We start from the raw sequence: 41,099 nt of genomic DNA on the forward strand, positions 1-41,099 counted from the left end.
TGTAGATGTTGCCGACATAGCCGCGCCGGGACGCCCGCTCGACGTGCACCTCCTGCAGCATGCCGTTTTCGACCACACCGACCCGCGTCTCGCGCGGGGTCACGTTGATCAGGATTTCTTCACTCACCGCATACTCCCCGGGCAGGTGATCTTTATAGCGGCTGTGGCCACGGACTGTCGATGAACCACGGCGGAAAAACCGCCTACCCCCGCAAATGCCGCACAATGGACGGCGGGCGGCGCGGCCTGCCGCCACCAGACGAACCACCCGGGAGCCCAAAAGCATGACGACGCCCACGGCGACGCCGACCCTGCTGGCATGGAGCGGCGGCAAGGACTGCCTGCTGGCCCTGCAGCGGCTGCAGGCCGATCCGCAATGGCAGGTGACTGCGCTGCTCACCACGGTCAACCGCAACTACCAGCGCGTGGCCATGCACGGCGTGCAGCGCGAGGTGCTGCTGGCGCAGGCCGCCGCGCTCGGCCTGCCGCTGCTGGAGGTGATGCTGGACTGGCCGGGCAGCAACGAGGCCTACGAGGCGGCCCATGCGCAGGCGCTGGTCGAGGCGCGGATGCGCTGGCCGGGGATCCGCCACTGCGCGTTCGGCGACCTGTTCCTGGAGGACGTGCGCGACTACCGGGTGCGCCAGCTCGGCCGCGACAACTGGCGCGCGGTGTTCCCGCTATGGGGCGAGGACACCGCCGCGCTGTCGCGCCGCTTCGTCGGCGAGGGCCATCGCGCGATGCTGTGCTGCGTGGATACCCAGCAGCTCGACGCGGATTTTTGCGGCCGCCACTACGATGCCGCCCTGCTCGACGCGCTGCCGGCCGGCGTCGACCCCTGCGGCGAGCGCGGCGAGTTCCATACGCTGAGCTACGCCGGGCCGCTGTTCCGCCGGCCACTGCGGCTGCGCCGCGGCGAATCTGTGCTGCGCGACGGGCGTTTCCAGTTCACCGATTTCCTGCTCGACGGCCATGCCGCGGCGAACTGAGCGGCCCATCCTGCCCGACCTGCTGCAACCCGGGCTGGCGCTGGTGTTCTGCGGCACCGCCGCGGGCAGGCGCTCGGCTGCCGAGCGCGCCTACTACGCCCACCCCGGCAACCTGTTCTGGCGCGCGCTGCTCGAAGCCGGCCTGACCCCGCGCCTGCTGGCGCCGGCGGAGTTCCCGCTGCTGCCCCGCTACGGCATCGGCCTCACCGACCTGGCCAAGCGCCATGCGGGCAACGACGACGAGCTGCCGCGCGACGCGTTCGACGCGCCCGCGCTGGTCGCCAAGATCGAACGCCATGCTCCGCGCCTGCTTGCGTTCACCAGCAAGAACGCGGCGCGCGCCGCGCTCGGCCATGCAGCCAGCTACGGCCTGCAAAGCGAAACCATCGGCAGCACGCAACTGTTCGTGCTGCCGTCGCCGTCCGGCCAGGCGCGCGGGCACTGGGACATCGGCCCGTGGCTGGCGCTGGCCGCGCTGTACCGCACCGTCCACCACAATCCGTAGGGCGGGCACTGCCCGCCGCACTTGCCGACGCACATGGCGACGGATCGGAAAGCCGGCGGACGGTGTCCGCCCTGCGTCGGTGGCCGTACCGCGCCGCCTGTAGGAGCGCACCCTGTGCGCGATGCTCTTCGCTCCGATGACACATCAGAGCATCGCGCACAGGGTGCGCTCCTACACGCGAAGCCGGGGTCACTCGACCGGCGTGTGCCGGTATTTGCTGACCCCCTCGGCGCGCACGATCGAGGCCTGGTTCGACCACGTGCGGCGGATGTAGGTGACCACCGCCGCCACCTCGCCATCATTCAGCTGCTGCGCGAACGGCGGCATCGAGTAGGGCCGCTGGTTCGCCGCGGTGACCGGGGTGAAGCCGCCGAGCAGGACCATCCGGGTCGCATTGATGCCGGTCGGTTCGGTCACCGAGGAATTGCCGTCCAGCGGCGGATACACCCCGGCGACGCCCTTGCCGCTCTTGCCGTGGCAGGCCGCGCAGTGCTGCGCGTAGACCTTTCCGCCCTGCTCGGTCAGTGTCCTGGTGTCGAATGGCAAACCCGGCTCGGCCGCCGGGGCCCGCGGCGGCAGCGACAGCAGGTAGCTGGCGATCGCATGCAGGTCGGCGTCGGTCATGTGCTGGGTGCTGCCGGACACCACCGCGGCCATCGGGCCGAACGCCGCGCCCCTGGCGGACTGGCCGGTCTTCAGCAGGTCGACGATGTCCTGCGCGCTCCAGCCTTGCAGGCCGCCGTTGCTGCGGGTGCTGAGGTCCGGCGCGTACCAGTTCTGCATCGGGATCTGGCCGCCGGTGAGGTGCACGTCCGGCGGCGTGCCGCCAAGCGTGTCGCGCGCCGCATGGCATTCGTTGCAGTGGCCCAGGCCCTGCACCAGGTAGGCGCCGCGGTTCCATTCGGCCGATTGCGCCGGGTCGGGCTTGAACTCGCCCTCCTTGAAGTACAGCGTGCGCCACGCCGCCAGGCTCTTGCGCACGCTGTACGGGAACGCCAGCGCCGGCGCCGCGGCCGGCCGGTGCACCGGCGCCAGCGACTGCAGCCAGGCGAAGATCGCCAGCGCATCGTCGCGGCTCACCTTGGTGTAGGAGGTGTACGAAAACGCCGGGTACAGCAGCTCGCCACGCCGGCCCTTGCCGCTGTGCAGCGCCTGCCAGAAATCCTCGAAGCTCCAGTTGCCCAGGCCGGTCTCGCGGTCGGGGGTGATGTTGGGCACCGGGATATTGCCGAACGGCGTGGCCAGCGAACGGCCACCGGCAAGGCGCGCGCCGCCCTGCGCGGTATGGCAGCCGGCGCAGTCGCCGACGGTGGCGAGGTATTCGCCCTTCGCGATCAGCGCCGGGTCGCGCAAGGTATCCGCCGCGACCTTGCTGGCGCCGGGCGGCGTCGGCCGGCCGTCGCCGCTGCCGAACAGCCTCCAGCCCAGCACCAGCACGGCCAGCACCGCAACCAGCAGCAACAGCCTGCGCAGCCATGTCATGGCGTGCCTCCCGTGGCACCCAGCACGCCGCATCGCAACGGCGGCGTCACCGAGCCGGCCGGCTGCGCATGCGTGTCGGCCGGCAACTCGCGGCTGGCCAGCGCCGCCGCCACGGCGGTGATGTCCGACTCGCCCAGCCGGTTCGCCACCTCGGCCATGCAGTCGGGCGCCACCGTGGCGCGGGTATGCGTGCGCCAGGAACCCAGTTGCGCGCTGAGGTAGTCGTAAGGCAGGCCGACCAGGCCCGGCGTGGAAGGCTCCACTCCGGTCAGCTGGCTGCCGTGGCAGCTGCTGCAGGCGGGAATCTTGCGCGCCGGATCGCCCTTGCCGATCAGCTCCTCGCCGCGCTGCAGCGTGGCGGCGGAGACCGGCGGCAGCGGCGAGCGGCCGTACGGCACCTGCTGCGCCGCGAAGTATTCGGCGATCTCCTGCATGTAGGCGGGCGGCAGCTGGCGCACGGTGTATTCCATCGGCGCGTACTTGCGCAGGCCGTTCTGGAAATCCTGCATCTGGCGCGCGAGGTAGGCCGCCGGCTTGCCGGCCAGGCGCGGAAAGTAACCGCTGCCCGGCGTGCCTTCGCCATGCACGCCGTGGCAGCTGGTGCACGCGGCGATGCGCTGTTGCAGGGTGTCGGGGATCGGCGGCGTATCGGCCGTATCGGCGGCACGGGCGGGTGCGCCGAACCACAGGGCGGCCGCCAGCAGGGCCGCGACACCGAAGGACTTGGCTGGACAGGAACGGGCGTTCGTCATCATCCCGGGATTGTACTCCGGCGACTCCGCGCACCCTCCGGCACCGCGCTAAGCTTGGCCGGCACGACCGCATGCCGTACTCGCCGCCCGGGGATCATCGTGAAGCATCCAGCCGTCCATCTCGCCGCCCTCGCCGCCTCGCTGCTTGCCGCTCCGGCATGGGCCGGCGAAACCATCCCGCCGGAAGTCGCCTACGCCTCGGTCGCGCAGCTGCAGCAACGCATGGATGCCGGCACGCTGGACAGCCGCCGGCTGACGCAGGATCTGCTGGAACGCATCCAGCAGATCGATCGCTCCGGCCCGACCCTGCGCGCGGTGATCGAGACGAACCCCGACGCGCTGGAGCTGGCCGGCGCACTCGACGCGAAACGCACGAAGGGCCGCGGCCCGCTGTACGGCATCCCGGTGCTGCTGAAGGACAACATCGACACCGGCGATCGCATGCTCACCACCGCCGGCTCGCTGGCGCTCGCCGACGCGCCGGCGCCGCGCGACGCCGGCCTGGTCGAGCGGCTGCGCAAGGCCGGTGCGCTGGTTCTGGGCAAGACCAACCTCAGCGAATGGGCCAACTTCCGCTCCAACCACGCCAGCAGCGGCTGGAGCGGGCGCGGCGGGCAGACCAAGAACCCCTACGTGCTGGACCGCAACCCCTGCGGCTCCAGCGCCGGCTCCGCCGCCGCGGTAGCGGCCGGGCTGGCCACCGTGGCGATCGGCAGCGAGACCGACGGCTCGATCATCTGCCCCGCGGCGATGAACGGCATCGTCGGCATCAAGCCCACCCTGGGCCTGGTCAGCCGCAGCGGCATCGTGCCGATCAGCCACAGCCAGGACACCGCCGGCCCGATGGCGCGCAGCGTGGCCGACGCCGCCGCCCTGCTCACGGTGATCGCCGGCAGCGACCCGCGCGACCCGGCCACCGCCGAAGCGGGCCGGCACGCCGCCGACTACACCAAGTTCCTCGACCCGAACGGCCTGCGCGGCAAGCGCATCGGCGTGGTGCGCCAGCTCGCCGGCGCCGAGCCTAACGCCGACCGCGTGCTCGAGCAGGCAATCGCGCTGATGAAGGCGCAGGGCGCGATCATCGTCGACCCGGTCAAGCTGCCACACCTGGCCGAGCTGGGCGAGCCGGAGATGACCGTGCTGCTGTACGACTTCAAGCACGACATCGACGCCTACCTCGCCAACCGCCGCGGCCTCAAGGCAAGGACGCTGGCCGACCTGATCGCATTCAACCAGGCACACGCCGGCGAGGAGATGCCCTGGTTCGGCCAGGAGCTGTTCGAGCAGGCGGAGAAGAAGGGGCCGCTCAGCGACAAGGCGTACACGGATGCGCTGGCCAAGGCGAAGCGGCTGTCCGGGCCGGAGGGCATCGACGCCGCCTTGCAGGCGCAGCATCTGGACGCCCTGCTGGCGCCGTCGTGGGGTCCGGCCTTCATGACCGACCCGGTGCTCGGCGACCACATCGTCAGCGGCGACCCCACCGTGGGCGGCGCGTCGCAGCCGGCGGCCGTGGCCGGCTACCCCTCGATCACCGTACCCGCCGGCTTCGCCCACGGCCTGCCGGTGGGCATCGTGCTGTTCGGCGCGAAGTGGAGCGAGCCCATGCTGATCTCGATCGCCTACGGCTTCGAGCAGCATGCCGGCGCGTGGCAGCCGCCGCAGTTCCTGGAGACGGTGGGCGGCAAGCCCGTGGCAACTGGAAAAAGGCCGTAGCGCGTCGCTAGCGCAGGTAGACCGTCGGCCCCAGCACTACCGCGAATACCAGCGTCACCAGCACGCCGGCGACCACGATGGCGCCATGGCGGCCGATCGCGAAATCGCGCGGCGGTTCGTTGCAGGCACGGGCATAGGCCACGTTGAACAACCCAGCCGTGCCGCCGAACGTTGAAGCGACTGCCGACATCAGGGTGATCGCGATACCCAGCGGATTCAGCAGGCCGACGAGCACGGCAACCATGCCGCCGATCGCGTACACGGCCATGGCAATCTTCCGCTGCTCATGTCCGGCCTGCCCGCCGCCGCCCAGCATCGCCCACATCATGCGTATGGCACGACGGACCACTGCGATGTAGACGTACAGGCCTACGGCGAACATCACACCACGCCACAGCCACGGCCACGGCAGCGGGCCGATGCCGCCACCCGTGTCCGGCCCCCAGTCGCCGAGGTTGGTCACCCCCGGAAAACATCCAGTAACCCGCGGCGACCATGCCCTTCACGGCGAACACGATCCACAGCACCAGCCGCGGCAGCGGCCGTTTCACCCGGCTCCAGGCGAGACAGGCCAACGTTGCCAGTATCGCGTCCACGCCCGTGCCGGCCATCGCCACGATGCGTCTGCTCCAGCTACCCGTCCCGGGGCACTCCACGTAATACGCGCCCAGCTCGCTGGGCCGATGGCCACTGGCGACGCAGGCAAGCGCGTGTCCCATCAGCTCATGCGCCATGGTCAGCAAAGGCAACAGCAGCAGCACCAGCCCCAGCAGCGTCCAGAGATCGACGCGCGGCGACGCCAGATTCTTTTCGGTCACCGTTCGATGCTCCCCGTCAGAGGAACCCATGGTCACGCTTCCGGCACACGCACTCCAGTGCACAGTGCCAGTCCGCGGCCGTGACATCTGTCATGGCCGATCACTCGGGCGCCGGCATTGCCCCGACTGACTTGCGCACGATCAGCATCGCCAGCTCCAGCGACTGCTCGTAGTTCAGGCGCGGATCGACCATCGACTTGTAGGCGCGGTCGAGGTCACTCTCCGACAGGTCGCGGGCGCCGCCCATGCATTCGGTGACGTCCTCGCCGGTCAGCTCCAGATGCACGCCGCCCAGCCGGGTGCCGGCGGCGGCGTGGATGTCGAACGCCTGGTCGAGCTCGCCGCGGATGTTGTCGAAACGGCGGGTCTTGTAGCCGTTCGAGGTACTCTCGGTATTGCCATGCATCGGATCGGCCACCCACAGCACGCGGCGGCCCTCCCGCCTCACCGCGTCCAGCAGCGGCGGCAGCGCCGCGGCGATCTTCGCGTTGCCCATGCGATGGATCAGGGTCAGCCGGCCCGGCTCGTCGCCCGGGTTCAACCCGTCGATCAGCGGCAGCAGCTGGTCAGGACTTACCGAGGGGCCGACCTTCACCGCCACTGGGTTGCGGATCCCGCGGAAATATTCCACGTGCGCGCCATCCAGCGCGGCCGTGCGCATGCCGATCCACGGGAAGTGGGTGGACAGGTTGAACCAGCCGGGATGGCGCGGCACCTGGCGGGTCAGCGCCTGCTCGTAATGCAGCAGCAGCGCTTCGTGCGAGGTGAAGAAATCCACCTTGGAAAAACCGGCGATCGGCCCGGCCAGGGTCTCCATGAAGCGCAGCGAGTCGCCGATGGCCGCGACCATCTGGCGGTACTCGGCAGCCAGCGGCGAATGCTCGACCCAGGCCAGGTCCCAGTATTCCGGGTGATGCAGATCGGCGAAGCCGCCATCGATCAGCGCACGCACGAAGTTCATCGTCAGCGCCGAGTGCGCATGCGCCTGGATCAGCCGCTGCGGATCGGGCCGGCGGGCAGCCGCGGTGAATTCCGGGCCGTTGACGAGGTCGCCGCGGAAGCTTGGCAGGCTCACGCCGTCGCGGGTCTCGCTGTCAGTCGAACGCGGTTTCGCGTACTGCCCGGCGAAACGGCCCACCCGCAGCACCGGCTTCTTCAGCCCGTGCACCAGTACCAGGCTCATCTGCAGCAGCACTTTCAGCCGGTTCGAGATCACCGGGCTGGTGCAGTCGGCAAAACTCTCCGCGCAGTCGCCGCCCTGCAACAGGAAGCGCCCGCCTTCCTGTGCTTCGGCCAGCGCCTGTTTCAGCGCCAGTACTTCCCACGAGGTCACCAGCGGCGGCAACCGGGCAAGCTGGACACCGGCGGCGGCCAACTCGACCGCATCGTCGTAATGCGGCTGCTGCAGCGCCACGCGCCGCTGCCACGAGTCGGGCGCCCAGTCGGCGGGGAGGCGGAAGTTGGACACGGCGGGATTCATCACACGACCCTGGATGGCAACGGGAACGCTTACTTTGCGGCAGACCGGCGCCGCGCCGCCGCGATCGCCAGCACGGCCAGCGCGACGTACCACAGCAGGGTCCAGGCCGGCATCGGCAAGCCGAGGATCGGCTCGACCTTGGCGCACTCGCCCGAGCCGGTGAAGACCAGCTTCAGCATTCGGGAGAACGGGAACGCATCCAGCATGTAGCCGAGGCCGGGGCCGCAGGAAGGCACTTGGTCGGCCGGCAAGGTCTGCAGCCAGAGATGGCGGCCGGCGGTGACGACGCCGCCCACCGCGCCGACCAGCACCAGCCCCGCATAGGCCCAGCGGCCTTTGCCGCGCGGCGCATGCAGGCCGCCCAGCAGGAAGAACAGCGCCATGAACAGGAACGCGATGCGCTGGAAGATGCACAGCGGGCACGGCGTCATGCCCAGTCCGTACTCGGCGTACAGCGCAAAGCCGAGCAGGCCCGCGCAGACCAGGAAGCCGACGAGGAAACTGACACGGTACGACCAGCGGAATGGATTCATGGTGGATTGCTGCGTTGCGGAACCGATGACATTACCCGTTCGCCGGGACGCTGTCAGCAGGCAAGCGGCATCCGGCAGCGATACCCGCCCCGGCGTAGCCCCCATACGCGAAAACCCGGCCGGTCACCCGGCCGGGTTTCGTGTCTGGACGCCTGAACGCCGGGCCTGGTCGACCGCGGCCGTCACCTTATTCGGCGTCGACAGCCTCGACCTGCGGGCGACCGACCAGCTCGACGTACGCCATCGGCGCATTGTCGCCATCGCGGAAGCCACACTTCAGGATGCGCAGGTAACCGCCGGGGCGCTCCTTGTAGCGCGGGCCCAGCTCGACGAACAGCTTGCCCACCGCTTCCTTGTCGCGCAGGCGCGAGAAGGCGAGGCGGCGATTGGCCACGCCGTCGGCCTTGGCCAGGGTGATCAGCGGCTCGGCCACGCGGCGAAGTTCCTTCGCCTTCGGCAGGGTGGTGCGGATCAGCTCGTGCTTGAACAGCGACGAAGCCATGTTCTTGAACATCGCCTCGCGGTGGCTGCTGGTCCGGTTGAATTTGCGTCCGGATTTCATGTGGCGCATGACGGAATACTCTCTGGTCTGTTGTTATGAAGCGCCGGCACCTGTGTCCAGCACCCCGCGGTTACCCGCTTATATGGCCTCATTGAACCGGAGGCTCTTTTTTGAAAAACCCCCATCGGAGCGCAAGCTCTTATGAGGAGTGCAGCCATGGATGGCCGCTTCTGGCGCTTGGCCAGAGCGCTATAAACACCCTGGCCAAGATTCAGCTACAACAGCGATCAGGATGATCGCATCAGCCCAGCTGCATGCCGTGCGACAGCCCCGGCGGCGGCCAGTTCTCGAGCTTCATGCCCAGCGCGAGGCCACGACCGCCCAGCACGTCCTTGATCTCGGTCAGCGACTTCTTGCCCAGGTTCGGCGTCTTCAGCAGCTCGACCTCGGTCTTCTGCACCAGGTCGCCGATGTAGTAGATGCTCTCGGCCTTCAGGCAGTTCGCCGAACGCACGGTGAGCTCCAGATCGTCGATCGGGCGCAGCAGCAGCGGGTCGAAGCCGCTCTTCTCCGCCTTGTCGGTGGCGCTCTCGCGACGCGAGAAATCGCCGAACACCGACAGCTGGTCGTTGATGATCTCGGCGGCCTTGCGCACCGCGTCCTCGGCGCCGATGGTTCCATTCGTCTCGATATCCAGAACCAACTTATCGAGATTCGTGCGCTGCTCGACGCGAGCGGCGTCCACTTCGTAGGCCACGCGCAGCACCGGCGCGAACGACGCGTCCAGCTGCAGGCGGCCGATCGGACGCGCTTCATCATCCGGATGCTGGCGCGCGCTGGCCGGCTGGTAGCCGACGCCGCGACGCACCTTCAGGCGCATGTTGAGCGCGATGTCCTTGGTCAGGTGGCAGATCACGTGCTCGGGGTTGATGATCTCCACCGAGTGGTCGACGACGATGTCGCCGGCCGTGACCACGCCCTTGCCCTTCTTGGACAGAGTCAGGGTGACCTCGTCGCCGCTGTGCTGACGGATCGCCACGTCCTTGAGGTTCAGCAGGACTTCGATCACGTCCTCCTGCAGGCCTTCCAGGGTGGTGTACTCGTGCAGCACGCCATCGATTTCGACCTCGACGATGGCGCTGCCGGGGATCGAGGAGAGCAGCACGCGACGCAGCGCGTTGCCCAGGGTGTGGCCAAAGCCACGCTCGAGCGGCTCGACCACCACCTTGGCGCGGTTGGCTCCGAGCTGTTCGACGCTGAGGCCACGCGGCCGCAGCACGCTAGTTGACGAAACTGCCATGCAGAGCTCCGGTAAAATTACTTCGAGTAAAGCTCGACGATCAGGGCTTCATTGATGTCGGTCGGCAGATCGCCACGATCCGGCACCGACTTGAACGTACCTTCGAACTTCTTGCTGTCGACCTCGACCCAGCCCGGACGCAAGTCCATGGTGTCGAACACAGTCGCCGCTTCCTGCACACGCAGCTGGCTGCGGGCGCGCTCGGTCAGCGCGATCGCGTCGCCCGGACGCACCTGGTACGACGGGATGTTCACCTTCTTGCCGTTCACCAGGATCGCCTTGTGGGCGACCAGCTGGCGGGCCTGGGCGCGGGTGACCGCGAAGCCCATACGGTAGACGACATTGTCCAGGCGGCTCTCGAGCAGGCGCAGCAGGTTCTCGCCGGTGTTGCCCTTGAGGGTGGTCGCCTTGGTGTAGTAGTTGCTGAATTGGCGCTCGAGCACACCGTAGATGCGCTTGACCTTCTGCTTTTCACGCAGCTGCACGGCGTAGTCGGACATGCGCATGCGCTTGTTGGCGCCATGCTGGCCGGGCTTGTTTTCCAGCTTGCACTTGGAATCCAGCGCGCGCGCCGGGCTCTTCAGGCTGAGATCTGCACCCTCACGACGGGCGAGTTTGCAGGTAGCTCCACGATAACGGGCCATGTTTTTTCTCTTTCGATAGTCCGGCCAAGGAAGGCCGGTTTTTGATTTTCGCGATCAGGGATGATCGCAAAAAACAACCTCTTAGACTCGACGCTTCTTGGGGGGACGGCAGCCGTTATGCGGGATCGGCGTGACGTCGATGATGTTGAGCACCTTGTAGCCCAACGCGTTCAGCGAACGCACCGCCGATTCGCGGCCCGGGCCCGGGCCCTTGATGCGCACTTCCACCGTCTTCACGCCGTAGTCGCCCGCGGCGCGGCCGGCCTTCTCGGCGGCCACCTGGGCGGCAAACGGGGTCGACTTGCGCGAACCGCGGAAACCCGCGCCCCCGGCGGTCGCCCACGACAGCGCGTTGCCCTGGCGGTCGGTGATGGTGACGATGGTGTTGTTGAAGGAGGCCTGCACGTGGGCCACGGCATCCGTGACAACGCGCTTGATCTTCTTCTTGGTCTTGACAGGCTTGGCCATGTTCGGAATCCGTTACTTACTTCTTGATGGCGCGACGCGGACCCTTGCGGGTGCGTGCGTTGGTACGCGTGCGCTGGCCGCGCACCGGCAGGCCGCGACGATGGCGCAGGCCGCGGTAGCAGCCCAGGTCCATCAGGCGCTTGATGGCCATGCCCACCTCGCGACGCAGATCGCCTTCGACTGTGTATTTGGCGATTTCGTGGCGGATCTTCTCCACCTCGCCTTCACTGAGGGACTTGATCTGGGTGGTGGGAACCACGCCAGCATCCACGCAGACCTTCTTGGCCCGGCTGCGGCCGATACCGTAAATGCTCTGCAAACCAACCCAGACATGCTTCTGGACCGGCAAATTGACACCCGCGATGCGCGCCATGATGTACTTTCTCCGATGCGTTTCTTGCGCGGTAAACGCGCAATTCTAACCTGAATTACCCTGACTGGAAAGCCCTGCGGCACCGAGGCGCCGCCAGCTTCCGACTTCGACCCACTCCGCTCGCCCCAGCAGCCACTAGTTGCGGCGGAGATTGGCCTTCTTGAGCAGACTTTCGTACTGGTGACTGACCAGGTGCGCCTGCACCTGAGCCGTGAAATCCATCACCACCACCACCACGATCAGTAGCGACGTGCCGCCGAAATAGAACGGTACGTGCCAGGCGCTCTGCATGAACGAGGGCACCAGACACACCATCACCAGATACAGCGCGCCGACGCCGGTCAGGCGCGTCATCACCGCGTCGATGTAACCGGCCGTGGCCTTGCCCGGACGGATGCCCGGAATCAACGCGCCCGACCGCTTGAGGTTGTCGGCGGTCTCGTCGGCATTGAACACGATCGCCGTATAGAAGAACGCAAAGCCGATCACCAGCACCGAGAAGACGATTTCGTACAGCGGGTTGCCCGGGCTCAGCGCCTGCGTCAGATCCTGCAGCCAGCGCGCCTGCTGGCCGGTGCTGAACCAGCTCACCGCGGTCGCCGGGAACATCAGCAGGCTCGAGGCGAAGATCGGCGGGATCACGCCCGACATGTTGATCTTCAGCGGCAGGTTCGAACTCTGGTTCATGTAGGCCTTCTGGCCACCCGAACGCCGCGCATAGTTCACGGTGATGCGCCGCTGGGCGCGCTCCATGAACACCACGAACCCGGTCACGCCCAGCGCCAGGGCGAACACCATCAGCAGCTTGAGCAGCGACAGCTCGCCGTTGCTGGCCATGCCCAGGGTGTGCACCACTGCACCGGGCAGGCCGGCCACGATGCCGGCGAAGATCAGCAACGAGATGCCGTTGCCGATACCGCGCTCCGTCATCTGCTCGCCCAGCCACATCAGGAACATCGTGCCGGCGGTAAGCCCCACCACCGAGGAGAAGATGAAGGCGAATCCCGGCGTGTAGACCACCGGCGCCCCGCCGGCAGCGACCTGCCCCTGCAGCGCCACCGCGATGCCGAACGACTGGAACGCCGCCAAGGCTACCGTGGCGTAGCGCGTATACATCGTCATCTTGCGCTTGCCGGCCTCGCCTTCCTTGCGCAGGCTCTGCAGGCTGGGCACCACCGCACCCATCATCTGGAACACGATCGACGCCGAGATGTACGGGATCACGCCAAGCGCGAACACCGAGAAACGCTCCAGCGCGCCGCCCGAGAACATGTTGAACATGTCCATCAGGCCATTGCCGTTGACCAGGTTGGTCATCGCCTCCGGATTGACGCCCGGAACCGGAATGAACGAACCGAGGCGGAACACCACCAGCGCACCGATCACGAAGAAGATGCGCTGGCGAAGCTCCGTCAGCTTGCCGAGCTTGCCGAGTGCGTTGCCCTTGGCTGCTGCCACCTGATTACTCCACGCTGCCGCCGGCAGCTTCGATGGCTGCCTTGGCGCCGGCGGTAGCCAGCAGGCCGGACAACTTCACCGCGCGGCCGATTTCACCCTTGAGCACCACCTTGACCTTCTTTGCGCGGCTGTTGATCAGGCCAGCCTGATGCAGCGCCACGACATCGATCACGTCGACCTTGAGGCCGGCCAACTGGTACAGGAACACCTCCTGACTCTCAGCCTGCATCTTCGAGCGGAAGCCGACCTTCGGCAACCGGCGCTGCAGCGGCATCTGGCCGCCCTCGAAGCCGTACTTGTGGGTGCCGCCCGCACGGGCGTGCTGGCCCTTGTGACCGCGGCCGGCGGTCTTGCCCAGGCCCGAGCCGATGCCGCGGCCGACGCGCAGGCGCGTCTTGTGCGAACCGGCGGCCGGCTTGATGTCATTCAAACGCATGATGATTACTCCTCGACCCGGACCAGGTAGTAGACCGTGTTGATCAGGCCACGCACCTGCGGGCTGTCCTTCAGTTCGCGGACGTCGTTGATCTTGCCCAGACCCAGCGCCTTCACGCTCAGGCGGTGGCGCGCCTGCACGCCACGCAGGCCCTTGACCAGGCGCACGCGCACGGTCTTGTCGGCGGTTTGTTGAGACTTAGCCATTGCCGAGCACCTCTTCCAGGGTCTTGCCACGCTTGGCGGCGATCTTCTTGGGCGAGGCAACCGCCTGCAGGCCCTTGATGGTGGCGCGCACCAGGTTGATCGGGTTGCGCGAACCGACGGCCTTGGCCAGCACGTTCTTCACGCCGACCACTTCCAGCACGGCACGCATGGCGCCGCCGGCGATCACGCCGGTACCTTCGGAAGCCGGCTGCATGTAGACGCGGGCCGCACCATGGTTCGCCTTCACGGCGTACCACAGGGTGCCGTTGTTCAACTCGATGTTCACCATCTGGCGGCGGGCACGCTCCATCGCCTTGGAGATGGCAACCGGCACTTCGCGCGCCTTGCCATAGCCAAAGCCGACCTTGCCCTCGCCGTCACCGACCACGGTCAGCGCGGTGAAGCTCATCTGGCGGCCACCCTTGACGGTTTTGGCCACTCGGTTGACGGCAATCAACTTTTCCAGCAGGCCGTCGGAATTTTCGCGATCGGTAGAAGACATGTTCTTTTCCATGTGCCCGGCAAACCGGGACTTTGCTTGCGGCTGGGCCGCTTGGAGTTGTAGGTGACGCCATGGATCAGAGGCACACCCTGATCCGGATGTTGCTTAGAACTGCAGGCCGGCCTCGCGCGCCGCATCGGCCAGCGCCTTGATGCGACCGTGATAGCGGAAACCGGAGCGGTCGAACGCGACCGACTCGATGCCCGCGGCCTTCGCACGTTCGGCGACGGCCTTGCCCACGGCGGCGGCGGCGGCCAGGTTCTTGGTACCCTTCAGGCCCTCGGCCACCGACTTCTGCACGGTGGAGGCAGCCGCCACCACGTTCTTGCCGGAGGCGTCGAACACCTGCGCATAGATGTGCTGCCCGGTGCGATGCACCGACAGGCGGGCCACGGCCAGCTTGCGGATATGGGCGCGCGTGGACTTGGCGCGACGCAGGCGGTTTTCGTTCTTGTTCATCGTTAGTTCCTCGAAAGCGGATCGGCTTGTATTTGGGGCTCTTTTGAAGAGTCTGGCCATGGATGGCCAGTCTTTCGCGGAGGGACCCGCATTACGCCTTCTTGGCTTCCTTCAGCGTGATCTTCTCACCGGCATAGCGGACGCCCTTGCCCTTGTAGGGCTCCGGCGGACGGAAGCCGCGGACCTTGGCCGCCACCTGGCCTACCGCCTGCTTGTCCGTACCCTTGATCAGGATTTCGGTCTGCGACGGGGTTTCGATGCTGATGCCTTCCGGCGCATCGAACACTACCGGGTGGGAAAAGCCCAGGCTCAGGTTCAGCGACTTGCCTTGCATGGAGGCGCGGTAGCCGACGCCGACCAGCTCGAGCTTGCGCTCGTAGCCGGTGAAGACGCCAGTGACCATGTTGGACAGCAGTGCGCGGGCAGTACCGCCGAACATGTCATCGGCGCCCTCGGCGAGGCTGATGTGCGCCACGCCGTTGTCCACGGCGATGGTGACGCCCGGCAACTGGTGCACGGACAGCGTGCCCTTCGGGCCCTTCACGGAGATGCTGTCGGCGCCGACGGTCATCTCGACGCCCTTGGGCAGGGAAATGGGTTGTTTGGCAACACGTGACATCGAAAGACTCCTTATGCCACTTGGCCGATGACTTCGCCGCCCAGACCCTTGGCACGGGCCTGCGCATCGGTCAACAGACCAGCGGAAGTCGAGATGATCGAGATACCCAGGCCGCCGAGGACCTTCGGCAGCTCATCCTTGCCGCGATACACACGCAGGCCGGAACGGCTGACACGGGAAATGCGCTCGATGGCCGGCTGGCCCTCGAAATACTTGAGCTTGATCTCGAGCACCGGCTTGCCTTCCTCGGCGGAAGTCTTGGCGTCGAGGATGTAGCCCTCGTTCTTGAGAAGGTTGGCGATCGCCAACTTCAGTTTCGACGACGGCATACGCACGATCGGCTTGCCCATGGCCTGGGCATTGCGGACGCGCGTGAACAGATCGGCGATGGGATCAGTCATGCTCATGAAAACATCCTTCAGAGTGCACCGATATCCGATAAAACCGGAAATCAATCAGATTGTGAGCCGGCATGGACGCCGGCCTGCCTTGCGCAGACCGCCGACTATAACAGCATTTTCAGGCTTTGGCGAATAGCGATGCGATAACCGCACCAGCCGGCCGCGTACCGACGCGACCGGGATGAATCGGCGGCGAGGCATCGCCCCGCCGGCCGGTTCTGCAAACAGTATTACCAGCTGGCCTTGCGCAGGCCAGGCACGTCGCCGCGCATGGTCGCTTCACGCAGCTTGTTGCGGCCGAGGCCGAACTTCGAGTAGACGGCACGCGGGCGACCGGTCAACGCACAACGGGTGCGCTGGCGCACCGGGCTGGCATCGCGCGGCAGCTTCTGCAGCTTGGACTGGGCCGCCATCTTCTCCTCGTAGGAGGCGCCGGGGCTCAGCACGATCGCCTTCAGCTCGGCGCGCTTGGCGGCGAACTTCTGGGCGAGCTTGGTCCGCTTGATGTCGCGGTTGACCATCGAGGTCTTTGCCATAGGTTTATCTCAATTCCGGAACGGGAAGCTGAACGCGGCCAGCAGGGCCTTCGCTTCTTCGTCGGTCTTGGCGGTGGTGGTGATGGAGATATCCATGCCACGCAGCGCATCGACCTGGTCGAAGTCGATCTCAGGGAAGATGATCTGTTCCTTGATGCCGAAGTTGTAGTTGCCACGGCCGTCGAAGGCCTTGCCCGAGACACCGCGGAAGTCGCGCACGCGCGGCAGCGAGATGTTGATCAGGCGGTCGAGGAACTCGAACATCTGCGCGCGGCGCAGGGTGACCTTGCAGCCGATCGGCCAGCCGTCGCGGATCTTGAACGAGGCCACGGAGACGCGCGCCTTGGTCGTGATCGGCTTCTGGCCGGAGATCTTGGCCATGTCGGCCACGGCGTTCTCGAGCACCTTCTTGTTGCCCGCGGCTTCGCCCACGCCCATATTCAGCGTGATCTTGGTGATGCGGGGAACCTGCATCACGTTCTGGTAGCCGAACTGCTCGGTGAGCTTCGGCACTACCTGCTCTTTGTAGAAATTTTCAAGGCGGGTCATGATCGTGATTCCTTACGCGTCCACGACCTCGCCAGTCGAACGGAACACGCGGACCTTGCGCCCATCAGCGAGCGTTTTGGTGCCGACGCGTTCACCCTTGTTCGTGGCGGGGTTGAACAGCTGCACGTTGGAGAGATGGATCGAGGCTTCGCGCTCGACGATGCCGCCAGCCTGGTTGGCCTGGGGGTTCGGCTTGGTGTGGCGCTTGACCAGATTCACGTTGGAGACGAACACGCGGTCGCCATCAACGCGCAGCACGTCGCCGCGCTGACCCTTGTTCTTGCCGGTGATCACCAGGATTTGATCACCCTTGCGGATACGGTTCATTGTCTTGACTCCGCTCAGAGCACTTCGGGCGCAAGCGAGACGATCTTCATGAACTTCTCGCTGCGCAGCTCGCGGGTAACCGGCCCGAAAATACGGGTGCCGATCGGCTCGAGCTTGTTGTTGAGGAGGACCGCTGCGTTGCCGTCGAAACGGATCAGCGAGCCATCGGGACGGCGCACGCCCTTGGCGGTACGCACCACCACGGCGTTGTACACCTCGCCCTTCTTCACCTTGCCGCGGGGAATCGCATCCTTCACGGTGACCTTGATGACGTCACCGATCGCGGCATACCGGCGCTTGGAACCGCCGAGTACCTTGATGCACATCAGTTCCTTCGCGCCGCTGTTGTCCGCCGCGGAAAGCGTGCTTTGCATCTGGATCATGTCTGCATGCCTCCCTTAGCCGTTGGCGCGCGTGATGATCTCGACCACGCGGTGATGTTTGGTCTTGGACAACGGACGGCACTCCGCGATGCGCACGAGGTCACCCTCGTTCGCACCCAGGTCGTCCTGCGCATGCAGCTTGGTCGACCGGCGGATGGTCTTGCCGAGCAGCCAATGCTGCTCCTGGCGCTCGACCAGGACGGTGACCGTCTTGTCCATCTTGTTGCTGGTGACGCGGCCCTCGAGGGTGCGCGCCTGCTTCTTGTCTTGGTTCTGGTTGTCGCTCATGTCGGCCGTCCCTTACTTCTTGCCGCCGAGCACGAACTTCGTGCGGGCGATGTCACGCCGAACGCGGCGGAGCTGGTGCGGCTGGGTGAGCTGGCCGGAACCTTTTTGCATACGCAGGTTGAACTGCTCCTTGCGCAGGTCCAGCAGGTGCTGCTGCAGCTCTTCGGCCGACTGGTTGTTGATATCTTTGCTGGCCATCACATCACCGCCCGGGTCACGAACTGGGTCTGCACCGAGAGCTTGGCAGCGGCCAGGCGGAATGCCTCGCGCGCCGTCGGCTCGTCGACGCCCTCGATTTCATAGAGCATGCGGCCGGGCTGGATCGGAGCGACCCAGAATTCGACGCCGCCCTTGCCCGCGCCCATGCGGACTTCGATCGGCTTCTTGGTGATCGGCTTGTCCGGGAACACGCGGATCCACAGCTTGCCGCCTCGCTTGACGAAGCGGGTGATGCAACGACGGGCTGCCTCGATCTGGCGCGCAGTGAGCGCGCCATGGGTGGTCGCCTTCAGGCCGTACTCACCGAAGCTGACCAGATTGGCGCACTGCGCCAGCCCGTCGTTACGGCCCTTGAACTGCTTGCGGTATTTGGTTCGCTTGGGTTGCAACATGGCAACTCTCCTTACTTCGCCGACCGCTCGCGGCGGCCGTCACCGGCCTCGCGACGCGAATCGTTACGACGACCTTCGCCACCTTCGCGGCGCGGCTGCGACTCGTCCTTCGACTCCTGGCCGATCTGGGAAAGGTCGAAGATCTCGCCCTTGTTGACCCACACCTTGATGCCGATGATGCCGTAGGTAGTGCTCGCCTCGGCGAAGCCGTAGTCGATGTCGGCACGCAGCGTGTGCAGCGGCACGCGACCTTCGCGGGCCCACTCGGAACGGGCGATCTCGGCGCCGTTCAGACGGCCGGACACGTTGATCTTGATGCCCAGCGCACCCAGGCGCATCGCGTTGCCGACCGAGCGCTTCATCGCGCGGCGGAACATGATGCGGCGCTCAAGCTGCTGCGCGATCGACTCGGCCACCAGCTGCGCGTCCAGCTCCGGCTTGCGCACCTCGCTGACGTTGATGTGCGTCGGAACGCCCATCATGTCGCTGACTTCCTTGCGCAGCTTCTCGATATCCTCGCCCTTCTTGCCGATCACCACGCCCGGACGGGCGGTGTGGATCGTCACGCGCGCGGTCTTGGCCGGGCGCTCAATCTGGATCTTCGAGATGCCGGCGGCCGCCAGCTTCTTCTTCAGCATGTCGCGGACCTTGATGTCGGCCACGAGATACTTGGCGTAGTCGCCCTTGTTTGCGTACCACTTCGAGTTCCAGTCCTTGGCAATGCCGAGGCGGATACCGGTGGGATGAACTTTGTGACCCATCGTCTATGTCCCCGGTCAGTTGCCAACAACCACAGTGATGTGGCTGGTGCGCTTGAGAATGCGCGAACCGCGGCCTTTGGCGCGGGCATACATGCGCTTCATCGCCGGACCTTCGTCGACGAAGATGCTGGAGACCTTCAGCTCGTCGACATCCGCGCCGAGGTTGTTCTCGGCGTTGGCGACGGCCGACAGCAGCACCTTGCGGACGAGGTGTGCGGCCTTCTTGTTCGTGTAGGTGAGCACGTCGCTGGCCCGGCCCACGGGAAGTCCGCGGACGAGATCGGCCACCAGGCGTGCCTTTTGCGCCGAAATGCGGGCGCCGCGCAGGATCGCTTTGGCTTCAGTGCTCATCACTTGCCCTTCTTGTCGCCGACATGGCCCTTGAACGTACGAGTCACCGCGAACTCGCCGAGCTTGTGCCCGACCATGTTCTCGTTGATCAGGACGGGTACGTGCTGACGGCCGTTGTGGATGGCGATGGTCAAGCCGACCATTTCCGGCAGGATCATCGAGCGGCGCGACCAGGTCTTGATCGGGCGCTTGTTGTGGGCGGAAACCGCAGCTTCCACCTTCTTTACGAGGTGAAGGTCGACGAACGGACCTTTCTTCAGAGAACGCGGCATGTCGGCTTCCCGTTACTTGGTACGACGACGCACGATGAACTGCTGCGTGCGCTTGTTGTTGCGGGTCTTGTAACCCTTGGCCGGCGTGCCCCACGGGCTGACCGGATGACGACCGCCGGAGGTCTTGCCTTCGCCACCGCCGTGCGGGTGATCGACCGGGTTCATCACCACGCCGCGGACGGTCGGGCGAATACCCACCCAGCGCTTGGCACCAGCCTTGCCCAGCTTCTTCAGGCTGTGCTCGCCGTTGCCCACTTCGCCGATGGTGGCGCGGCAGTCGACCGAGACGCGGCGCATCTCGCCGGAACGCAGACGCAGCGTGGCGTAACCCGACTCGCGGGCAACCAGCTGCACCGAGGCACCGGCGCTGCGGGCGATCTGCGCGCCCTTGCCGGGGCGCAGTTCGATGCAGTGGATCGTGCTGCCCATCGGGATGTTGCGCAGCTGCAGGCAGTTGCCGGCCTTGATCGGGGCATCGCGACCGGACACGAGGCGATCGTCCACCTGAACGCCCTTCGGCGCGATGATATAGCGGCGCTCGCCGTCGGCGTAGCACAGCAGCGCGATATGCGCGGTGCGGTTCGGGTCGTACTCGATGCGCTCGACGCGGGCGGCGATGCCTTCCTTGTCGCGCTTGAAGTCGATGATGCGGTAGTGCTGCTTGTGACCGCCGCCGCGGTGACGCGTGGTGATGCGGCCGTGGTGGTTGCGGCCGCCGGTCTTGGACTGCGCCTCGGTCAACGCCGCGTACGGCGCGCCCTTGTGCAGGCCTTCCGTGCGGACGCTCACCGCGTCACGGCGGCCCGGCGAGGTCGGCTTGTGGTTGATTAGTGCCATCTCACAGAACTCCTGGCTCAGGCCTTGGCGGCCACGTCGATGGTCTGGCCATCGGCAAGACGCACGTAGGCCTTGCGCTTGCCCTGGCGGCTGCCAGCGCGGAAACGGAAGGACTTGACCTTGCCCTTGGTGTTGACGAGGTTCACCTGCTCGACCTTCACGTCGAACAGCTTCTCCACGGCAACGCGGACATCGGCCTTGGTCGCCGTCGGGGCGACCACGAATACATACTGGTTGTGTTCGGCCAGACGCGCCGATTTCTCCGAGATGTGCGGCGCGCGCAGCATGTCGAGAATGCGTTCGTTGTTCATGCCAGCCACTCCTCGACCTTCTTCACGGCGTCAACCGTCATCACCACGTGGTCGGAACCGACCAGGCTGACCGGGTTCAGACCCATTACGTCCAGCACGTGGATGTACGGGATGTTGCGGGCGGCCAGGAACACCGCCTCGGAGGCATCCTCCGACACCAGCAGCACGCGGCCGGCAACTTCCAGCTCGGCCAGCTTGGCCACCATCGACTTGGTCTTCGGCGTCTCGACGCCGAAGCTCGTGACCACCTTCAGACGGCCCTGGCGGACCAGCTCGGAGAAGATCGAACGGATCGCGACGCGATAGGCCTTGCGGTTGACCTTCTGCTCGTAGCTGCGCGGCTTGGCGGCGAACGTGACGCCGCCGCCGACGAAGATCGGCGCACGGTAGTCACCGTGACGGGCGCCACCGCCCTTCTGCTTCTTGAATTTCTTGGTGGTACCGGACATCTCGCCGCGCGACAGCTGCGCCTTGGTACCGGCACGACCGGCTGCCTGATAGGCAACCACGACCTGGTGGACCAAGGCCTTCTTGTACTCACCGCCGAACACTTCGTCCGACACGTTGAGCGGCTTGGCGCCAATGACATTCAATTCCATGGCGACTCTCCTCAACCCTTGGTCGTCGGGCGGATGATGACATCGCCACCGGTTGCACCCGGCACCGCGCCCTTCACCGCAATCAGGTGACGCTCGGCGTCGACCTTGACCACTTCCAGCCCCTGCGCCGAACGGCGCACGGCACCCATGTGACCGGCCATCTTCTTGCCCGGGAACACGCGACCCGGCGTCTGGCGCTGGCCGATGGAGCCCGGCGCGCGATGCGACAGCGAGTTGCCGTGGGTGGCGTCACCCATCTTGAAGTTCCAGCGCTTGATCGTGCCCTGGAAACCCTTGCCCTTCGACACGCCGGCGACATCGACGATCTGGCCGACGGAGAACACCTCGTCCGCCTTGATCTCGGCGCCCACGGCGTACTTGCCGAGATCCTCGGCGGACACGCGGAACTCCCACAGACCACGACCCGGCTCGACTTTGGCCTTCGCATAGTGGCCCTTCAGCGGCTGCGTCAGCAGGTTCGCGCGCTTGCTGCCCGCGGAAACCTGGACGGCGCTGTAGCCATCGTTATCGTCCGTCTTCAACTGGGTCACGCGGTTCGGCGTCGCTTCAATCAGCGTCACCGGAATCGAGCGGCCATCTTCAGTGAAGAGTCGGCTCATGCCGCATTTGCGGCCAACCAATCCGATACTCATCTTCGTATCCTGTCTGTCGCTCAACCGAGCTTGATCTGAACATCGACGCCAGCGGCGAGATCAAGCTTCATGAGCGCGTCCACGGTTTTGTCGTTCGGGTCGATGATGTCGAGCACGCGCTTGTGCGTACGGGTCTCGTACTGGTCGCGTGCATCCTTGTCGACGTGCGGCGACGTCAGAATGGTGTAACGCTCGATCTTGGTCGGGAGCGGGATCGGGCCGAGTACCGTGGCACCCGTGCGCTTAGCCGTCTCGACGATCTCGCTGGCCGAGCGGTCGATCAGCCGATGATCGTACGCTTTCAGCCGAATCCGAATCTTCTGGTTCGCCATAACCGTGTCCTGTTGTCGAAAGAACGTAATGTGAAACGAAGCGGCTTCTCACCGCCCCGCACTACCCTTTGCCACCACATCAGCGACCGCCATGAACAGCGCGACCCCAATCCGAAAAGACCAAGCGAGCACCGGAGGGCTCGCTTGGGCAGAAAATCGCTATTCACGCAAAAACAACGTGGTCAACAGGGCGTACCCCGTGATTACGCTGGCTTGCGAGGGCCGTTCCCCGGCCGGCGAACTCGAAGCACGTCCTGTGCCTCATTTCGCGGTAAGCCGACCGGGACAGAGCCCCAGCCGGCAAGTGAGCTGCGAAGTATACCGGCAAATATCCCTTTAGTGAAGCGCTCCATCATCGATTCGACGGGCGGCGCTCCGCCAGGGGGCGATTACCCGGATCGATGGCTGCGCACCGGGCTGCCGCAGGGCAACCCGGTGCGGCTCGACACTTACTTGATGACCTTGGCCACCACGCCGGCGCCGACGGTGCGGCCGCCTTCGCGAATCGCGAATCGCAGGCCCTCGTCCATCGCGATCGGGTGGATCAGGCTCACCACCATCTTCACGTTGTCGCCCGGCATCACCATTTCCACCCCTTCCGGCAGCGTCACCGCACCCGTCACGTCCGTCGTGCGGAAGTAGAACTGCGGCCGGTAACCCTTGAAGAACGGCGTATGACGGCCACCCTCGTCCTTCGACAGCACGTACACCTCGGCCTCGAAGTCCGTGTGCGGGGTGATCGTGCCCGGCTTGGCCAGCACCTGGCCACGCTCCACGTCGTCACGCTTCAGGCCACGCAGCAGCAGGCCCGCGTTGTCACCCGCCTGGCCCTGGTCCAGCAGCTTGCGGAACATTTCCACGCCGGTCACCGTGGTCTTCTGCGTGTCGCGGATGCCGACCACTTCGATTTCGTCGCCCACCTTGATCACGCCGCGCTCGATACGGCCGGTCACCACCGTGCCGCGCCCCGAGATCGAGAACACGTCTTCCACCGGCATCAGGAACGGCTTGTCGATCGCCCGCACCGGCTCCGGAATGTAGCTGTCCAGCGCATCCACCAGCTTGATGATCGCCGGCACGCCGATTTCCGACTGGTCACCCTCCAGCGCCTTCAGCGCCGAACCGTGGATGATCGGCGTGTCGTCGCCCGGGAAGTCGTACTTGGAGAGCAGCTCGCGCACTTCCATCTCGACCAGCTCGAGCAGCTCCGCGTCATCGACCATGTCCGCCTTGTTCAGGAACACCACGATGTACGGCACGCCCACCTGGCGCGACAGCAGGATGTGCTCGCGCGTCTGCGGCATCGGGCCGTCCGCCGCCGAGCACACCAGGATCGCGCCGTCCATCTGCGCCGCACCCGTGATCATGTTCTTCACGTAGTCCGCATGGCCCGGGCAGTCCACGTGCGCGTAATGCCGCTTCGGCGACTCGTATTCCACGTGCGCCGTCGAGATCGTGATGCCGCGCGCCTTCTCTTCCGGCGCCGCGTCGATCGCACTGTAGTCCTTGAACTCGCCGCCAAAACGCTCCGCACCGACCTTCGTCAGCGCCGCCGTCAGCGTCGTCTTGCCGTGATCCACGTGACCAATCGTGCCGACGTTCACGTGCGGCTTGGTGCGTTCGAATTTACCCTTTGCCATGACTCAAACCTCTGAGAGAACTTATTTGATGATACGTCCACGAATGGCCGCTTCTTTTAAGAGTGCGGCCATGGATGGCCGCTTCCTGATCTTTGCCGTTGCGATCAGGAAGATCGCACAAGTTACGCCTTCTTCATGACCTGCTCGGCGATGTTGTTCGGCGCCTCGGCGTAATGGTCGAATTCCATCGTGAAGGTGGCGCGACCCTGGGTCAGCGAACGGATCGTCGTCGCGTAGCCGAACATCTCGCCCAGCGGCACCATCGCATCGATGGTCTTGCCCGACGGCGTGTCGTCCTGGCCCTGGAGCAGGCCACGACGACGGCTCATGTCGCCCATGACGTCGCCGACGTACTCCTCGGGCGTCACCACCTCGACCTTCATGATCGGCTCGAGCAAGACCGGATCGGCCTTCCTGAAGCCTTCCTTGAACGCCATCGAGGCAGCCAGCTTGAACGCCATTTCGGACGAGTCGACGTCGTGGTACGAGCCGAACACCAGTTTTACCTTGACACCGACCACCGGGAAGCCGGCCAGCGGACCGCTGGTGATGGTCTCGCGCAGGCCCTTCTCGACCGACGGGATGAATTCCTTCGGGATCACGCCACCGGTGATGTCGTTGATGAACAGGAAATCGTTCTTGACGTCCGGGCTCTTGCGATCCTCTTCCGTCATCGGCGACAGCTCGATCACGACGTGGCCATACTGGCCCTTGCCGCCCGACTGCTTGGCGTGCTTGTAGTCCGACTTGACGTCGCTCTTGCGGATCGTCTCGCGATAGGCCACCTGCGGCTTGCCGACGTTGGCCTCGACATTGAACTCGCGACGCATGCGGTCGACGATGATGTCCAGGTGCAGTTCGCCCATGCCCGAGATGATGGTCTGGCCCGACTCCTCGTCCGTGCGCACGCGGAAGGACGGATCCTCCGCGGCCAGACGGCCGAGGGCGATGCCCATCTTCTCCTGGTCCGACTTGGTCTTCGGCTCGACCGCCATCGAGATCACCGGCTCTGGGAACGTCATCCGCTCCAGGGTGATGATGTGGTCCTGCGCGCACAGCGTGTCGCCGGTCGTCACGTCCTTCAGGCCGACCGCGGCGGCGATGTCGCCCGCGCGGACTTCCTTCAGCTCCTGACGCTCGTTAGCGTGCATCTGCAGGATGCGGCCGATGCGCTCCTTCTTCGACTTGACCGGGTTGTAAAGCTGGTCACCGGCGTTGAGCACGCCCGAGTAGACGCGGAAGAACGTCAGCGAACCGACGAACGGGTCGGTCATGATCTTGAACGCAAGCGCGGAGAACGGCGCAGCGTCGTCGGCCTTGCGCGTGGCCTCCTGCTCGTTCTCGTCGACACCGGCAACCGGCGGGCGGTCGGCTGGCGACGGCAGCAGCTGCACCACCGCGTCGAGCATCGCCTGGACGCCCTTGTTCTTGAACGCGGTACCGCAGAACACCGGAATGATCTCGTTCGCCAATGTGCGCTGGCGCAGACCGGCGATGATCTCGTCCACGGTGAGGTCACCGCCCTCGAGATACTTGTTCATCAACTCTTCGGTGGCCTCGGCGGCGGATTCGACCATGAAGGCGCGTGCTTCCGCAGCCTTGTCGGCCAGGTTCGCAGGAATGTCCTTGAGCTCGAATTTCATGCCCTGGGATTCCATGTCCCAGACGATCGCCTTCATCTTGAGCAGGTCGACCACGCCCTCGAAACCGTCCTCGGCGCCGATCGGCACCTGCATCGGCACCGGATGCGCGCCCAGGCGCGACTTCAGCTGGTCGATGACTTTGTAGAAGTTGGCGCCGGTGCGGTCCATCTTGTTGACGAAGGCCAGGCGCGGCACCTTGTACTTGTTGGCCTGGCGCCACACGGTCTCGGACTGCGGCTGCACGCCGCCGACCGCGCACAGCACGAACACGGCGCCATCGAGCACGCGCAGCGAACGCTCCACCTCGATGGTGAAGTCGACGTGCCCCGGGGTATCGATGATGTTGAAGCGGTGCTGCTCCATCGAGCCATCCATGCCCTTCCAGAACGCCGTCGTCGCTGCCGACGTGATGGTGATGCCGCGCTCCTGCTCCTGCTCCATCCAGTCCATCGTGGCCGCACCGTCATGCACCTCGCCGATCTTGTGCGAGACGCCGGTATAGAACAGGATGCGCTCCGTGGTCGTGGTCTTGCCGGCATCGATGTGGGCCATGATGCCGAAGTTGCGATAGCGCTCGATAGGAGTGGTGCGTGCCATGGGAGTTTACCTTTGCCGGGCGGTCCTGCCCTGGATTCACGCAGCCGTCCTGGCTGCCGCTATTATGAAAAGTCCGGCATGGGTGCCGGGTTCTTCTTTGCCGCCATGAGCGACGTCACAGGCACCGCCGGTTTGTCCCTTGCCGCCAACATGGGCGGCAAGGCAAAACCCGATTACCAGCGGTAGTGCGAGAAGGCCTTGTTGGCTTCCGCCATGCGATGCGTCTCTTCACGCTTCTTGGCGGCGCCGCCGCGGCTCTCGGAAGCTTCCAGCAGCTCGGCCGCCAGCTTGCGCGGCATCGACGTCTCGCCACGCTTGCGGGCGGCATCGATGACCCAGCGCATTGCCAGCGCCATGCGGCGACCCGGACGCACTTCGACCGGCACCTGGTAGGTGGCGCCGCCGACACGACGGGACTTCACCTCGACCGCCGGAGCGATGTTGTTGAGCGCCTTCTCCACCAGGGCTACCGGCTCGGCGTTCTTCTCGCCGATATGCTGCAGCGCACCGTAAACGATGCTCTCGGCGACGGACTTCTTGCCGCTCTTCATCACCATGTTGATGAAGCGGGCGATCAGCTGGCTGCCGTGCTTGGGATCCGGCAGGACCAGACGGGCGGGATGTGAACCTTTACGCGACATGTTTCGAGTCCTTTACTTCTTCGGGCGCTTGGCGCCGTACTTCGAGCGCGATTGGCGACGCTTGGTGACACCGGCGCAGTCGAGGCTGCCGCGCACCGTGTGGTAACGCACACCGGGCAGATCCTTGACGCGGCCGCCGCGGATCAGCACCACCGAGTGCTCCTGCAGGTTGTGGCCTTCGCCACCGATATAGCTGATGACCTCGAAGCCATTGGTCAGGCGCACCTTGGCAACCTTGCGCAGGGCCGAGTTCGGCTTCTTCGGGGTGGTCGTGTAAACGCGCGTGCAGACGCCACGACGCTGCGGGCTGCTCTGCAGGGCAGGCGACCCGCTCTTGTAGGTCTTGGGGCTGCGGTTTTTGCGCACCAACTGGTTGACTGTCGTCATGCGAAGCTGTTCCTGAAAACATAAAGGCAGCCCGAATAAGCTCGGTCTGCCAAGAAGCGGGAATTTAACATGAGCAGCCCGCCATAGGCAAGCCAATGCTCAGCCGTCCTGGACCCGAACACGAGGTGCGTCCCTGCACCTCATTTCGTATGTCAGCGAGCGAAGCCCTGAACGGGCTTACTCGACACCGTTTTCACTTCCGACCGGAGCCTCGGCGAACGAAACCGCAGACGCGGAACCGGAAAGGGTCTCCAGCTCCGTGGCGGTCAAACCGCCCTGGCGACGACGCGATGCGTGGTACGCCAGACCCGTACCTGCCGGAATAAGACGGCCGACGATAACATTTTCCTTCAGGCCACGCAAGGTGTCGCGGGTGCCACGAACCGCCGCCTCGGTGAGGACGCGGGTGGTTTCCTGGAACGAGGCCGCCGAGATGAACGACTCGGTCGCCAGCGATGCCTTGGTGATGCCCAGCAGCACCGACTGGTACTCGGCGGCACGCTCGCCCTTGCCCACCGCACGCTCGTTCTCGGCATTGATACGCACGCGCTCGACCTGCTCGCCGCGCAGGTAGTGGCTCTCGCCCGGCTCGGTGATCTCGACCTTGCGCAGCATCTGGCGAATGATCGCCTCGATGTGCTTGTCGTTGATCTTCACGCCCTGCAGGCGGTATACGTCCTGGATCTCCTTGACCAGGTACGTGGCCAGCGGCTCCACGCCCAGCAGGCGCAGGATGTCATGCGGATTCGGCTCGCCGTCGACGACGGTCTCGCCCTTCTCCACGTGCTCGCCCTCGAACACGATGACCTGGCGCCACTTCGGGATCAGCTCCTCGTGCTCGTTGCCGTCGGCATCCTTGATGATCAGGCGCTGCTTGCCCTTGGTGTCCTTGCCGAAGCTGACGATGCCGGAGCGCTCGGCCAGGATCGCCGGCTCCTTCGGCTTGCGCGCCTCGAACAGGTCGGCCACGCGCGGCAGACCGCCGGTGATATCGCGGGTCTTCGAGGTTTCCTGCGGGATACGCGCGATGACGTCGCCCACTCCCACTTCGGCACCGTTCTGGATCGACACGATCGCGCCGGCCGGCAGGAAGTACTGCGCGGCGATGTCGGTACCCGGCAGCTTCAGCTCGCGACCCTTGGCATCTTCCAGGCGCACGATCGGACGCAGGTCCTTCGCCTGCGCGCCGCGACGCTTCGGATCGGTGACCACCGCCGACTCCAGGCCGGTCAGCTCGTCGGTCTGGCTCTGCACGGTGACGCCATCGAGGAAGTCGATGAAGCGCACCACGCCGGCCACCTCGGTGACGATCGGATGGGTGTGCGGATCCCAGTTCGCCACGGCCTGGCCCGGCTTGACCGGTGCGCCGTCCTTGACCGCGATGATGGCGCCGTACGGCACCTTGTAGCGCTCGCGCTCGCGGCCGCTGGAGTCGATCACGCTCAGTTCGCCCGAACGCGACACCGCCACCAGATGGCCCTGCTTGTGCTGCACCGACTTCAGGTTGTTGAACTTCAGCGAACCGGTGGTCTTCACCGTCACGTTGTCCACCGCCGCCGCACGCGAAGCCGCGCCGCCGATATGGAACGTGCGCATGGTCAGCTGGGTGCCCGGCTCGCCGATCGACTGCGCGGCGACCACGCCCACGGCCTCGCCCATGTTGACCAGGTGGCCGCGGGCCAGGTCGCGGCCGTAGCACAGCTTGCACACGCCGTGTTCGGCTTCGCAGGTGATCGGCGAACGCACCTTGATGATCTGCACGCCGGCCTTGTCGAGCTTCTCGACCAGGGCTTCATTGAGGAGGGTGTCGCGGGTGACGATCGGCTGGTCGTCGTCGCCGGGGGCATAGACGTCCTCGACCACCACACGGCCCAGCACCCGGTCGCGCAACGGCTCGACCACGTCGCCGCCCTCGACGATCGGCTGCATGGTGACGCCGTCCTCGGTGCCGCAGTCGTCCATGGTGATGACCACGTCCTGCGCCACGTCGACCAGGCGGCGGGTCAGGTAGCCGGAGTTCGCGGTCTTCAGCGCGGTGTCCGCCAGGCCCTTGCGCGCGCCGTGGGTCGAGTTGAAGTACTGCAGCACGTTCAGGCCTTCGCGGAAGTTGGCCTTGATCGGGGTCTCGATGATCGAGCCGTCCGGACGCGCCATCAGGCCGCGCATGCCGGCCAGCTGGCGGATCTGCGCCACGGAACCGCGCGCGCCGGAATCGGCCATGATGTACAGCGAGTTCATCGACTTCTGGCTGACCGTGTTGCCGTCGGCATCGACCACCTTCTCGGTGCCGATGCCGTCGATCATCGCCTTGGCCACCAGCTCGCTGGTGCGCGACCAGATGTCGACCACCTTGTTGTAGCGCTCGCCGGCGGTGACCAGGCCCGACTGGTACTGCTGCTGGATCTCGACGACTTCCTTCTCGGCCTCGTCGAGGATGGTCTTCTTCTCGCTCGGGATCAGCATGTCGTCGATGCCGATCGAGATGCCCGCGCGCGTGGCGAACCGGTAGCCGGTGTACATCAGCTTGTCGGCGAACACCACGGTTTCCTTCAGGCCCAGCAGACGATAGCTGGAGTTGATCAGGCGCGAGATGTTCTTCTTGGTCAGCTCGGTGTTGGCCAGCTCGAACGGCAGGCCTTCCGGCAGGATCTCCGCCAGCAGCGCACGGCCGACAGTGGTGTCGACGATCTTCGTCTCATGGGTGCGGGTGCCGTCTTCGGCGATGTGCACCAGCTTCAGGCGCACCTTGACCTTGGCGTGCAGTTCGACCGCACGGTTGTCATAGGCGCGGCGTGCCTCGGCAATGCCGGAGAACACCATGCCGGTGCCCTTGACGTTGATCAGCTCGCGGGTCATGTAATACAGACCCAGCACCACGTCCTGGGTCGGCACGATGATCGGCTCGCCGTTGGCGGGGCTGAGGATGTTGTTGGACGACATCATCAGCGTGCGCGCTTCCAGCTGCGCCTCGATCGACAGCGGCACATGGACGGCCATCTGGTCGCCGTCGAAGTCGGCGTTGAATGCCGTACAGACGAGCGGGTGCAGCTGGATCGCCTTGCCTTCGATGAGCTTCGGCTCGAACGCCTGGATACCGAGGCGGTGCAGGGTCGGCGCACGGTTCAGCAGCACCGGATGCTCGCGGATCACCTCTTCGAGGATGTCCCACACCTGGGCCTCTTCGCGCTCGACCAGCTTCTTCGCCGCCTTGATGGTGGTGGCTTCGCCACGCGCCTGCAGCTTGGCGAAGATGAACGGCTTGAACAGTTCCAGCGCCATCTTCTTGGGCAGACCGCACTGGTGCAGGCGCAGGGTCGGACCGACCACGATCACCGATCGGCCGGAGTAATCCACGCGCTTGCCGAGCAGGTTCTGGCGGAAGCGGCCCTGCTTGCCCTTGATCATGTCGGCCAGCGACTTCAGCGCGCGCTTGTTGGTGCCGGTGATGGCACGGCCGCGGCGGCCGTTGTCGAGCAGCGCATCGACCGACTCCTGCAGCATGCGCTTCTCGTTGCGCACGATGATGTCGGGCGCATTGAGCTCGAGCAGCCGCTTCAGGCGGTTGTTGCGGTTGATGACGCGGCGATACAAATCGTTCAGGTCGGAAGTGGCGAAGCGGCCACCGTCCAGCGGCACCAGCGGACGCAGGTCCGGCGGCAGCACGGGCAGTACGGTCAGCACCATCCACTCCGGCTTGTTGCCGGATTCCAGGAACGCCTCGATCAGCTTCACGCGCTTGGTGAGGCGCTTCAGCTTGGTCTCGGAATTGGTCGAGCCGATCTCTTCCTTCAGGCGGATGACTTCGCCCGGCAGGTCGAGCGACTTCAGCAGGTGGTACACCGCCTCGGCGCCCATCCGCGCGTCGAACTCGTCACCGTGTTCCTCGGTGGCTTCCAGGTACTGGTCTTCGCTGAGCAGCTGGCCGCGCTCGAGCGCGGTCATGCCCGGATCGATCACCACGAAGGCCTCGAAGTACAGGATGCGCTCGATGTCGCGCAGGGTCATATCCAGCATCAGGCCGATGCGCGAAGGCAGCGACTTGAGGAACCAGATGTGTGCGGTCGGGCTGGCCAGCTCGATGTGGCCCATGCGCTCACGACGCACCTTGGCCAGCGTCACTTCCGTGCCGCACTTCTCGCACACCACGCCGCGGTGCTTCATGCGCTTGTACTTGCCGCACAGGCACTCGTAGTCCTTCACCGGCCCGAAGATCGCGGCGCAGAACAGGCCGTCACGCTCCGGCTTGAAGGTGCGGTAGTTGATGGTTTCCGGCTTCTTCACTTCGCCGTAGGACCACGAGCGGATCAGCTCCGGCGAGGCGAGCGCGATCTTGATCGCGTCGAAATCCGGCGTCGCGCGCTGCTGGTTGAACAGGTTGAGCAGGTCTTTCATTCGAAATCTCCGGTGACTGCGCGGATCACTTGATCTCTTCCAGATCGATGTCGATGGCGAGCGAGCGGATTTCCTTCACCAGCACGTTGAAGGACTCCGGCATGCCCGCGGACATCTCGTGGTTGCCGTCGACAATGTTCTTGTACATCTGGTTGCGGCCCTGCACGTCGTCGGACTTCACCGTCAGCATTTCCTGCAGGGTGTAGGCCGCGCCGTAGGCTTCCAGCGCCCACACTTCCATCTCGCCGAAGCGCTGGCCGCCGAACTGAGCCTTGCCGCCCAGCGGCTGCTGGGTGACCAGCGAGTACGGACCGGTGGAGCGCGCGTGCATCTTGTCGTCGACCAGGTGGTTGAGCTTCAGGTAATGCATGTAGCCCACCGTGACCGGGCGATCGAACGCCTCGCCGGTGCGGCCGTCGAACAGCACGGTCTGGCCGGATTCCGGCAGGTCGGCCAGCTTCAGCATCGCCTTGATCTCGGTCTCCTCGGCGCCGTCGAACACCGGCGTGGCCATCGGCACGCCTTCCTGCAGGTTGTTCGCCAGCGCCAGGATCTCGGCGTCGGTGAGCGACTTCAGGTCGACGTGCTGCACCGCGCCGGCGACGTGGTTGTTGTAGATCTGGTCGAGGAACTTGCGGATCTCGGCCACCTTCTCCTGCGCCTCGATCATCTTCTGGATCTTCTTGCCCAGACCCTTGGCGGCCCATCCCAGGTGCACTTCCAGGATCTGCCCGATGTTCATGCGCGAAGGCACGCCCAGCGGGTTCAGCACGATGTCGACCGGCACGCCGTCGGCGGAGTACGGCATGTCCTCCACCGGCACCACGTTGGAGACCACGCCCTTGTTGCCGTGGCGGCCGGCCATCTTGTCGCCCGGCTGGATGCGGCGCTTCACGGCCAGGAACACCTTGACCATCTTCAGCACGCCCGGCGCGAGGTCGTCGCCCTGGGTGATCTTGCCCTGCTTCTCCTTGAAGCGCTTGTCGAACTCTTCCTTGTGGCGCTTGATCTGGTCGGCCGCGCGCTCGAGGAACTCGCTGACGTCCTCGTCCTTGACGTTGATCTTGAACCAGTCGTCCTTCTTCAGGCCGTCGAGGTAGGCGTCGGTGATCTCGGCGCCGCGCTTGAGGCCGCCCGGGCCGCTCATCGCGGACTTGCCGACCAGCTGGGTGCGCATGCGGCTGTAGATCGCGCCTTCGAGGATGCGGAACTGGTCGTCCAGGTCCTTGCGGATCCGCTTGACCTCGGTTTCCTCGATCTGCTTGGCGCGCTTGTCCTTCTCGATGCCGTCGCGGGTGAACACCTGCACGTCGATGACGGTGCCGTCCATGCCCGGCGGCACGCGCAGCGAGCTGTCCTTCACATCGGACGCCTTCTCGCCGAAGATCGCGCGCAGCAGCTTCTCTTCCGGCGTGAGCTGGCTCTCGCCCTTCGGCGTGACCTTGCCGACCATGATGTCGCCGGCCTTCACTTCCGCACCGATGTACACGATACCGGACTCGTCGAGGCGCGCCAGCGCCTGCTCGCCCACGTTCGGGATGTCGGCGGTGATTTCCTCGGCGCCCAGCTTGGTGTCGCGCGCGATGCACGACAGCTCCTCGATGTGGATCGAGGTGTAGCGGTCTTCCTGCACGACGCGCTCGGAGAGCAGGATCGAGTCTTCGAAGTTGTAGCCGTTCCACGGCATGAACGCGATCAGCATGTTCTGGCCGAGCGCGAGCTCGCCCAGGTCGGTCGACGAACCGTCGGCCAGCGTGTCGCCCTTCGCCACCACGTCGCCCACGTTCACCAACGGACGCTGGTTGAGGTTGGTGTTCTGGTTGGAGCGGGTGTACTTGGTCAGCGTGTAGATGTCGACGCCGGCATCGTTGTCGCCGACCTCCACTTCATTGACGCGCACCACGATGCGGGCCGCGTCGACCTGGTCGATCACGCCGCCGCGCTTGGCGGAGACAATGACGCCCGAATCGCGCGCCACGGCACGCTCGATGCCGGTGCCCACCAGCGGGGTCTGCGAACGCAGGGTCGGCACGGCCTGGCGCTGCATGTTCGCGCCCATCAGCGCGCGGTTCGCGTCGTCGTGTTCCAGGAACGGCACCAGTGCCGCTGCGACCGACACGGTCTGCATCGGCGAGACGTCCATGTAGTCGACCTCGGACGCCGGGCGCAGCTCGGATTCGCCGCGGAAACGGCAGGACACGAAGTCCTCGAGGAACGCGCCGTGCTTGTCCAGCGGCGAGTTCGCCTGGGCGATCACGTGGTCGCCCTCCTCGATCGCGGAGAGGTAGTCGACCTTGTCGGTGACCTTGCCGTTGGCGACCTTGCGGTACGGCGTCTCGAGGAAGCCGTAGGCATTGGTGCGGGCATAAACGGCCAGCGAGTTGATCAGGCCGATGTTCGGGCCTTCCGGCGTCTCGATGGTGCAGACGCGGCCGTAATGGGTCGGGTGCACGTCGCGCACCTCGAAGCCGGCGCGCTCGCGGGTCAGGCCGCCCGGGCCGAGGGCCGAGACACGGCGCTTGTGCGTCACTTCCGACAGCGGGTTGTTCTGGTCCATGAACTGCGACAGCTGCGAGGAGCCGAAGAACTCCTTCACCGCCGCCGCCACGGGCTTGGCGTTGATCAGGTCCTGCGGGGTGAGGCCGTCGGCCTCGGCCAGCGACAGGCGCTCGCGCACGGCGCGCTCCACGCGCACCAGGCCGATGCGGAAGGTGTTCTCGGCCATCTCGCCGACCGAGCGCACGCGACGGTTGCCCAGGTGGTCGATGTCGTCCACGGTGCCATGGCCGTTCTTGATGTCGATCAGCACCTTCAGCACGTCGAGGATGTCGGAGCTGTCGCCCTGCGAGGCCACCAGCGCCTGCGCCTCGTCTTCCTTGCGCTCGCCGAAGTACTTGTGGTCGTACAGCACGCCCGGGCCGACGATCTCCTGGCGGCCGACGCGGCGGTTGAACTTCATGCGGCCGACCGAGGACAGGTCGTAGCGGTCGAAGGTGAAGAACAGGTTGAAGAACAGGTTCTGCGCGGCATCCTTGGTCGGCGGCTCACCCGGACGCATCATGCGATAGATCTCCACCAGCGCCTCCAGCGGCGTCTTGGTGTTGTCGATGCGCAGGGTGTGCGAGATGTAGGCGCCGCGGTCGAGATCGTTCACGTAGAGCGTGGGCAGGCGCTCGATGCCGGCCTTGCGGAAGGCCTCCATCTGCTCGGCGGTGATCTCGTCGTTGGCCGAGGCCAGCAGCTCGCCGGTCTTCGAGTCGACGATGTCGATCGCCAGGATGCGGCCGACCGGATAGTCGTCCGGCACTTCCAGCGCGGTGATGTTCTCGGCCGCCAGCTGGCGCACGTGGCGCGCGGTGATGCGCTTGCCGGCTTCCACCAGCACCTTGCCGCCGATCGCGAGGTCGAAGCTCAGCGTCTCGCCGCGCAGGCGCTCGGCGACCAGCTCCAGCGTGGTGCCGCCCTTCTTGCCCAGGTGGAACACGTTGTGCTCGAAGAAGATGGCCAGCATCTCCTCGTTGCTGTAGCCGAGCGCGCGCAGCAGCACCGTCACCGGCAGCTTGCGGCGACGGTCGATGCGGGTGAACAGCGCGTCCTTCGGGTCGAACTCGAAGTCCAGCCAGGAGCCGCGGTAGGGGATCACGCGGGCGGAGAACAGCAGCTTGCCCGAGCTGTGCGTCTTGCCGCGGTCGTGGTCGAAGAACACGCCCGGCGAACGGTGCAGCTGCGAGACGATCACGCGCTCGGTGCCGTTGATGATGAAGGTGCCGGTGTCGGTCATGAGCGGGATCTCGCCCATGTAGACCTCCTGCTCCTTGACGTACTTCACGGCCTTCTTGGACGCCGGGCTGTCCTTGTCGTAGATGACCAGGCGCACGGTGACGCGCAGCGGCGCGCCGAAGGTCATGCCGCGGTTGCGGCACTCGCGTTCGTCGAACGCCGGCTCGCCGAGACGGTAGTCGACGTATTCCAGCGCCGCATTGCCCGAGTAGCTGGTAATCGGGAACACCGATTTCAACGCGGCATGCAAACCCTTGTCGCCACGCTGCTTCGGCGCGACGTGCTCCTGCAGGAACTCCCGGTAGGAATCAGTCTGGATGGTCAGCAGGTTCGGCACGCCCAGTACGGGCGGACGCTTGCCAAAGTCCTTGCGGATGCGTTTCTTCTCGGTAAACGAGTAGGCCATGATCGGTAGCGCCTCGGTTCGCAGTGACGCCGGTGGTGCACACACCGGCTGAATGGATAATTTGTCTTGTCGGGGGAGGGCTCCTGCCCTTCCCCGACACCGCGAGTCCGGCACATGTCCGGACTCGCTCCCCACCCATCAGGCAACCGCGCTTGATGGGTGGGCGAGCCATCCTTGGCTCGCCGCGAGATGTTTTCGACACCTCACCGGGATTTGGGAATCGAGAATGCGGAATCGACAGGCGATTTCCCATTCTCCATTCCCCTTTCCCGCCTAAGCAGGCAAAGCCCGGGGGCTCGCGCCCCCAGGCTTGCTTGACGCAAAGATCAAACTGATGGCGCGCAAGGGCGCCGATTACTTCAGTTCGACCGTAGCGCCGGCAGCTTCGAGTTCCTTCTTGAACTTCTCGGCATCTTCCTTCGACACGGCTTCCTTCAGGACCCCGCCGGCCTCGGTGAGGTCCTTGGCTTCCTTCAGGCCCAGGCCGGTGATGGCGCGGACGGCCTTGATCACGTCGACCTTCTTGGCGCCGGCGGTCTTCAGGATCACGTCGAACTCGGTCTGCGCCTCGGCAGCCGGGGCGGCAGCGGCCGGGCCGGCGGCCACGGCGACCGGGGCGGCGGCGGACACGCCAAACTTCTCTTCGATGGCCTTCACCAGGTCCATCACTTCCATCAGCGACTTCGCGGCGACGGCTTCAACGATCTGTTCGTTGGTCAGGGACATTTGTTTTTACCTCTGGGGTGGATTCGATATGTTGAGTAGACGTCGAAACTCAGGCGGGCTCGGCTTCGGCCGGCGCTTCGGCGGTGGTTTCGCCACCACCCTGCTTGTCGGCGACAGCCTTGACGGCGCGGGCGAACATCGTGGCCGGCTCGGCCAGCACGCGGGCCAGCATGGTCAGCGCCTGTTCGCGGGTCGGCAGCGAGGCCAGCACGTCGACGTGCGAGGCCGGCAGCAGCTTGCCTTCGACCGAGACGAGCTTCGCCTTCAGCTTGTCGTTGCCCTTGGCGAATTCCTTGATCAGACGCCCGGCTGCGCCGGGTTCTTCCGTCGAGAATGCGTACAGCAACGGACCGACCAGGGCGTCCTTGACGACCTCGAATTCGGTACCGGCCATGGCGCGCGACGCCAGCGTGTTCTTGACAACCCTCAAGTACACGCCGGATTCGCGGGCCTTCTTGCGCATCGCGGTCATCTGTTCGACCGTGGTGCCCGCATACTCGGCAGCGACCAGGGAGTGGGCCTTCGCGGCAACTTCTGCCAGTTCGGCGACTACTTCTTGCTTCTGAGACAGATTGAGAGCCATTGCACTCCTCCAAATGAACTCCGCTCACGGCTCCTGCCGCTTGCGGTCCTGGGCGACGCCGTCCATGACGTCGGGGACGCCGGGGTCCCGGGTGTTGGCCTTTCCAGAACACATCGAACATTCCAGATCGGGCAGCACCATCTGCGCAGGCCGGACCGACGGGCGATCCGATTAAGCGTTCCCGCTGGCGACGAGGGCGACTCCATGCCGGTACGAGCTCCCTGCCCGCCTTCGTCGCGCGCTGAGCGCGCCTGCGGTCTTTGACAGCGGCCCCGGCCGCCGAAACGGCCGGGGCTGCCCTCAAAAACTGCCCGCACCGGCAACCGCCGATGCGGGACTTGATACTTACTTGGCGGCCAAAGCCAGCGACGAGGTGTCGACGGCCACGCCGACGCCCATGGTGCTGGACAGCGCCACCTTCTGCAGGAACTGGCCCTTCGCGGTGGACGGCTTGGCCTTCAGCAGGTCGGCGATCAGCGCGTTGAGGTTGTCCGCGAGCTGCTCGGCCTCGAAGTTCGCCTTGCCGATGGTGGCGTGGATGATGCCCGCCTTGTCGTTGCGGAACTTCACCTGGCCGGCCTTGGCGTTCTTCACCGCGGTGGCGACGTCGGCGGTGACCGAGCCGTCCTTCGGGTTCGGCATCAGGCCGCGCGGGCCGAGCAGTTGGCCCAGCTTGCCGACCACGCGCATCGCGTCCGGCGTGGCGATCACCCGACCGAAGTCCAGCTCACCACCCTGCATGCGCTCGGCCAGGTCGTCCATGCCGACGGCATCGGCGCCGGCGGCCTTGGCGGCCTCGGCCTTCTCGCCCGGCGGGCAGAACACGGCGACCTTGACGGTCTTGCCGGTGCCGTGCGGCAGCAGCGAGGAGCCGCGCACGCCCTGGTCCGACTTCTTCGCGTCGATGCCCAGACGCACGGCCACGTCCACCGACTCGGCGAACTTCGCCTTGGCGTTGGCCTTGACGATCTTCAGGGCCTCGTCCAGGGCATAGAACTTGCCCGGCTGCACCGCGGCCTGGGCGGCCTTCATACGCTTCGTGATCTTTGCCATGTCTTAGCCCTCCACCGTCAGGCCCATGCTGCGGGCGCTACCGGCAATGGTGCGCACCGCGGCGTCGAGGTCGGCAGCCGTCAGGTCCGGCTCCTTCTGCTTCGCAATATCTTCCAGCTGCTTGCGGGTGACCTTGCCGACCTTGTCGGTGTTCGGCTTCGACGAACCCTTGCCGACGCCGGTGGCCTTCTTCAGAAGGATCGTGGCGGGCGGGGTCTTGGTGATGAAGGTGAAGCTGCGGTCGGAGTACGCCGTGATGATGGTCGGGATCGGCAGACCCGGCTCCATCTTCTGCGTGGCGGCATTGAACGCCTTGCAGAACTCCATGATGTTCAGGCCGCGCTGGCCGAGGGCGGGACCCACCGGCGGCGACGGGTTGGCCTGGCCGGCCTTGACCTGCAGCTTGATGTAACCGACGACTTTCTTTGCCATTGGATTTTCCTCGCGAGTCCGGACGCCTTGCGGCTCCTCGCTGTTCACCGGTCCCTGGATGGAAGGAAGATCCGCGTCCTGCGGATCCGAAACGCGGGCACGCCGGATCGAAAAAGACCCAGCGTGAACCGCGCAGTATAGAGATTTGCCGGCTTATCAGCAAGCCCCGTGCCAAGGCCTGCTGAACCGGGTGACCGGGCCGCCCCGGCCGACTCAGGCCTTCTCGACCTGGCCGAACTCCAGCTCGACCGGGGTCGAGCGACCGAAGATCAGCACCGCCACGCGCAGGCGGCTCTTTTCGTAGTTGACTTCCTCGACCACGCCGTTGAAATCGTTGAACGGGCCTTCGGTGACGCGCACCATCTCGCCCGGCTCGAACAGCACCTTGGGCTTGGGCTTCTCGACGCCTTCGCGCACGCGACTGAGGATGGCGTCGGCCTCGCTGTCCTTGATCGGCAGCGGGCGGTCGGCGGTACCGCCGATGAAACCCATCACCTTCGGGGTTTCCTTGATCAGATGCCAGCACTCGTCATCGATCCGCAGCGCCTTGCCTTCGGTGCCCGTCTCGATCTGCACCAGCACGTAGCCCGGGAAGAACTTGCGATCGCTGCGGCGCTTCTGGCCGCCACGCATCTCGATCACTTCCTCGGTCGGCACCAGCACTTCGCCGAACTTTTCCTCCATCGAGGCGCGCTTGATGCGCTCCTCGAGGGAGCGCTTCACCTGGTTCTCAAAGCCCGAATAGGCGTGCACCACGTACCAGCGCTTGCTCATGCTCACCTCAGCCACCCAGCTTCAGCAGCCAGTCGAGAATGACCGACTTCAGGATCAGGTCGATAAGACCCAACAACAGCGACAGCACGATCACCACCAGGATGATGATGCCGGTCGTCTTGATCGTCTCGTCGCGGGTCGGCCAGACCACCTTGCGCATTTCGAACTGCGACTCGGCGATGAAGTTCCGCACCCGCCGACCCGGCGCGGTGAACGTGGCGATCGCCAGCGCGACCACCAGCGCGGCCAGCACGCCCAGCAGGCGCACCGACGAGGAAATGCTGCCATCCCGGCCGAACCAGGAATAGGCAAAGATACCGGCAGCCAGCACCAGCCCCGCCAGTACCAGCTTGCCGATGTCGGCGGCGTTCGTGCCCTTGGGCTGTTCTGCCTTGGTATTCATGCACTAGTGACCAGGTACCAGCAGCACGCCTGCCTCTCACGGCCGGCCTTGCCACCGCCACCCGTCTCGATCCTCGGGGAAGTGGCACGCCAGGAGGGACTCGAACCCCCAACCTGCGGTTTTGGAGACCGCTGCTCTGCCAATTGAGCTACTGGCGTACATGGCTTGAACTTCAAACACGACGACGAGCGGCTTGAATCCGCTCGCCCCGTGAACTTTACTTCAGCCATCCTCCATGATGGCAAGGATCAACCCGGCATCCATGCCGGACTTCTCGCAATTTATTTCAGCCATCCTCCCTGATGGCAAAGATCGGACCGGCATCCTGCCGGACTTCTCGCATTTGTTTCAGCCATCCTCCATGATGGCAAAGATCGGACCGGCATCCTGCCGGACTTCTCGCTGAAGCAGCTTACTTGATGACCTTGGCCACCACGCCGGCGCCGACGGTACGGCCGCCTTCGCGAATCGCGAATCGCAGGCCCTCGTCCATCGCGATCGGGTGGATCAGGCTCACCACCATCTTCACGTTGTCGCCCGGCATCACCATTTCCACCCCTTCCGGCAGCGTCACCGCACCCGTCACGTCCGTCGTGCGGAAGTAGAACTGCGGCCGGTAACCCTTGAAGAACGGCGTATGACGGCCACCCTCGTCCTTCGACAGCACGTACACCTCGGCCTCGAAGTCGGTGTGCGGGGTGATCGTGCCCGGCTTGGCCAGCACCTGGCCACGCTCCACGTCGTCACGCTTCAGGCCACGCAGCAGCAGGCCCGCGTTATCGCCCGCCTGGCCCTGGTCCAGCAGCTTGCGGAACATTTCCACGCCGGTCACCGTGGTCTTCTGCGTGTCGCGGATGCCGACCACTTCGATTTCGTCGCCCACCTTGATCACGCCGCGCTCGATACGGCCGGTCACCACCGTGCCGCGCCCCGAGATCGAGAACACGTCTTCCACCGGCATCAGGAACGGCTTGTCGATCGCCCGCACCGGCTCCGGAATGTAGCTGTCCAGCGCATCCACCAGCTTGATGATCGCCGGCACGCCGATTTCCGACTGGTCACCCTCCAGCGCCTTCAGCGCCGAACCGTGGATGATCGGCGTGTCGTCGCCCGGAAAGTCGTACTTGGAGAGCAGCTCGCGCACTTCCATCTCGACCAGCTCGAGCAGCTCCGCGTCATCGACCATGTCCGC

49 protein-coding genes and 1 tRNA gene (1 of these 50 cut by a window edge) are annotated in these 41,099 nt (G+C 65.5%); 3 read left to right on the forward strand and 47 right to left on the reverse strand.

The genetic code is table 11. The annotated features are described in order from the left end of the window. Positions 1–127 carry the start of a ribonuclease G gene (gene rng / locus AC3WRN_RS13600; protein WP_492623377.1) on the reverse strand. Its footprint begins 1,346 nt before the window's first position, so the window shows 127 of its 1,473 coding nt (coding positions 1–127); its start codon is at positions 125–127; its stop codon lies beyond the left edge, outside the window. 157 nt (positions 128–284) lie between these two features. Here rng and AC3WRN_RS13605 point away from each other — a divergent pair, with 157 nt between their 5' ends. After that, on the forward strand, positions 285–989 hold the full coding sequence (locus AC3WRN_RS13605) for a Dph6-related ATP pyrophosphatase (RefSeq protein ID WP_492623378.1): 705 nt from the start codon (positions 285–287) through the stop codon (positions 987–989). Further along, the gene (locus AC3WRN_RS13610) at positions 973–1,494 is read left to right on the forward strand and encodes a mismatch-specific DNA-glycosylase (protein WP_492623379.1); all 522 of its coding nucleotides are present in this window, start codon (positions 973–975) and stop codon (positions 1,492–1,494) included. The genes AC3WRN_RS13605 and AC3WRN_RS13610 overlap by 17 nt, the downstream gene beginning before the upstream one ends. 189 nt (positions 1,495–1,683) lie before the next feature. On the opposite strand, the gene AC3WRN_RS13615 is transcribed toward AC3WRN_RS13610, so the two are convergent. Together AC3WRN_RS13615 and AC3WRN_RS13620 are read right to left on the reverse strand one after the other, a co-directional pair. Next, the gene (locus AC3WRN_RS13615; protein ID WP_492623380.1) at positions 1,684–2,976 is read right to left on the reverse strand and encodes a c-type cytochrome; all 1,293 of its coding nucleotides are present in this window, start codon (positions 2,974–2,976) and stop codon (positions 1,684–1,686) included. Continuing rightward, positions 2,973–3,731 carry a c-type cytochrome gene (locus AC3WRN_RS13620; protein WP_068095365.1) on the reverse strand — a complete coding sequence of 253 codons (759 nt, stop codon included), beginning with the start codon at positions 3,729–3,731 and terminating at the stop codon, positions 2,973–2,975. Before AC3WRN_RS13620 ends, AC3WRN_RS13615 begins: the two co-directional genes overlap by 4 nt. A gap of 96 nt (positions 3,732–3,827) precedes the next feature. Between AC3WRN_RS13620 and AC3WRN_RS13625 the strand changes: the two genes are divergently transcribed. Then, complete coding sequence (locus tag AC3WRN_RS13625; protein WP_492623381.1) at positions 3,828–5,441, forward strand: amidase; 1,614 nt, start codon at positions 3,828–3,830, stop codon at positions 5,439–5,441. Between the two features lie 7 nt (positions 5,442–5,448). On the opposite strand, the gene AC3WRN_RS13630 is transcribed toward AC3WRN_RS13625, so the two are convergent. The 44 genes from AC3WRN_RS13630 to AC3WRN_RS13845 all read right to left on the reverse strand — a co-directional run. After that, positions 5,449–5,904 (reverse strand): hypothetical protein, encoded by a 456-nt coding sequence (locus AC3WRN_RS13630; protein WP_492623382.1) that lies wholly within the window; start codon positions 5,902–5,904, stop codon positions 5,449–5,451. Between the two features lie 455 nt (positions 5,905–6,359). Next, complete coding sequence (locus AC3WRN_RS13635) at positions 6,360–7,739, reverse strand: class II 3-deoxy-7-phosphoheptulonate synthase (protein ID WP_492623383.1); 1,380 nt, start codon at positions 7,737–7,739, stop codon at positions 6,360–6,362. 29 nt (positions 7,740–7,768) lie between these two features. Then, entirely contained in the window at positions 7,769–8,272 is a 504-nt protein-coding gene (locus AC3WRN_RS13640) for a disulfide bond formation protein B (protein ID WP_492623384.1), read from the reverse strand. Positions 8,273–8,459: 187 nt separating this feature from the next. Further along, on the reverse strand, positions 8,460–8,843 hold the full coding sequence (rplQ, locus tag AC3WRN_RS13645; protein WP_007513389.1) for a 50S ribosomal protein L17: 384 nt from the start codon (positions 8,841–8,843) through the stop codon (positions 8,460–8,462). A gap of 232 nt (positions 8,844–9,075) precedes the next feature. Further along, on the reverse strand, positions 9,076–10,074 hold the full coding sequence (locus tag AC3WRN_RS13650) for a DNA-directed RNA polymerase subunit alpha (RefSeq protein ID WP_007513388.1): 999 nt from the start codon (positions 10,072–10,074) through the stop codon (positions 9,076–9,078). A 17-nt stretch (positions 10,075–10,091) separates the two neighbouring features. Beyond that, the gene (gene rpsD / locus AC3WRN_RS13655) at positions 10,092–10,718 is read right to left on the reverse strand and encodes a 30S ribosomal protein S4 (RefSeq protein WP_008435462.1); all 627 of its coding nucleotides are present in this window, start codon (positions 10,716–10,718) and stop codon (positions 10,092–10,094) included. 81 nt (positions 10,719–10,799) lie between these two features. Then, on the reverse strand, positions 10,800–11,186 hold the full coding sequence (gene rpsK, locus AC3WRN_RS13660; protein ID WP_007513384.1) for a 30S ribosomal protein S11: 387 nt from the start codon (positions 11,184–11,186) through the stop codon (positions 10,800–10,802). Between the two features lie 16 nt (positions 11,187–11,202). Next, positions 11,203–11,559, reverse strand: coding sequence for a 30S ribosomal protein S13 (rpsM, locus tag AC3WRN_RS13665; RefSeq protein WP_056386816.1), 357 nt, complete (start codon positions 11,557–11,559; stop codon positions 11,203–11,205). Positions 11,560–11,694: 135 nt separating this feature from the next. Beyond that, positions 11,695–13,017, reverse strand: a complete 1,323-nt coding sequence (secY, locus tag AC3WRN_RS13670; RefSeq protein ID WP_068095372.1) for a preprotein translocase subunit SecY — start codon at positions 13,015–13,017, stop codon at positions 11,695–11,697. 4 nt (positions 13,018–13,021) lie between these two features. Continuing rightward, positions 13,022–13,459 (reverse strand): 50S ribosomal protein L15, encoded by a 438-nt coding sequence (gene rplO / locus AC3WRN_RS13675; protein ID WP_201028761.1) that lies wholly within the window; start codon positions 13,457–13,459, stop codon positions 13,022–13,024. Next, positions 13,459–13,659 (reverse strand): 50S ribosomal protein L30, encoded by a 201-nt coding sequence (gene rpmD, locus AC3WRN_RS13680; protein ID WP_068095376.1) that lies wholly within the window; start codon positions 13,657–13,659, stop codon positions 13,459–13,461. The genes rplO and rpmD overlap by 1 nt, the downstream gene beginning before the upstream one ends. After that, positions 13,652–14,161 (reverse strand): 30S ribosomal protein S5, encoded by a 510-nt coding sequence (gene rpsE, locus AC3WRN_RS13685; RefSeq protein WP_056387080.1) that lies wholly within the window; start codon positions 14,159–14,161, stop codon positions 13,652–13,654. The genes rpmD and rpsE overlap by 8 nt, the downstream gene beginning before the upstream one ends. Positions 14,162–14,266: 105 nt before the next feature. Next, positions 14,267–14,620 (reverse strand): 50S ribosomal protein L18, encoded by a 354-nt coding sequence (rplR, locus tag AC3WRN_RS13690; protein ID WP_027493642.1) that lies wholly within the window; start codon positions 14,618–14,620, stop codon positions 14,267–14,269. 91 nt (positions 14,621–14,711) lie between these two features. Continuing rightward, complete coding sequence (rplF, locus tag AC3WRN_RS13695; protein WP_068095378.1) at positions 14,712–15,239, reverse strand: 50S ribosomal protein L6; 528 nt, start codon at positions 15,237–15,239, stop codon at positions 14,712–14,714. Positions 15,240–15,250: 11 nt separating this feature from the next. Then, positions 15,251–15,646, reverse strand: a complete 396-nt coding sequence (rpsH, locus tag AC3WRN_RS13700) for a 30S ribosomal protein S8 (protein ID WP_068095381.1) — start codon at positions 15,644–15,646, stop codon at positions 15,251–15,253. Positions 15,647–15,870: 224 nt separating this feature from the next. Next, on the reverse strand, positions 15,871–16,176 hold the full coding sequence (rpsN, locus tag AC3WRN_RS13705; protein WP_068095383.1) for a 30S ribosomal protein S14: 306 nt from the start codon (positions 16,174–16,176) through the stop codon (positions 15,871–15,873). 9 nt (positions 16,177–16,185) lie between these two features. Further along, entirely contained in the window at positions 16,186–16,728 is a 543-nt protein-coding gene (rplE, locus tag AC3WRN_RS13710; protein ID WP_174315863.1) for a 50S ribosomal protein L5, read from the reverse strand. Positions 16,729–16,737: 9 nt separating this feature from the next. Then, positions 16,738–17,052, reverse strand: a complete 315-nt coding sequence (gene rplX / locus AC3WRN_RS13715) for a 50S ribosomal protein L24 (RefSeq protein ID WP_492623385.1) — start codon at positions 17,050–17,052, stop codon at positions 16,738–16,740. Between the two features lie 14 nt (positions 17,053–17,066). Then, entirely contained in the window at positions 17,067–17,435 is a 369-nt protein-coding gene (gene rplN, locus AC3WRN_RS13720; protein ID WP_007513359.1) for a 50S ribosomal protein L14, read from the reverse strand. A 15-nt stretch (positions 17,436–17,450) separates the two neighbouring features. After that, complete coding sequence (gene rpsQ, locus AC3WRN_RS13725; protein WP_068095388.1) at positions 17,451–17,723, reverse strand: 30S ribosomal protein S17; 273 nt, start codon at positions 17,721–17,723, stop codon at positions 17,451–17,453. A 12-nt stretch (positions 17,724–17,735) separates the two neighbouring features. Continuing rightward, positions 17,736–17,921: a 50S ribosomal protein L29 gene (gene rpmC, locus AC3WRN_RS13730; protein ID WP_007513354.1), complete on the reverse strand. Its 186-nt coding sequence runs from the start codon at positions 17,919–17,921 to the stop codon at positions 17,736–17,738. After that, a complete protein-coding gene (gene rplP, locus AC3WRN_RS13735; RefSeq protein WP_068095390.1) occupies positions 17,921–18,334 on the reverse strand; it encodes a 50S ribosomal protein L16 in 414 nt (137 codons plus the stop codon). Before rplP ends, rpmC begins: the two co-directional genes overlap by 1 nt. Before the next feature lie 11 nt (positions 18,335–18,345). Beyond that, on the reverse strand, positions 18,346–19,095 hold the full coding sequence (gene rpsC / locus AC3WRN_RS13740; RefSeq protein ID WP_068095392.1) for a 30S ribosomal protein S3: 750 nt from the start codon (positions 19,093–19,095) through the stop codon (positions 18,346–18,348). A 15-nt stretch (positions 19,096–19,110) separates the two neighbouring features. Then, a complete protein-coding gene (rplV, locus tag AC3WRN_RS13745; protein WP_007082179.1) occupies positions 19,111–19,446 on the reverse strand; it encodes a 50S ribosomal protein L22 in 336 nt (111 codons plus the stop codon). Then, on the reverse strand, positions 19,446–19,718 hold the full coding sequence (gene rpsS / locus AC3WRN_RS13750) for a 30S ribosomal protein S19 (RefSeq protein ID WP_056386835.1): 273 nt from the start codon (positions 19,716–19,718) through the stop codon (positions 19,446–19,448). The genes rplV and rpsS overlap by 1 nt, the downstream gene beginning before the upstream one ends. Before the next feature lie 12 nt (positions 19,719–19,730). Beyond that, entirely contained in the window at positions 19,731–20,555 is an 825-nt protein-coding gene (gene rplB, locus AC3WRN_RS13755) for a 50S ribosomal protein L2 (RefSeq protein ID WP_068095394.1), read from the reverse strand. Positions 20,556–20,572: 17 nt separating this feature from the next. After that, positions 20,573–20,866: a 50S ribosomal protein L23 gene (rplW, locus tag AC3WRN_RS13760; protein WP_068095396.1), complete on the reverse strand. Its 294-nt coding sequence runs from the start codon at positions 20,864–20,866 to the stop codon at positions 20,573–20,575. After that, positions 20,863–21,465 carry a 50S ribosomal protein L4 gene (gene rplD, locus AC3WRN_RS13765; protein WP_068095398.1) on the reverse strand — a complete coding sequence of 201 codons (603 nt, stop codon included), beginning with the start codon at positions 21,463–21,465 and terminating at the stop codon, positions 20,863–20,865. Before rplD ends, rplW begins: the two co-directional genes overlap by 4 nt. A gap of 11 nt (positions 21,466–21,476) precedes the next feature. Then, positions 21,477–22,118 (reverse strand): 50S ribosomal protein L3, encoded by a 642-nt coding sequence (rplC, locus tag AC3WRN_RS13770; RefSeq protein ID WP_068095400.1) that lies wholly within the window; start codon positions 22,116–22,118, stop codon positions 21,477–21,479. A gap of 20 nt (positions 22,119–22,138) precedes the next feature. Continuing rightward, positions 22,139–22,450 carry a 30S ribosomal protein S10 gene (gene rpsJ, locus AC3WRN_RS13775; RefSeq protein ID WP_068095401.1) on the reverse strand — a complete coding sequence of 104 codons (312 nt, stop codon included), beginning with the start codon at positions 22,448–22,450 and terminating at the stop codon, positions 22,139–22,141. Positions 22,451–22,899: 449 nt separating this feature from the next. Further along, complete coding sequence (tuf, locus tag AC3WRN_RS13780; protein ID WP_235642569.1) at positions 22,900–24,090, reverse strand: elongation factor Tu; 1,191 nt, start codon at positions 24,088–24,090, stop codon at positions 22,900–22,902. A 122-nt stretch (positions 24,091–24,212) separates the two neighbouring features. After that, positions 24,213–26,330, reverse strand: coding sequence for an elongation factor G (gene fusA, locus AC3WRN_RS13785; RefSeq protein ID WP_068095077.1), 2,118 nt, complete (start codon positions 26,328–26,330; stop codon positions 24,213–24,215). Between the two features lie 173 nt (positions 26,331–26,503). Next, a complete protein-coding gene (gene rpsG / locus AC3WRN_RS13790; RefSeq protein ID WP_007514548.1) occupies positions 26,504–26,971 on the reverse strand; it encodes a 30S ribosomal protein S7 in 468 nt (155 codons plus the stop codon). A 12-nt stretch (positions 26,972–26,983) separates the two neighbouring features. Further along, positions 26,984–27,358, reverse strand: a complete 375-nt coding sequence (gene rpsL / locus AC3WRN_RS13795; RefSeq protein ID WP_007083021.1) for a 30S ribosomal protein S12 — start codon at positions 27,356–27,358, stop codon at positions 26,984–26,986. 177 nt (positions 27,359–27,535) lie between these two features. Beyond that, on the reverse strand, positions 27,536–31,750 hold the full coding sequence (gene rpoC / locus AC3WRN_RS13800) for a DNA-directed RNA polymerase subunit beta' (RefSeq protein ID WP_068095074.1): 4,215 nt from the start codon (positions 31,748–31,750) through the stop codon (positions 27,536–27,538). Between the two features lie 25 nt (positions 31,751–31,775). After that, positions 31,776–35,939, reverse strand: a complete 4,164-nt coding sequence (rpoB, locus tag AC3WRN_RS13805; RefSeq protein WP_492623388.1) for a DNA-directed RNA polymerase subunit beta — start codon at positions 35,937–35,939, stop codon at positions 31,776–31,778. Positions 35,940–36,290: 351 nt separating this feature from the next. Then, the gene (gene rplL / locus AC3WRN_RS13810; protein ID WP_068095068.1) at positions 36,291–36,662 is read right to left on the reverse strand and encodes a 50S ribosomal protein L7/L12; all 372 of its coding nucleotides are present in this window, start codon (positions 36,660–36,662) and stop codon (positions 36,291–36,293) included. Positions 36,663–36,711: 49 nt separating this feature from the next. Then, the gene (gene rplJ, locus AC3WRN_RS13815) at positions 36,712–37,245 is read right to left on the reverse strand and encodes a 50S ribosomal protein L10 (protein WP_068095065.1); all 534 of its coding nucleotides are present in this window, start codon (positions 37,243–37,245) and stop codon (positions 36,712–36,714) included. Between the two features lie 345 nt (positions 37,246–37,590). Then, the gene (rplA, locus tag AC3WRN_RS13820) at positions 37,591–38,298 is read right to left on the reverse strand and encodes a 50S ribosomal protein L1 (protein ID WP_068095061.1); all 708 of its coding nucleotides are present in this window, start codon (positions 38,296–38,298) and stop codon (positions 37,591–37,593) included. A gap of 3 nt (positions 38,299–38,301) precedes the next feature. Further along, positions 38,302–38,730: a 50S ribosomal protein L11 gene (rplK, locus tag AC3WRN_RS13825; protein ID WP_068095058.1), complete on the reverse strand. Its 429-nt coding sequence runs from the start codon at positions 38,728–38,730 to the stop codon at positions 38,302–38,304. Positions 38,731–38,943: 213 nt separating this feature from the next. Further along, entirely contained in the window at positions 38,944–39,504 is a 561-nt protein-coding gene (gene nusG, locus AC3WRN_RS13830) for a transcription termination/antitermination protein NusG (protein WP_068095080.1), read from the reverse strand. Positions 39,505–39,511: 7 nt separating this feature from the next. Beyond that, positions 39,512–39,907: a preprotein translocase subunit SecE gene (gene secE / locus AC3WRN_RS13835; RefSeq protein WP_492623386.1), complete on the reverse strand. Its 396-nt coding sequence runs from the start codon at positions 39,905–39,907 to the stop codon at positions 39,512–39,514. 82 nt (positions 39,908–39,989) lie between these two features. Continuing rightward, positions 39,990–40,065, reverse strand: a tRNA-Trp gene (locus AC3WRN_RS13840). A 254-nt stretch (positions 40,066–40,319) separates the two neighbouring features. Further along, the coding region (locus AC3WRN_RS13845; protein WP_492623387.1) for an elongation factor Tu at positions 40,320–41,099 on the reverse strand (780 nt) is incomplete at its 5' end.

This window comes from Rhodanobacter sp. FW101-FHT13A11 (assembly GCF_058790335.1).

Bases quoted from the DNA above. Each gene is read 5' to 3' on its own strand.
- AC3WRN_RS13605 (WP_492623378.1), top strand. From the start codon at position 285: ATGACGACGCCCACGGCGACGCCGACCCTGCTGGCATGGAGCGGCGGC.
- AC3WRN_RS13610 (WP_492623379.1), top strand. From the start codon at position 973: ATGCCGCGGCGAACTGAGCGGCCCATCCTGCCCGACCTGCTGCAACCC.
- AC3WRN_RS13615 (WP_492623380.1), bottom strand. From the start codon at position 2,976: ATGACATGGCTGCGCAGGCTGTTGCTGCTGGTTGCGGTGCTGGCCGTG.
- AC3WRN_RS13620 (WP_068095365.1), bottom strand. From the start codon at position 3,731: ATGATGACGAACGCCCGTTCCTGTCCAGCCAAGTCCTTCGGTGTCGCG.
- AC3WRN_RS13635 (WP_492623383.1), bottom strand. From the start codon at position 7,739: ATGAATCCCGCCGTGTCCAACTTCCGCCTCCCCGCCGACTGGGCGCCC.
- AC3WRN_RS13640 (WP_492623384.1), bottom strand. From the start codon at position 8,272: ATGAATCCATTCCGCTGGTCGTACCGTGTCAGTTTCCTCGTCGGCTTC.
- rplQ (WP_007513389.1), bottom strand. From the start codon at position 8,843: ATGCGCCACATGAAATCCGGACGCAAATTCAACCGGACCAGCAGCCAC.
- AC3WRN_RS13650 (WP_007513388.1), bottom strand. From the start codon at position 10,074: ATGGCAGTTTCGTCAACTAGCGTGCTGCGGCCGCGTGGCCTCAGCGTC.
- rpsD (WP_008435462.1), bottom strand. From the start codon at position 10,718: ATGGCCCGTTATCGTGGAGCTACCTGCAAACTCGCCCGTCGTGAGGGT.
- rpsK (WP_007513384.1), bottom strand. From the start codon at position 11,186: ATGGCCAAGCCTGTCAAGACCAAGAAGAAGATCAAGCGCGTTGTCACG.
- rpsM (WP_056386816.1), bottom strand. From the start codon at position 11,559: ATGGCGCGCATCGCGGGTGTCAATTTGCCGGTCCAGAAGCATGTCTGG.
- rpmD (WP_068095376.1), bottom strand. From the start codon at position 13,659: ATGGCTAAGTCTCAACAAACCGCCGACAAGACCGTGCGCGTGCGCCTG.
- rpsE (WP_056387080.1), bottom strand. From the start codon at position 14,161: ATGTCTTCTACCGATCGCGAAAATTCCGACGGCCTGCTGGAAAAGTTG.
- rplR (WP_027493642.1), bottom strand. From the start codon at position 14,620: ATGAACAAGAACGAAAACCGCCTGCGTCGCGCCAAGTCCACGCGCGCC.
- rplF (WP_068095378.1), bottom strand. From the start codon at position 15,239: ATGTCACGTGTTGCCAAACAACCCATTTCCCTGCCCAAGGGCGTCGAG.
- rpsH (WP_068095381.1), bottom strand. From the start codon at position 15,646: ATGAGCATGACTGATCCCATCGCCGATCTGTTCACGCGCGTCCGCAAT.
- rpsN (WP_068095383.1), bottom strand. From the start codon at position 16,176: ATGGCAAAGACCTCGATGGTCAACCGCGACATCAAGCGGACCAAGCTC.
- rplX (WP_492623385.1), bottom strand. From the start codon at position 17,052: ATGAACCGTATCCGCAAGGGTGATCAAATCCTGGTGATCACCGGCAAG.
- rplN (WP_007513359.1), bottom strand. From the start codon at position 17,435: ATGATCCAGATGCAAAGCACGCTTTCCGCGGCGGACAACAGCGGCGCG.
- rpsQ (WP_068095388.1), bottom strand. From the start codon at position 17,723: ATGAGCGACAACCAGAACCAAGACAAGAAGCAGGCGCGCACCCTCGAG.
- rpmC (WP_007513354.1), bottom strand. From the start codon at position 17,921: ATGGCCAGCAAAGATATCAACAACCAGTCGGCCGAAGAGCTGCAGCAG.
- rplP (WP_068095390.1), bottom strand. From the start codon at position 18,334: ATGTTGCAACCCAAGCGAACCAAATACCGCAAGCAGTTCAAGGGCCGT.
- rpsC (WP_068095392.1), bottom strand. From the start codon at position 19,095: ATGGGTCACAAAGTTCATCCCACCGGTATCCGCCTCGGCATTGCCAAG.
- rplV (WP_007082179.1), bottom strand. From the start codon at position 19,446: ATGAGCACTGAAGCCAAAGCGATCCTGCGCGGCGCCCGCATTTCGGCG.
- rpsS (WP_056386835.1), bottom strand. From the start codon at position 19,718: ATGCCGCGTTCTCTGAAGAAAGGTCCGTTCGTCGACCTTCACCTCGTA.
- rplB (WP_068095394.1), bottom strand. From the start codon at position 20,555: ATGGCACTAATCAACCACAAGCCGACCTCGCCGGGCCGCCGTGACGCG.
- rplW (WP_068095396.1), bottom strand. From the start codon at position 20,866: ATGAACAACGAACGCATTCTCGACATGCTGCGCGCGCCGCACATCTCG.
- rplD (WP_068095398.1), bottom strand. From the start codon at position 21,465: ATGGAATTGAATGTCATTGGCGCCAAGCCGCTCAACGTGTCGGACGAA.
- rplC (WP_068095400.1), bottom strand. From the start codon at position 22,118: ATGAGTATCGGATTGGTTGGCCGCAAATGCGGCATGAGCCGACTCTTC.
- rpsJ (WP_068095401.1), bottom strand. From the start codon at position 22,450: ATGGCGAACCAGAAGATTCGGATTCGGCTGAAAGCGTACGATCATCGG.
- tuf (WP_235642569.1), bottom strand. From the start codon at position 24,090: ATGGCAAAGGGTAAATTCGAACGCACCAAGCCGCACGTGAACGTCGGC.
- fusA (WP_068095077.1), bottom strand. From the start codon at position 26,330: ATGGCACGCACCACTCCTATCGAGCGCTATCGCAACTTCGGCATCATG.
- rpsG (WP_007514548.1), bottom strand. From the start codon at position 26,971: ATGTCGCGTAAAGGTTCACATCCCGCCCGTCTGGTCCTGCCGGATCCC.
- rpsL (WP_007083021.1), bottom strand. From the start codon at position 27,358: ATGACGACAGTCAACCAGTTGGTGCGCAAAAACCGCAGCCCCAAGACC.
- rpoC (WP_068095074.1), bottom strand. From the start codon at position 31,750: ATGAAAGACCTGCTCAACCTGTTCAACCAGCAGCGCGCGACGCCGGAT.
- rplL (WP_068095068.1), bottom strand. From the start codon at position 36,662: ATGTCCCTGACCAACGAACAGATCGTTGAAGCCGTCGCCGCGAAGTCG.
- rplJ (WP_068095065.1), bottom strand. From the start codon at position 37,245: ATGGCTCTCAATCTGTCTCAGAAGCAAGAAGTAGTCGCCGAACTGGCA.
- rplA (WP_068095061.1), bottom strand. From the start codon at position 38,298: ATGGCAAAGATCACGAAGCGTATGAAGGCCGCCCAGGCCGCGGTGCAG.
- rplK (WP_068095058.1), bottom strand. From the start codon at position 38,730: ATGGCAAAGAAAGTCGTCGGTTACATCAAGCTGCAGGTCAAGGCCGGC.
- nusG (WP_068095080.1), bottom strand. From the start codon at position 39,504: ATGAGCAAGCGCTGGTACGTGGTGCACGCCTATTCGGGCTTTGAGAAC.
- secE (WP_492623386.1), bottom strand. From the start codon at position 39,907: ATGAATACCAAGGCAGAACAGCCCAAGGGCACGAACGCCGCCGACATC.